General features: G+C 50.0%; 53 protein-coding genes and 2 tRNA genes (2 of these 55 cut by a window edge). 33 read left to right on the top strand and 22 right to left on the bottom strand.

Annotation, left to right across the window (positions count from 1 at the left end):
• A protein-coding gene (locus tag BLU97_RS08005; RefSeq protein ID WP_139208939.1) for a hypothetical protein crosses the window boundary here: on the bottom strand, positions 1–510 show its start. The gene continues 2,478 nt to the left of window position 1, outside the view; only the first 510 of its 2,988 coding nucleotides appear in the window; its start codon is at positions 508–510; its stop codon lies off the left edge, out of view.
• A 28-nt stretch (positions 511–538) separates the two neighbouring features.
• A complete protein-coding gene (locus BLU97_RS08000) occupies positions 539–1,513 on the bottom strand; it encodes a hypothetical protein (RefSeq protein WP_074761032.1) in 975 nt (324 codons plus the stop codon).
• A 357-nt stretch (positions 1,514–1,870) separates the two neighbouring features.
• Here BLU97_RS08000 and BLU97_RS07995 point away from each other — a divergent pair, with 357 nt between their 5' ends.
• A complete protein-coding gene (locus tag BLU97_RS07995; protein WP_074761031.1) occupies positions 1,871–3,082 on the top strand; it encodes an ATP-binding protein in 1,212 nt (403 codons plus the stop codon).
• Positions 3,083–3,133: 51 nt separating this feature from the next.
• Here BLU97_RS07995 and BLU97_RS16045 read toward each other — a convergent pair whose 3' ends face one another.
• On the bottom strand, positions 3,134–3,235 hold the full coding sequence (locus tag BLU97_RS16045) for a smalltalk protein (protein WP_155949436.1): 102 nt from the start codon (positions 3,233–3,235) through the stop codon (positions 3,134–3,136).
• A gap of 15 nt (positions 3,236–3,250) precedes the next feature.
• Positions 3,251–3,790 carry a DNA-binding protein gene (locus BLU97_RS07990; RefSeq protein ID WP_074761030.1) on the bottom strand — a complete coding sequence of 180 codons (540 nt, stop codon included), beginning with the start codon at positions 3,788–3,790 and terminating at the stop codon, positions 3,251–3,253.
• A gap of 534 nt (positions 3,791–4,324) precedes the next feature.
• Here BLU97_RS07990 and BLU97_RS07985 point away from each other — a divergent pair.
• The 11 genes from BLU97_RS07985 to BLU97_RS07935 all read left to right on the top strand — a co-directional run bounded on the left by BLU97_RS07985 (position 4,325) and on the right by BLU97_RS07935 (position 20,204).
• The gene (locus BLU97_RS07985) at positions 4,325–4,567 is read left to right on the top strand and encodes a hypothetical protein (RefSeq protein ID WP_139208937.1); all 243 of its coding nucleotides are present in this window, start codon (positions 4,325–4,327) and stop codon (positions 4,565–4,567) included.
• Entirely contained in the window at positions 4,564–4,965 is a 402-nt protein-coding gene (locus BLU97_RS07980; RefSeq protein WP_074761028.1) for a type II toxin-antitoxin system VapC family toxin, read from the top strand. Before BLU97_RS07985 ends, BLU97_RS07980 begins: the two co-directional genes overlap by 4 nt.
• A 134-nt stretch (positions 4,966–5,099) precedes the next feature.
• Positions 5,100–5,912, top strand: a complete 813-nt coding sequence (locus tag BLU97_RS07975) for a LexA family protein (RefSeq protein WP_081352925.1) — start codon at positions 5,100–5,102, stop codon at positions 5,910–5,912.
• Positions 5,913–6,278: 366 nt separating this feature from the next.
• Positions 6,279–6,968, top strand: a complete 690-nt coding sequence (locus BLU97_RS07970) for a Rha family transcriptional regulator (RefSeq protein WP_074761026.1) — start codon at positions 6,279–6,281, stop codon at positions 6,966–6,968.
• Positions 6,969–7,036: 68 nt separating this feature from the next.
• Entirely contained in the window at positions 7,037–7,501 is a 465-nt protein-coding gene (locus BLU97_RS07965) for a lysozyme (RefSeq protein WP_074761025.1), read from the top strand.
• 29 nt (positions 7,502–7,530) lie between these two features.
• A complete protein-coding gene (locus tag BLU97_RS07960) occupies positions 7,531–9,774 on the top strand; it encodes a hypothetical protein (RefSeq protein ID WP_254771686.1) in 2,244 nt (747 codons plus the stop codon).
• Positions 9,775–9,802: 28 nt separating this feature from the next.
• Entirely contained in the window at positions 9,803–10,171 is a 369-nt protein-coding gene (locus tag BLU97_RS07955; protein WP_074761023.1) for a hypothetical protein, read from the top strand.
• Between the two features lie 318 nt (positions 10,172–10,489).
• Positions 10,490–13,486, top strand: coding sequence for a SusC/RagA family TonB-linked outer membrane protein (locus tag BLU97_RS07950; RefSeq protein ID WP_074761022.1), 2,997 nt, complete (start codon positions 10,490–10,492; stop codon positions 13,484–13,486).
• 19 nt (positions 13,487–13,505) lie between these two features.
• Complete coding sequence (locus BLU97_RS07945; protein ID WP_074761021.1) at positions 13,506–14,981, top strand: RagB/SusD family nutrient uptake outer membrane protein; 1,476 nt, start codon at positions 13,506–13,508, stop codon at positions 14,979–14,981.
• A gap of 351 nt (positions 14,982–15,332) precedes the next feature.
• Complete coding sequence (locus BLU97_RS07940) at positions 15,333–18,527, top strand: SusC/RagA family TonB-linked outer membrane protein (RefSeq protein ID WP_074761020.1); 3,195 nt, start codon at positions 15,333–15,335, stop codon at positions 18,525–18,527.
• A 24-nt stretch (positions 18,528–18,551) separates the two neighbouring features.
• Entirely contained in the window at positions 18,552–20,204 is a 1,653-nt protein-coding gene (locus BLU97_RS07935; RefSeq protein ID WP_074761019.1) for a RagB/SusD family nutrient uptake outer membrane protein, read from the top strand.
• Positions 20,205–20,309: 105 nt separating this feature from the next.
• On the opposite strand, the gene BLU97_RS07930 is transcribed toward BLU97_RS07935, so the two are convergent.
• A complete protein-coding gene (locus BLU97_RS07930) occupies positions 20,310–20,762 on the bottom strand; it encodes a nucleoside deaminase (protein WP_074761018.1) in 453 nt (150 codons plus the stop codon).
• A 115-nt stretch (positions 20,763–20,877) separates the two neighbouring features.
• On the opposite strand from BLU97_RS07930, the gene BLU97_RS07925 reads away from it, so the two are divergent.
• Both BLU97_RS07925 and pyrH read left to right on the top strand, forming a co-directional pair.
• Positions 20,878–21,591, top strand: a complete 714-nt coding sequence (locus BLU97_RS07925; RefSeq protein WP_074761017.1) for a biotin--[acetyl-CoA-carboxylase] ligase — start codon at positions 20,878–20,880, stop codon at positions 21,589–21,591.
• Between the two features lie 49 nt (positions 21,592–21,640).
• Positions 21,641–22,351 carry a UMP kinase gene (gene pyrH, locus BLU97_RS07920; RefSeq protein WP_013065609.1) on the top strand — a complete coding sequence of 237 codons (711 nt, stop codon included), beginning with the start codon at positions 21,641–21,643 and terminating at the stop codon, positions 22,349–22,351.
• A gap of 4 nt (positions 22,352–22,355) precedes the next feature.
• Here pyrH and BLU97_RS07915 read toward each other — a convergent pair whose 3' ends face one another.
• Genes BLU97_RS07915 through BLU97_RS07905 form a run of 3 tightly spaced genes read right to left on the bottom strand, consistent with a single transcriptional unit; the run spans position 22,356 to position 24,182 of the window.
• The gene (locus tag BLU97_RS07915) at positions 22,356–22,775 is read right to left on the bottom strand and encodes a DUF4834 family protein (RefSeq protein WP_081352924.1); all 420 of its coding nucleotides are present in this window, start codon (positions 22,773–22,775) and stop codon (positions 22,356–22,358) included.
• A gap of 6 nt (positions 22,776–22,781) precedes the next feature.
• On the bottom strand, positions 22,782–23,465 hold the full coding sequence (gene pssA, locus BLU97_RS07910) for a CDP-diacylglycerol--serine O-phosphatidyltransferase (RefSeq protein WP_074761015.1): 684 nt from the start codon (positions 23,463–23,465) through the stop codon (positions 22,782–22,784).
• 27 nt (positions 23,466–23,492) lie between these two features.
• A complete protein-coding gene (locus BLU97_RS07905) occupies positions 23,493–24,182 on the bottom strand; it encodes a phosphatidylserine decarboxylase family protein (RefSeq protein ID WP_033149627.1) in 690 nt (229 codons plus the stop codon).
• Between the two features lie 143 nt (positions 24,183–24,325).
• On the opposite strand from BLU97_RS07905, the gene dnaE reads away from it, so the two are divergent.
• On the top strand, positions 24,326–28,057 hold the full coding sequence (dnaE, locus tag BLU97_RS07900; protein ID WP_074761014.1) for a DNA polymerase III subunit alpha: 3,732 nt from the start codon (positions 24,326–24,328) through the stop codon (positions 28,055–28,057).
• 64 nt (positions 28,058–28,121) lie between these two features.
• Positions 28,122–28,436: a thioredoxin gene (gene trxA, locus BLU97_RS07895; protein ID WP_013065318.1), complete on the top strand. Its 315-nt coding sequence runs from the start codon at positions 28,122–28,124 to the stop codon at positions 28,434–28,436.
• 29 nt (positions 28,437–28,465) lie between these two features.
• On the opposite strand, the gene tsaE is transcribed toward trxA, so the two are convergent.
• From tsaE to BLU97_RS07875, 5 genes are read right to left on the bottom strand one after another with little or no spacing between them, the layout of a single operon-like run.
• Positions 28,466–28,879 (bottom strand): tRNA (adenosine(37)-N6)-threonylcarbamoyltransferase complex ATPase subunit type 1 TsaE, encoded by a 414-nt coding sequence (tsaE, locus tag BLU97_RS07890; protein ID WP_074761013.1) that lies wholly within the window; start codon positions 28,877–28,879, stop codon positions 28,466–28,468.
• 38 nt (positions 28,880–28,917) lie between these two features.
• A complete protein-coding gene (locus BLU97_RS07885; protein WP_074761012.1) occupies positions 28,918–30,477 on the bottom strand; it encodes a bifunctional response regulator/alkaline phosphatase family protein in 1,560 nt (519 codons plus the stop codon).
• Positions 30,478–30,494: 17 nt separating this feature from the next.
• Positions 30,495–33,350, bottom strand: coding sequence for a tetratricopeptide repeat protein (locus tag BLU97_RS07880; protein WP_254771685.1), 2,856 nt, complete (start codon positions 33,348–33,350; stop codon positions 30,495–30,497).
• A gap of 6 nt (positions 33,351–33,356) precedes the next feature.
• On the bottom strand, positions 33,357–33,548 hold the full coding sequence (locus BLU97_RS15815; RefSeq protein ID WP_139208935.1) for a hypothetical protein: 192 nt from the start codon (positions 33,546–33,548) through the stop codon (positions 33,357–33,359).
• Between the two features lie 25 nt (positions 33,549–33,573).
• Positions 33,574–34,824 (bottom strand): 3-phosphoshikimate 1-carboxyvinyltransferase, encoded by a 1,251-nt coding sequence (locus BLU97_RS07875; protein WP_074761011.1) that lies wholly within the window; start codon positions 34,822–34,824, stop codon positions 33,574–33,576.
• Positions 34,825–34,991: 167 nt separating this feature from the next.
• Here BLU97_RS07875 and pelA point away from each other — a divergent pair, with 167 nt between their 5' ends.
• The gene (gene pelA, locus BLU97_RS07870; RefSeq protein ID WP_081352923.1) at positions 34,992–36,074 is read left to right on the top strand and encodes a pectate lyase; all 1,083 of its coding nucleotides are present in this window, start codon (positions 34,992–34,994) and stop codon (positions 36,072–36,074) included.
• A gap of 85 nt (positions 36,075–36,159) precedes the next feature.
• Positions 36,160–36,232: transfer RNA gene (locus BLU97_RS07865), tRNA-Pro, on the top strand.
• Positions 36,233–36,299: 67 nt separating this feature from the next.
• Here the strand turns inward: BLU97_RS07865 and BLU97_RS07860 are convergent.
• The 4 genes from BLU97_RS07860 to BLU97_RS07845 form a co-directional block, all read right to left on the bottom strand.
• Positions 36,300–36,830, bottom strand: a complete 531-nt coding sequence (locus BLU97_RS07860; protein ID WP_139208933.1) for a hypothetical protein — start codon at positions 36,828–36,830, stop codon at positions 36,300–36,302.
• 169 nt (positions 36,831–36,999) lie between these two features.
• Positions 37,000–38,109 (bottom strand): 5-fold beta-flower protein, encoded by a 1,110-nt coding sequence (locus BLU97_RS15650; RefSeq protein ID WP_081352922.1) that lies wholly within the window; start codon positions 38,107–38,109, stop codon positions 37,000–37,002.
• 23 nt (positions 38,110–38,132) lie between these two features.
• Positions 38,133–39,674: a hypothetical protein gene (locus BLU97_RS07850; protein WP_074761009.1), complete on the bottom strand. Its 1,542-nt coding sequence runs from the start codon at positions 39,672–39,674 to the stop codon at positions 38,133–38,135.
• Between the two features lie 88 nt (positions 39,675–39,762).
• Positions 39,763–39,836, bottom strand: a tRNA-Met gene (locus tag BLU97_RS07845).
• Between the two features lie 143 nt (positions 39,837–39,979).
• Between BLU97_RS07845 and BLU97_RS07840 the strand changes: the two genes are divergently transcribed.
• The 10 genes from BLU97_RS07840 to BLU97_RS07795 all read left to right on the top strand — a co-directional run bounded on the left by BLU97_RS07840 (position 39,980) and on the right by BLU97_RS07795 (position 50,611).
• Entirely contained in the window at positions 39,980–40,384 is a 405-nt protein-coding gene (locus tag BLU97_RS07840; protein WP_074761464.1) for an START-like domain-containing protein, read from the top strand.
• Positions 40,385–40,471: 87 nt separating this feature from the next.
• A complete protein-coding gene (locus BLU97_RS07835) occupies positions 40,472–42,460 on the top strand; it encodes an LptF/LptG family permease (RefSeq protein ID WP_074761008.1) in 1,989 nt (662 codons plus the stop codon).
• 28 nt (positions 42,461–42,488) lie between these two features.
• A complete protein-coding gene (locus tag BLU97_RS07830; RefSeq protein WP_074761007.1) occupies positions 42,489–43,700 on the top strand; it encodes a bifunctional 3,4-dihydroxy-2-butanone-4-phosphate synthase/GTP cyclohydrolase II in 1,212 nt (403 codons plus the stop codon).
• A gap of 102 nt (positions 43,701–43,802) precedes the next feature.
• Positions 43,803–44,996: a pyridoxal phosphate-dependent aminotransferase gene (locus tag BLU97_RS07825; protein ID WP_013063435.1), complete on the top strand. Its 1,194-nt coding sequence runs from the start codon at positions 43,803–43,805 to the stop codon at positions 44,994–44,996.
• Positions 44,997–45,113: 117 nt separating this feature from the next.
• A complete protein-coding gene (locus BLU97_RS07820) occupies positions 45,114–45,944 on the top strand; it encodes a MotA/TolQ/ExbB proton channel family protein (protein WP_033149615.1) in 831 nt (276 codons plus the stop codon).
• A 42-nt stretch (positions 45,945–45,986) separates the two neighbouring features.
• Complete coding sequence (locus BLU97_RS07815; protein WP_073047368.1) at positions 45,987–46,604, top strand: ExbD/TolR family protein; 618 nt, start codon at positions 45,987–45,989, stop codon at positions 46,602–46,604.
• A gap of 7 nt (positions 46,605–46,611) precedes the next feature.
• The gene (locus BLU97_RS07810) at positions 46,612–47,277 is read left to right on the top strand and encodes an ExbD/TolR family protein (RefSeq protein ID WP_013064302.1); all 666 of its coding nucleotides are present in this window, start codon (positions 46,612–46,614) and stop codon (positions 47,275–47,277) included.
• A 22-nt stretch (positions 47,278–47,299) separates the two neighbouring features.
• A complete protein-coding gene (locus tag BLU97_RS07805) occupies positions 47,300–48,133 on the top strand; it encodes an energy transducer TonB (protein WP_073047370.1) in 834 nt (277 codons plus the stop codon).
• Between the two features lie 18 nt (positions 48,134–48,151).
• The gene (locus BLU97_RS07800; protein WP_074761006.1) at positions 48,152–49,111 is read left to right on the top strand and encodes a PstS family phosphate ABC transporter substrate-binding protein; all 960 of its coding nucleotides are present in this window, start codon (positions 48,152–48,154) and stop codon (positions 49,109–49,111) included.
• A gap of 75 nt (positions 49,112–49,186) precedes the next feature.
• Entirely contained in the window at positions 49,187–50,611 is a 1,425-nt protein-coding gene (locus tag BLU97_RS07795; protein WP_139208931.1) for a tetratricopeptide repeat protein, read from the top strand.
• Positions 50,612–50,744: 133 nt separating this feature from the next.
• On the opposite strand, the gene BLU97_RS07790 is transcribed toward BLU97_RS07795, so the two are convergent.
• Entirely contained in the window at positions 50,745–50,912 is a 168-nt protein-coding gene (locus BLU97_RS07790) for a 4Fe-4S binding protein (protein WP_013065171.1), read from the bottom strand.
• Between the two features lie 171 nt (positions 50,913–51,083).
• Between BLU97_RS07790 and BLU97_RS07785 the strand changes: the two genes are divergently transcribed.
• Entirely contained in the window at positions 51,084–51,791 is a 708-nt protein-coding gene (locus BLU97_RS07785; protein ID WP_074761004.1) for a porin family protein, read from the top strand.
• Positions 51,792–51,793: 2 nt separating this feature from the next.
• Here BLU97_RS07785 and BLU97_RS07780 read toward each other — a convergent pair whose 3' ends face one another.
• Together BLU97_RS07780 and BLU97_RS07775 are read right to left on the bottom strand one after the other, a co-directional pair.
• Positions 51,794–52,636 carry a bifunctional metallophosphatase/5'-nucleotidase gene (locus BLU97_RS07780; protein ID WP_074761003.1) on the bottom strand — a complete coding sequence of 281 codons (843 nt, stop codon included), beginning with the start codon at positions 52,634–52,636 and terminating at the stop codon, positions 51,794–51,796.
• Positions 52,637–52,639: 3 nt separating this feature from the next.
• Positions 52,640–53,404: a 5'-nucleotidase C-terminal domain-containing protein gene (locus BLU97_RS07775; protein WP_074761002.1), complete on the bottom strand. Its 765-nt coding sequence runs from the start codon at positions 53,402–53,404 to the stop codon at positions 52,640–52,642.
• Between the two features lie 173 nt (positions 53,405–53,577).
• Between BLU97_RS07775 and rplS the strand changes: the two genes are divergently transcribed.
• Positions 53,578–53,937 carry a 50S ribosomal protein L19 gene (gene rplS / locus BLU97_RS07770; protein WP_013065233.1) on the top strand — a complete coding sequence of 120 codons (360 nt, stop codon included), beginning with the start codon at positions 53,578–53,580 and terminating at the stop codon, positions 53,935–53,937.
• 42 nt (positions 53,938–53,979) lie between these two features.
• Here the strand turns inward: rplS and BLU97_RS16040 are convergent, their stop codons facing one another.
• Positions 53,980–54,132, bottom strand: a complete 153-nt coding sequence (locus BLU97_RS16040) for a hypothetical protein (RefSeq protein ID WP_155267466.1) — start codon at positions 54,130–54,132, stop codon at positions 53,980–53,982.
• Positions 54,133–54,210: 78 nt separating this feature from the next.
• Between BLU97_RS16040 and BLU97_RS07765 the strand changes: the two genes are divergently transcribed.
• The 3 genes from BLU97_RS07765 to BLU97_RS07755 are packed head-to-tail and all read left to right on the top strand — an operon-like array spanning position 54,211 to position 56,899.
• Positions 54,211–55,395, top strand: a complete 1,185-nt coding sequence (locus BLU97_RS07765; protein WP_013064049.1) for a phosphoribosylaminoimidazolecarboxamide formyltransferase — start codon at positions 54,211–54,213, stop codon at positions 55,393–55,395.
• A 34-nt stretch (positions 55,396–55,429) separates the two neighbouring features.
• The gene (locus tag BLU97_RS07760) at positions 55,430–55,618 is read left to right on the top strand and encodes a hypothetical protein (RefSeq protein WP_013064993.1); all 189 of its coding nucleotides are present in this window, start codon (positions 55,430–55,432) and stop codon (positions 55,616–55,618) included.
• Positions 55,619–55,642: 24 nt separating this feature from the next.
• Entirely contained in the window at positions 55,643–56,899 is a 1,257-nt protein-coding gene (locus tag BLU97_RS07755) for a glycosyl hydrolase 53 family protein (RefSeq protein WP_074761001.1), read from the top strand.
• 26 nt (positions 56,900–56,925) lie between these two features.
• Here the strand turns inward: BLU97_RS07755 and BLU97_RS07750 are convergent, their stop codons facing one another.
• Positions 56,926–57,671: the 3' portion of a TolC family protein gene (locus BLU97_RS07750; RefSeq protein ID WP_074761000.1), read on the bottom strand. It continues 586 nt past the right edge of the window; 746 of the gene's 1,332 nt are visible here — the last part of the coding sequence; its start codon lies beyond the right edge, outside the window; its stop codon occupies positions 56,926–56,928.

Below are 57,671 nucleotides of genomic sequence, written 5' to 3'. Positions count from 1 at the left end.
ATACCAGCGCGGCACGCACAGATAGCTCCACAGGGCGGAAATGGGCTGGGTATTATCGGTACACACCTTCGTACCAAACAAACTGCGCCAGTGCTTGTCGCGCAGATTGTATTTATCGGTCATCACGGTGTGGGTGTACTCATGCTTAAACAGCTGACGGTATCGCTCGCCCGACGGCGCCACATAGTACGACATGTTGAACGGTGCCATACCAATCTGTATCAACGATCGTGGCAGCGGGGTTACACCACCGTTACCATCGTCTTCCCAGTCGGTCAGCAACAGCAGTGGTGGTTCGGGCTGATATACCGAGTCGGTGGTCCATATCTGCTGATGTAACGCCTTGCCCAACTGAAAGTTGCGCATCATGTGAGGCATGTAGCGCGACAGGTTCTTATCGAAGAACACCAGTGTAGCTTCGTCGGTACGATACTGGAAATAAGTCTGATTCTGCCCCTGAGTGAACATCGGGAGCAGAATCAGTATCAACAAAACAATACGTTTAAACATACTCTGATTGTACACCGTATTGCTTGTTTTATTTTTCTATGAAGGGAGGTCTAGGCTGCTTACCCAGAGCCGTAGACTTGATAAGGATATTAAGTTGGTTGGGCAGTTTCAAATTCATAGCAGCGTCAGTCTGATTCATCAGGGCTGTATTCAAGAGGTACGCATTCAGTTTTTCACTGTTACCGGCCCACAAACCCAGTTTTTCGCGATTTTCTGTTACACGACCGAAAATAAGCTTAGAATTCAGGTTGGTGCTCATATGCAGTTTACTGCAAATCATTGTGTTCAGGCGCATCACCTTCTGTGTAGCATCGGCATACGCACCGAGTGCAGCATCAGCCTTTTCGGATGTCAGCAGGTAGCCCTTTTCGTCAAGTGCCTTTGCACTTTCTTTATTGCCTTCGATAGCAGCGGTCAGTTTCTGATAGTCAACCCACTGGTCGCGCACCAGCTTCAACTGGTCGCTACCCTTGGCATTGGCCAGATACTTGTCGGTAGTCTCGATAAACTGGTTAGCCAGTGCATTCTGCTTCTGCAGCTGGGTGTAGGCCAGCGAGGCATTGATGGTGTTCTGTGTCAGTTCGGGGCATTCCTCACCACTCAGAGCTTTTTCCATTTGCTTGCCAACATCGTTCAGCTGTGCATTCACATTGTTAACCATTTTGCCAATCCCATTCATCTTCTGAATCAGCGGTGCATACTCGGCAATCTGGCCAGCCACCTGGTTCGACATGTCAACCAGACTGGCAAACTGCTCAGAGCGTAACTGCATCAAAGCATAAGACATCACCATCGCTTCCTGATAATCCGAATCGGTCCTCAGCAACTCTTCCATATTAGTTAGCTTCTCGGCGTCGGCGTCACGAGAGAAACGGTTAACCTTACCAATGTCGCCCTCGGTCTTATTTACGTCAATGGGCCAATGAATTAAATTCGACGATACAAATCCTACAACAACTACTGCTGCAACAACACATAGGATAATTAACGATTTCTTCTTCATAACTATATTGCTTTAGGTTATACGGCTGCAAATATACGCAAAAAAATAATACGGCGCAAGCTTTTTTTATAAAAATTACACCTTAACGGCTTGAAGTATCGCATTTCGGGACAGCGTTATACTGGATTCTATGAATAAGAGTAACAATCTCTCTTTTTAATAATTATGCCCCCCGTCAAAACCCATGTGAATGGCCTGCGGGGGATTTTTTAACTGTAGCACTGTAGCGGTGTAGCAAAAATGTTGCGCACAGACAACATAATCTTATAAAAAGTGTTGCGCGCAAGCAACATTTTTATCAAAAAGTGTTGGTTGTATGCAACATTTTTATTATCTTTGCCCCAAAAATGATAGCTTATGGATGCATTATTTAGAAAAAGCGACCGTTTACTGGCCAATACCAGCACAGAGATTGTACGCGAAATAGCAAATACAATCCATTGGAACGCCCAGCTAATTAGCATTATCGGTGCAAAAGGTGTGGGCAAGTCAACGCTCATTAAGCAGTATATCAAACAGAAATACGAACCTGGCGACAGGAGGGTTTTATACTGCTCAGCTGATACTGTCGACTTTTCAACGCGCACACTGGTGGAACTAGCCGAAGAGTTTACCGTAAGAGGCGGCGAGCTGCTAGCCATCGACGAAATCCACAAGTACAAATCGGGCAATACCGACTGGAGTCGTGAAATAAAGGAAATATACGAACTCTATCCCGACCTGAAGTTGATAGTAAGCGGATCATCACTACTTAAACTAAAAGAAGGCGATGCTGACCTGTCACGACGAGCCGTAAAATATACACTGGCAGGATTGTCGTTTCGCGAAGCTTTACGTTTTTATCATGGATTGGAGTTCGAAAAATGGACGTTAGACGACATTCTGAAGCACCCTTACGATTTATGGCAAACGGTGTCGACTAAGTGCAAGCCCAACGCACTGTTTAAGGAATATCTGAAAAAAGGCTACTACCCCTTTCTACTTGAAGGCGAGGGCGAGTATCACACCAAAATAGAGCAGGTGGTAAACTATATTATTGAAACAGAATTACCCCAGATATGCAAGGTTGACGTGGCCAATGTAAGAAAACTGCAGGCACTTGTGGCGATGATATGCAGCGAGATACCTTTTGAACTAAATGCCAACCGAATTGCCGCAGCCCTTGAAATTGGTCGCGACACGGTGGTGGAATACCTGAAATACCTGGGAGATGCCAAAGTATTAAATCTGCTTTACTCTGAAAAAAAGAAAATAGGCAAGCTCTCGAAACCCGATAAGGTATATCTCGAAAACCCAAATATCATGTATGCCCTAGCCCCTACCAAGGTTGAAATAGGAACACTACGCGAAACCTTTGCCGTGGGCAGTCTCACAGAGTCGCATAATGTTGAATACGGAAAAGCGCAAGGTGATTTTCTTGTTGACTCGAAGTACACATTCGAGATTGGCGGTCGCAGCAAGGATTTCTCGCAGATAGCAGGTATAAAGGATTCGTATATTTTTGCCGACGACTGGGATATGCCCGATGGTGCAAAACTCCCACTCTGGATGCTAGGTTTCTTATATTAATGATAATACAATAAAATCCCCTCGCTGATGATTCAGCGGGGGGATTACTTTCTACATGCCCATGCAGCTGGTGGCGCCCAGGGCTGTTACTATCGCCGTTGCGATACTGGCAATCATCTGCACGATGAACTTCAGGGTTTCCTTCTTACTCATAACTCACCTCCTTTCTTAGTCGCCGTACGACTCGTCATCCTCGCCGGTGCTGCTACCGTTGCCGCCTGTGTTACCGTTGTCGTTGCCGCCGGTGTTACCGTTCTCGGGGTCCTCGATGTCGCCGCTGTCGCCACTGGTTACGCGCTTCAGCACGGTGCCGTCCTCGTCCAGACAGGTAATCTGGATACTGGTGTTCTTCAGCTCGTCCTTCACATCTACCGATGGGGTGAACACAATGCGACGGGTGGTAATCAGTCCGGTCTTCACCTCGTCGAGCTTCTCAACGGCCTTGGCGCGCACGCCGAATCGCATGGTTCCCAGTCCGGGCACGGGCACTGAGTGACCCTCGGTGGCCCAGGTGCGGATAACGGCGCCTGCTGCCTCCCATGCGGCCTTGATAACACCCGCACTGATACCCGAGTGAGTGGATGCCTCGGTAAACACCTTCTTCTCGGCAATGCTCGAATACAGGTCGGGGCGCATCACGAAACGCTTGGCCCCAGGGTTCTTGCCGATCTTAAGCTCTCGGCGCTGTGCAATTACTTTGATACTCATAGGTTTAGTAAAATTAAAAAATTAAAGAATTAAAAAATGTAATAATTATAGGATTGTAAATAATTTTTAAATATTATCATTTTTACATTTTTACATTGTTCTGAGTTCGGGTTCGGGCGGGGTATTAATCCTGCAGGGTGCTGCGATTAAAGGCAGCAATTGCCACTATTAATCTTCGCAAATTTCAGGATTAATGCCGCCCTCAAGCCTCCCTCATTTTTTACAGTGCAAAGGTACGATATTTTCATTGCGGTTCACGAATATCCGACCTACTATTTGCAAAAAAATCACTGCGCGCGCCGTTACCATCCGCTGTACCGCTACGCGCTACAGCGCTACAGTTAGTTTCCAGCCCATCGCACACCATTATTTACTTCTATATTTATATATAAATATAGGCACTACCGTTACCATCCCCCACCCCCGCACATCTAACTGTAGCACTGCAACACGTAGCAAAAAAAAATGGGGTTACATTTGCTTTTTTGCGTACTTATTCGTATCTTTGCGGCGGAATATAAAAAAAAGAAGGTTATGACTGCACTTGAACTGAATGCGGAATTGTACCGCGCCATGGGCGAAATAGCCAACGACGAAACGCTACTGGCAAAGGTCTTGAAATACGTTAAGGACCTTACCCCCGCCAAGAAAGCAAAGGCCGATGCGGACTGGGCAAATAAGTTTGCGGGCGCTTGGAAAGATAATCGCTCAACCGACGAGATTATCAACGATATCAACGAAGCAAGAACCACTAACAGCCGTAACATAAAGCTATGAAAGGTTATCTGCTCGACACCAGCACCTGCGTGTTTTTGTTCCGTGCAAACCGCGAGGTAGCTAACAAACTAAACCAAATTGGCAGCGAAAACTGCTATATTTGTGATGTGGTTTTAGCAGAACTACGTTATGGTGCGTATAATAGCGATTTTGTTGAAGACAATCTGAAGATGATTGATGAGTTTGTTAAAATGGTAAAGGTACTCCCCTTTGCCGATAGTATCGACGTGTTTGCACAGGAAAAAGTACGTCTGCGCAAAAGCGGCAAACCCATCGAGGACTTCGATCTGCTTATTGGCTGTGCAGCCAAAGCAGCAGGGCTAACAGTAGTAACACATAACACCAAGCATTTTAGCCATATATCGGGACTCAAAATCGAAGACTGGATAAATTCCTAAAAACTCTTAATTATAACCTGCAGTTTTTGGTGGGTGCGAAGGTTTTTATTATCTTTGCAGCCGTTTGGTGACCCGTGGAACGGCACCGACTATGGATTATATTGTGAAATAAAACTTTTAAAGAATTAATCGACATGAGAAATTGTTGTAGCATCGGTCAATGGCCGATGGAAATGGTGTGCGACACACCCGTGCCTTACTACGAAGTGGGAGTTAGTTGCGGACTGCCTAACGAGATGGGTCAACTGCCACCCGAGATGATTTTATTGCCCAGCGAGATTACGCGCGGGCGACGGGTGTTTATCGTGGATGCCGATGGCGACTCGATGACCGGCGTGGGCATCTACAGCGGCGACCAGCTGCTGATAGAGAGCACCCAGCGGGTGCACAGCGGCGAGGTGGTGATGGTGAGCATCGACGGCGAGGAGCTGTTGAAGGTGTATTACGTTGACGACACGGGCCGCCACTGGCTGCTGCCCGCCAACCCGAAGTACCAGCCATGCGAACTAACGGCCGATATGAATGTGCGCTTTTGCGGACGCATGGTGTGCAACCTGAGTGCGCCGCACGTATCGGTAACGTACTGTGGCGAGGTGGTACGCCAGTTTAAAGCCAGGCAGAAGCAGCACCAGCCCGACATATACGAGCGCCTGACCAAAGCCGTTATCCAGTGCAGTCATCTGTTCTGGGCGGCATCGGCCTGGGCAGTGGCGTATTGCGTGATGCGCGATAAATACAGTTTTGACAAGCCGGTTGCCGAGTTTGAGCGTATGGCCCAGGCCTTAAAGCTACCCACTACGTTTAGGTTTGTATGTGGCGAAGGCAGTGTGCAGCGCACCATCAGTAATCATGAGTACATGCGAAAGAGTATCGACAAGTGGGAGGAGCAGGGTGCTGCCGACCGCGAACTGAAGCTGATGACGGTTTTAATTAAAGAATTGGCTTAGTTTTACCGAACCTGTTACCGAAGTTCGGTAAGTATTAGTACCAAAGTTACCGAAACCTACAACACTTACCGAAAACTGTTACCGAATGCGTTCCAAGAAATTGGAGCGCATTATTTTTTGCCATACTTTTGCCACCGCAAACAAGTTGCGATGGCGAGTGAAGGCTGCGGCTCAGCAAAGCTCGAGCAAGCTCGGCTCTGCGTTCACCTTGCACTTCACTTGCAGCGTGATTCAGTTCACGAGTGTTCTTTGACTTACTGACACACCAACCCGACTCGGAATGGCCGAGCGGATATATTCTTAGGCACGGATTCTTGGACGAGCCCCCCAAAAATATTATTAACAATTTAAAATACACACACAATTATGGAAACAATGATTATTAAAACAGTAAACGAGAACCAACACATGATGACTTCGCTGGAAATAGCTGAAGTAACCGGTAAGCAACACTGTCACGTAATGGAGGCCATCCGAAAAATGGAACCCGCGTGGCAGAAAGTTAACCAATCAAATTTTCGATTGGTTGAATATCACGACAAGAAGGGCGAACTTCGCCCCTGCTACCAGCTAACCAAGACCGAGTGCCTGTACATCGCCACCAAGTTTAACGACGAGGCCCGCGCCCGACTCGTTCTCCGCTGGGAAGAACTCGAGCTTGAGAGATTGGATTTTGGCACGGATTACACGTGCCTAAGAAAACTTCCATCGCTGGGCGTTCAGAAACAGATACTGGCGATGGCGGACGAGATTGTGGGTACGGGACTGCGCATGCTGAACGAGCCTGCCGAGGACACCCTGACCGCCACACAGGTGGCCAAGACGTTTAACATGAACACCCGCGACTTTAACGCCGTGCTGGCCGATATGGACATACAGTACCGCGCCCACGGTAGATGGAACCTGGCCGAACATCTGCAGGGTCGTGGCTACACCGCCGAACGTACACACATCGACTACTCGCTGAAAGGCAAGCGCAAAATAAAGGTGTACATGACGTGGACCATGGCCGGACTGAAGTACCTTAACTCGCAATTGGGATACCCTAACCTTTGAGACATTCTTGCGTCCCTTCGGTAGCAAGCGCCACCCTTCGGGATGTCGAGCGGAACATTGATTTTACTATGCAGATTACAGACACACTTTTACAGAGATTGATGGAGATGGAGGGATGCCGACTGAGCGCTTATCGCGACCAGAACGGCACACCCACCATCGGGTACGGACACACACAAGGCGTGCGCATGGGCGACCGCATCAGCGCCCAACAGGCTCGCGACTGGCTGCTACAGGATGTAACCCAAGTGATGCGACAGGTTCGCCAACTGCACGTGGCGCGCACCGAGGCACAACTAGAGGCACTCACATCGTTTGCCTTTAACGTGGGCATCGGCCGCCTGAGGCAGTCAACGCTGCTGCGCACCATTCGTCAGGGCGGCAGCAAGGCAGCCGTCCAGCGCGAGTTTAAGCGATGGGTGTATGCGGGCGGCAGAAAGCAAAAGGGCCTGGAAGTCCGTCGCCAGTGGGAGGCCGAACACTTCTTCGCCCCCAGCTACCCAACAGATGACGAGATCATCGACCGGGTGTAACATTAAACATTAAACATTAAACATTGGCTATGAGCACACACATTATTTATTTGAAGGACGGGGTGAAAATGATGCGCCCCGTAACCACCCGCGCAGAGTATATGGCTCTGCGCGGCAGTAACGAACAGCAGCAACTGATGACCGCCATCCGCAATGGCAACGAAAGTCTGAAGCACCGCTTGGTGCAGATGAACTACAGTTGCTTGCCCAATGCCGACGGCACGCTGCGCGGCAGCACCCACATGAGCAACACCGTGGGCATGGACATCGACCACGTTAAGGCCGAAGAAATGCCCGCCGTTCGCGATCGCATCCTGGCCAAGAAGGATGAGCTGGGCTTGGGGATGCTTGAGGAGAGCGCCCGCGGCTGCGGCTACCACCTGGTGTTTAGCCGACGGCCGCACATGTCGCAGGTAGAGAATCTGCAGTGGGCCGCCCAGCTGCTAGGCGTAGACTACGATGCGCAGGCTAAGGATATCACCCGCGTGTTTTTCACCACATCGCCAAACGAACTTATCTACCTGGATGACAAGCTGTTTGAACTCCCGTCCTCGGAAAGTTGCGACAAGGGACAGGGCCCAGTCACATTCTGTGACAGGTACCAGTCCCCAGTCACAACACCAGTCGCCAACGAATCCCCCCTCCCTTTGGAGGGGGATAGGGGGAGGCTCTACAACGGCATGGCTTTCTCGGATATCATCGCCAAGTACTGGGAGCTGTTTAATGGCGGCAAGGTGCCGGTGGTGGGCGACAGGAACGCACTCACCTTCGAGTTGGCCGTAACCCTGCGCTGCATCTGCGGCTACAGTCTGGAGGGTCTGCAAGCCATCGTGCCCAACTACTGGGCGCAGCCCGACGGCACCTGCACCGAGGCCGACCGCACCGAATACCTGCACACCCTGGAAAACGCACTGAAAGAGCCCCGACGCGGCATGCCCCTGCGCCTGAAACAGGTGCTGCAGGCACTCAAGGAGCAGCAGGGCGTAAAGGCCTGTGGCGGCACCATCAGCACACCCCCACCCCTGCCCAAGCGACTGCCGCCGCTGATAAAGCTGCTCACCCGCAACGTGCCGTGGTACTACAAGCCCGCCGTGGCCAGCGCCGTGTTCCCCGCCCTGGGCGCCCATCTGCATGGCGTACACTTCCGCTACTGGGACAACGTGGACCACGAAGCCACGTTTATGAACCTGCTGGTGGGTCGACAGAGCGTGGGTAAGGGCTCGATCAAAAAGCCCATCGAGTATATCATGGAGGACATTCGCCAGCGCGATCTGCTGAGCCGCCAGCGCGAGGCCGAGTGGAAGCAGAAGAACCCGTCGGGCAAGCAGAAGAAGGACCCGCGCCCCGCAGATATCTGCATTCAGATGCTCATCGACAACCTGACCGACGCCGTGTTTAACCAGCGCGTGGTGGATGTCCACAACAACGGCCAGCGCTATATCTACACCATTGTAGATGAGGTGGAGGCGCTGAAGAAGGTGACATCGAGCCATAAGGCCGACGAGGTGGGACTGCTGATACGAAAGGCTTTCGACAACTCGATGGCCGGTCAGGAGCGCGTAGGTGCCGACAGTGTATCGGGCATAGCGCCGCTGCGTTGGAACTTCAACGCCAGCACAACCCCGCCCAACGCGCGTAAGTTCTTTTATAAGATGGTGAACGACGGCACGGTGAGCCGACTCGACGTGGCCACCATCATCCGTCCCAGTGAGGACGACGACGAGGCACCCATCCTGGGCATTTACGACGACCAGTTTGCCGCCGAGCTGAAGCCCTATATCGACCGTCTGGATGCTGCCAACGGACTGATAGAGTGCCCGCAAGCCCGCAAGCTGGCCCTGGACCTGAAGCAGGAGAATGCCGACACCGCCCGTCTGTACGAGAGCGAGGCCTACCGCGTGCTGTCGTATCGTGCCAACGTGATAGCCTGGCTGAAGGGCATGGTGCTGTACGTGGCCCACGGCTACCGGTGGGACAAATCGATAGCCGACTTTGTGCGCTGGAGCGAGCAGTACAACCTGTGGTGCAAGATGCTGTACTTTGGCAGCCAGCTGGAGAAGGAGCTGAACGACGAGCAGGAACTGCAGCGCCACTCCGGTCCGCAGAATCTGCTGGAGCTGCTGCCCGATGAGTTTACGCGCGAGCAGTATCTGCAGATGCGCCAGCAAGCCGGTCGGCCCGGTCCTGGCGACAGCACCCTACGCACCTGGCAAACCCGCGGCCACATCGCCTACGACGAAACCTCAGCCCACTACGTTAAAATCAACAAGTAAGTAATAAGGCACTAAAAATAAAACGATTATGGAACACATTGATAACACACAAGAAACTTTTGTGGCACTGTGGCGACTGCTGCGCCGCACGCGCCGCTACTGCCGATTGCACTGCAAACGCTTTTGCATTCGCCGCGTACTGCAACTATGGTTTGGTGGCGAGGCCACCCCCGAGTTTATCTGGCAAGTATGCCACCTTTGCTGTCAGGCCGGTTGGGACCAGCTCCCACCGCCTGGCCTCTACCCGCGCCCGCATCGCGAACTGCTGCGAGCCATCGTGGCCGTGCGCACAGGCATCAGCTACTATCAGATAGACCTGCGCGCCCTCGACGCCGCCTACACCATCGCCTACCCCAAAAGCACACCACTGAACGTGAACAAAAAGAAGAAATCTTAACAAAGCGTATTTTTTATGCATAACAATTTAACATCAAAACCAAACTTGCAGTTTACAAAGTGTAAGTTAACCACTAATTTCAACTTTCACATTGATTTTGGTCAAGTAATACTCGCTAACAGTTAAAATATGTTATAAAATACCCCCTTTTTAAAAAAATTATTTGTTTATTTAGAGATTATACGTTATTTTTGCAACCCGAAAGTGGCAAAAACGTGCAAAATTAATAGTTATTGCATAAATAACCAGCTACTAATAGTATTAGAAAGAGAGAATTTAAAAGTTATAAACATTATTAATTTACAAAAGAGAGAATTTATGAAAAAAAGACTAACGTTGTTTTTCGTCAGCTTGTTCCTGTTTGTAGGCACAGCGCTGGCACAGACAAAAGTTACTGGTACAGTACTCTCACAGGAAGACGGACAGCCCATCATCGGAGCTGCCGTTAAGGTGGTTGGTACAAGTACAGGTATGTTGACCGACGTGAACGGACGATTCACCGTAGCCATGCCCGAGGGTAAGGATCAGCTCGAAGTGAGCTATCTGGGCTACCAGAGCAAGACCGTTAAGGCCAAGGCCAACATGCGCGTTTTCCTGAAGACCGACGCTCAGGTGGTTGACGAGGTGGTTGTGACCGGTTACGGTTCGCAGCGCAAGGCTTCGTTCACAGGTGCCGCCTCGAAGGTTGACGGCGCAGTAGTAGAGAAGAAGAGCGATGCCAACTTTGTGAAGGCACTCGAGGGAACCATCACAGGTGTACAGATGAACAACTCATCAAGCATGCCTGGTACATGGGGTTCGGTTTATGTTCGTGGTCGCGCCTCGCTGAACTCAGGAACACAGCCACTCTACGTGATCGACGGTGTGCCTGTAAACTCAGACTACGACACCATGAGCAGCAGCTCTAACAACGCCATGGACCCAATGGCATCTATCAACCCAAGTGATATCGAGAGCGTTACCGTACTGAAGGACGCTGCCGCTACCGCTATCTACGGTGCACGTGCCGGTAACGGTGTGATCGTGATCACCACCAAGAAGGGTGCCAAGGGCCGCCACAACATAAATGTCGACATCAAGCAGGGCTTTACTGCCATGGCTAACAACAACATGAAGTTTGCCAATGCCGAGCAGACCATGAGCCTGTATGCCGACGGTTACGTGGCACGCTACGGTGGTACCAAGGAAGCCCGTATTGCCGACCTGACCGATATGTACGAGTGGGACGGTAAGACCAGCACCGACTGGATGGACGAGATTTCGCGCAAGGGATACTACCAGGATTATAACATCAACATCAGTGGCCAGACCGGCGAGACCAACTACTATGTCAGCGCAGGCTACCTGGACACTAAGGGTATTATCATCGCATCCGACTTTAAGCGCTACTCTGGCCGCATCAACGTCGACAGCAAGTTCAAGATGTTCAAGTTTGGTGCCAACCTGTCGTACGCTTACTCTGTAAAGAACGGCTTCTCACAGTCAACTGGTGGTTCGTTCACCAACGCCACTGTAGGCGCCATCAGCTCAATGCAGCCTTTCTACCCCGTTTACAACGAGGACGGAACTTACTCAAACGTTGACTCTTACAACCCATTTGCTGTATGGGACAAGGAGCTCGGCGATATCAACGAGGATAAGACAACAACCCTGAGCGCAAGCCCATACCTGCAGGTTGACTTCGGCAAGGGTATCTACTTCAAGAGCACATTCGGTGCCAACATCTATGGCCTGCGCCAGTATCAGTACTGGAGCGCTATCTACAACCCACAGGGTATGGACTATCCCGGTCTCGGTCAGCAGTACAACTCGCAGACCACCACACTTACATGGAACAACATCCTGGGTTGGAACTACACCTTCGGCCAGCAGCACAACCTCAGCCTGATGCTGGGTCAGGAGATGCAGCGCAAGGATTACTGGTATGAGTACTACAGCGGCGACAACTTCCCATTCGCATCTGCCGGTATGAGAGACCTCTCGACCGTAGGTCACTGGAACGATTCTGAGTACTACAAGAAAGAGGCTCGTCTGGCATCATACTTCGGCGATGCTCACTACTCTTTCGCCGACAAGTATTATCTGTCAGCTTCACTCCGTCACGACGGTTCTTCGGTATTCGGCTCTAACAAGCGCTGGGGTACATTCTGGTCGGTAGGTGGCAAATGGCGCTTCACCGGCGAGAAATTCCTTGAGGGCAACAACACCCTTACCAACGGTACATTCCGCGTATCTTACGGTACTGTAGGTAACCAGGATATCGGTTTCTACGCTGCACGTGGTTTCTATGTATCAGGTAGCAACTACCACGGTGCATCAGGTATGACTCCAGAGTCGATCTCTAACTCTGAGCTCACATGGGAGGTTTCTAAGAAGTTCGACATTGGTGTTGACCTTCAGTTCTTCAACCGTTTGAACGTTACATTGGACTACTATAACGAGAAGACTAGCGACGCCCTGTTCAAGGTTCCCCTGTCAAGAACTACCGGTATGACCGAGACTTATCAGAACATCGGTTCTATCCGCAACAGCGGTATCGAGCTGTCGATCAACGGTACCATCCTTCGCAACAAGGATCTTAACTGGACCGCTTATGCCAACCTGACTTGGAACAAGAACAAGGTTATTGCCCTTTCAACCGACAAGCCTATCGAGGGTTCATACACCATCATCGAGGCTGGTCGCCCCTACCGTCAGTTCTACATGAAGGAGTATGCAGGTGTTAACCCCGAGAACGGTAAGGCACAGTGGTACAAGAATGCCGAGGGCGACGAGCTGACCGAGAACTACACCGAGGCAGCCAAGCGCTACGTAGGTTCGGCCGATCCTAAGGTATTCGGTGGTTTCGGTACAACAGTAACATGGAAGGACTTCGACGCCAGCATGACATTCAACTACCGTCTGGGTGGCAAGGTATTCGATTCAGGTGCCCGCTTCACCGGTTTCGGTATGTCGTTCCGCACACCACTCGAGGACGTTGCCCTGAACTCTTGGACCGAGGACAACAAGAATGCCAAGTACCCACAGTACATCTACGGCGATCCAAATAGCAGCACTCAGAACTCAACACGTTTCCTCTACAGCGGCAACTTCCTGCGCCTGAGCAACGTATCTGTTGGTTACACACTGCCAAAGAGCATCACAACAAAGGCTCTGATCGAGAAGGCTCGCATCTATATCTCTTGCGACAACCTCCACACTTGGGCTGCAAGCGACTTCGTAGGTTACAACCCTGAGACATTTGAGAGCGGTGTTATTGCATGGCAGTATCCTGCAGTTTCTACTTATGTAGCTGGTGTTCAAATTACTTTCTAATTAATAAGAAGATAACAATATGAAAAATAAAATTATAACAGGTGCCATGGCACTCACCCTGACAATGGGATTTGTTAGCTGCGGTGATGACTTCCTTGAAACCAAATACTACAAAGGTATCGATGTAGAAACAGGTCTTTCAAGCACAAGCAATGTTTCAACCGCACTGGGTGGCGTATATTACAACCTTTTCGAAAGATATTTTGCAGGTAACTACGCAACCACTATCGGCGACGTTCCAACCGACATCTCATACTGGAACACCAAGACCGGTCACTGGGACAAGATCTACCAGTACACATTCCAGGACACTGAGTCGTATCTCAGCTACATCTGGGAGTATGGTTACAAGATTGTTGACAACTCAGCCCGCGTGATTGTAGCAGCCGACAAGCTTTATGCCGACGCTACTGCCGACGACAAGCAGACACTCGACCTGTGCCGCGCCGAGGCTTACGCCCTGCGTGCATACGCAAACCTTAAGCTGGTGAACGTTTTCGCACATCAGATCAAGGTTAATGGCAACGATTTCTCGGCCAAGCCCGGTATCGTTATCAGCGACACTCCTATCCCTGCCTTCACTGAGGTTAGCCGCGCCACTGTAGGCGACAGCTACAATATGATTGTGAGCGACCTGAAGAAGTCGCTGGAGTACTTCGCTGCTGCCGGTGGCGACCGTGGCGACAAGTGCTACTTTGGTGTAGCTGCTGTCGAGGGTCTGCTGGCACGTACATACCTTTATATGGAGAACTGGGATGGTGCTATCAGCAGCGCTAAGGCAGCCCTGAGCGATGCCGGCACACCTGCACTGGCCTATACAAAGGCCGACTATAAGGCCCTGTACAACGGCGGCGGTTCAAACACCGAGAGCCTGTTCTATCTCGACATCAACGCCAGTCAGAACTGGAGTGCCAACTCTTGCGGTACACTGTGGACTACCTACAACTTCAGCCCAAGCCCCAAGCTGCTGGCTATGTATGCCGACACCGACGTACGTAACGCCATCATGGCCATGGACGCAAGCTCAACCGAGACTGCCCCTGTATTCGCTGGTGGTAAGTTCGCTTCTTACGGTTCAGGCAACCCCGCCCACGCTACCAACTACCTGATTAACGCTCCTGAGATGTATCTGATTATCGCAGAGAGCTACATCAAGAAGAACGACGTAGCCAAGGCTCAGGAGGCTCTGCTGCCCGTAGCTAAGCGTAACACAGCCATTGCTACAACAGCCGATCTGCCTAGCACCGCTGCCGATCTCTACACATTCCTGAAGGACGAGCGCGCACGCGAGCTCTTCCAGGAGGGTCTGCGCCTGTACGACCTGCGCCGCTGGGGCGATCCCGCTCAGGTAGAGGCCTACAATGCACCTAAGATCCTGTTCCGTGCAAACAATTTCAACATCTCTGAATTTGTATTCCCCATCCCTAACGATGAGATCAATGCAAACTTTGGTGTAACACAGAACGAGGGTTGGGCATCTAATCTCCCTAAGTAATCCCACTTTTCAAAAGTTATAAACATTTCGCAGGTTTGCCCCCAAGCAAGCCTGCGATTTCTTTGTAAATAAATGCATATTTTGTGCATAACAATTTAATATCAAAAACCAACCTTAGCTGAGCAAAGTGTAAGTTAACCGCAAAAAACTGCTTTCAGATTGTATTTTTGAATACCATTTGTATTAAAATGGTTAAAATATGTTAGAAAACAACCCCCTTTTAATAAAATTATTTGTCTATTATAATAATATGCAGTAATTTTGCAGCCCCGAAACGGGACCTTATGTCCAAAAAAAGGAAGAGATTGAGACTACAGGTATAACATATAATTATTAAAAAGAGAGATTTTTATGAAACAACGACTAACGATGTTCATCGTCGGTCTGTTCCTTTTTGTGGGAACAGCGCTGGCACAGACAAAAGTTACAGGTACAGTACTCTCACAGGAGGATGGCGAGCCCATCATCGGCGCTACCGTCAAGATTGTGGGTGCAGGTACAGGTGCCATCACTGATTACGAAGGAAACTTCACCGTACAGATGCCCGAGGGTAAGGACATGATTGAGATTACCTACCTGGGCTGCAAGACCGAGATTCTGAAGGCCGTGAACGGTATGCGCGTAATCATGAAGCCCGACACCGAGACACTCGAAGAGGTGGTAGTTGTGGCTTACGGTACTGCCAAGAAGCAGAGTATTACCGGTTCGGTTTCAACCGTAGACCAGAAGGCCATCGAGAAGCGTATTGCCTCGAACGTTACCAGTGCACTCGAGGGTGCTGCCCCCGGCGTACAGGTTAACAACACCTATGGTGAGCCTGGTGCCGAGCCAAAGATCCGCATCCGCGGTATCGGTTCGCTCAACGGTTCAAACACCCCACTCTACGTAGTAGACGGTATCATCTACAACGGAAATATTGCCGACCTGAACCCCGATGATATCAAGAGCATGTCGGTACTGAAGGATGCTGCATCGGCAGCCCTGTACGGTAACCGTGCATCGGCCGGTGTGGTTATCATCACCACCAAGAGCGGTATTTCGCACGAGGGCAACTCATCTATCGACCTGAAGATTAACCAGGGTTTCTACAACCGTGGTATCAAGGAGTACGACCGTCTGGGTGTGAACGACTACATGGAGACATCGTGGAAGGCCATGAAGAACTGGGCTATGACCGGTTCGATGGGCTTGAGCGAGGACGAGGCTAAGGCCTACGCAAGCGCCCACCTGGCTACCGACGTGATGCACCAGAACATCTGGGACCGCGCCAGCGATCAGCTGTTCGACGAGAACGGTAAGATGGTGGCCAACGTGCTGCCCGGCTATACCGACCTGGACTGGGAGGACAACATCGAGCGCACAGGTCAGCGTCAGGAGTACATCCTGAGCGGTAACTTTACCAACGATAAGACCAATGTTTACTCATCACTGGGTTATCTGAAGGAGAAGGGTTACATCGTAAGCAGCGACTACGAGCGCTACACTGCCCGTGTTAACTCTACCTACACACCTAACAAGTGGATTACCGTAGGTGTAAACCTGAATGGTGCCATCTCAAAGCGCCACTTCAACGACAACGCCAAGGGTAGCTACTATTCAAACCCATTCAACACCGCCCGCTACATGGCGCCTATCTATCCTATATATAGCCACAACGCCGACGGCAGCATTGCTACCGACAAGTACGGCAACTATGTATATGATACAGAATCCGACTATCTCGACAACCGTAACATTGCTTACGAGCTGCGCACAGATACCGATACACGCAAGCGTAACGTACTGAATGGTACTGCTTATGCTACAGTGAACCTGCCTTACGACTTCTCGCTTACCATCAAGGGCAACCTGGCGCACACTTCGTCAACACGCCAGACCTACAACAACCCCGAGATTGGTGATGGTGCCACAAACGGCGGTCGACTGGCTAACTACAGCAACGAGTACGAGGACTACACCATGCAGGAGCTGCTGAACTGGGCTCACGAGTTTGGCGATCACCACATCGACGTGATGGTGGGTCACGAGAATACACACTATCAGACCGAGAACTTCGACGGTATGAATACCAAGATGGTGGCCAGTGGTATCTATGTGCTGGGCAATTTCATTCAGAACTCATACCTGAGCGGTTACAACGAGGAGTATGCTACCGAGTCGTACCTGGCTCGCGCCCGCTATAACTACGATCAGCGCTACTTTGTAGATGCTTCGCTGCGTCGCGATGGTTCTTCGCGTTTTGCCAGCTCAAACCGCTGGGGTAACTTCTTCTCGTTCGGTGCTACATGGAATGCCAAGAAGGAGGAGTTCCTGCGCGATGTGAAATGGATTAACCAGTTGCGCCTGCGTGCATCGTACGGCGAGGTTGGTAACGACGCCGGTGTAGGCTACTATGGCTACCAGGCCCTTTACTACATTGAGAAGAACGGTGGCGAGGGTGCCCTGATGAAGCAGAGCCTGAGCGCCGAGGATATCAAGTGGGAGACAGCACAGACCGTTGACGTGGCCCTCGAGGGTCGCCTGTTCGGCCGCATGAACTTCAGCATCGGCTACTTCGACAAGCGCAACAAGGACCTGCTCTTTGCCGTACGTCTGCCTCTGTCGGCCGGTTCGTTCTCTTACAACCAGGATTATTTCAACATGACCGTTAACAAGAATATCGGTACCATCGCCAACCGCGGTGTGGAAATTTCGATCGACGGCGACGTGCTGAGCAAAAAGAACTGGCTGGTAAACCTCGGTTTCGACGCCACATTCATCAAAAACAAGATTATCAAGCTGCCTAACGGCGACAACATCCTTTCGGGTGTACACAACTATACCGAGGGTCGCTCGCTGTACGACTTCTACACCTATCACTTCGAGGGTGTCGACCAGATGACCGGTCGTTCGCTTTACACACTCGACCCTGATATGAAGGCCACTGCCGCTCAGATGGGCGAACTGGTAACCATCAACGGTGTTGACTACACTACCAATACCTCTTACGGCAAGCGCGACTTCCACGGCACAGCTGCTCCTACCGTCTACGGTTCGGTTCACGGCAACGTAAGCTGGAAGGATCTTACACTGAGCCTCCTGGCTACCTACAGCCTGGGTGGTAAGACTATCGACTACACTTATCAGACACTCATGTCGACCAACGCCATGTCGAGCGGTTCAGCCCTGCACAAGGATGCCCTGAAGGCTTGGAACGGCGTGCCCGAGGGCATGACCGAGACATCGGCCGACCGCATTGATCCAAACGGCGTGCCCGCCATGGACTACAATCTGAGTTCGTATAACAACGCTACCAGCGACCGCTGGCTCACCAGCGCATCTTACCTGGTAATGAAGAACATCAGTCTGTCGTACAACCTGCCTAAGAAGTGGCTCACAGCTATGAACGCAGGCATCAATGGCGTAACACTTACCGCTGGTGTTGAGAACCTCTTCACATTGACTGGTCGCAAGGGTATGAACCCACAGTACAGCTTTACTGGAACTTCGGACGATACCTACGTAACAGCTCGCGTTTGGAACTTCTCACTCAATGTTAATTTCTAATTATTAATAAAGGAATATTGAAGTATGAAAAAATTCATTAGCAACATAATGGCGGGCTTAGTACTGGTTAGCGCTCCCGCACTGGTATCATGTGGCTCCGACTATCTGAATACCACTCCCACCGAGTCGGTTTTGGCCGACGACGCTGTAGCCACAGCCGAGAACGGCTACAAGGCACTGAATGGTATTGCCAAGACCATGAGCGCCCAGCAGGCCGCCTGGGATAGCGGTTGTGCAGGCGAGAACCGCATCATCGCCCTGTACGAGAACTACGCCAGTCAGGACTACTTCTACAACTACTACGCACAGGGTTGGGCTCCCATCATGAACCTGCAGTACTCGCTGCGTAACAACACATCTTACGATGCATACCCCTGGTACTACTACTATACACTGGTAAGTCAGGCCAACGCCATCATTGCCCACATCGACGAGGCCGATGGCAACGAGGGATTGAAGAAGTTCGACAAGGCTTCGGCACTTACATTCCGTGCCTACGGTTTCGAGAAGCTGCTGCACTACTATGCCCCACGCTGGCAGGACAGCAACAACGGTACTGCCAAGGGCATCTGCCTGCGTTTGGATGAGTCGACAGGCGAGCTGCCACAGTCTACCATGGCCGAGTGCTATGCTCAGATCTACAACGACCTGGACGAGGCTATCGCACTGTTCCAGCAGAGCGGTAAGAACCGCGGTTCGAAAGAAATCTGGATTGCCAACGAGAACGTGGCACACGCTGTTTATGCACGTGCCGCACTGGCCAAGCAGGACTACCAGACTGCGCTTACACACGCACCTCTGGCTCGCAAGGGCTACTCGCTGATGAGCAATGCCGACTACTATGCCGGTTTCTGCAAGCCAACCAGCGAGTGGATCTTCGGTAGCTACGGCGGCTCTCAGGAGAACATGTGGTACTGGAGCTTCGGTACACAGTACGCTTGTAACGGCTACTATGCCAACAACACCGCCTGCGGTGCCGGTTCGATCGACATCGAGCTCACCAACCTGATTCCTGACAACGACGTGCGTAAGGGTCTGTTCCTCACACCTGATAAGTTCGAGAACTTCGACCTGAACGACAAGACCGTTGCCGACAACTACTATCTGGGCTATGGTATCATGGGCTTCAGCAACGACGCCCTGTGGGACGAGGTTGACGCCTGGGTTGAGAACCGTCACAACTCATCGGCTGCCAGCAGCATGGACCGCCCATACCAGCCTGGTTACTACTACGTAGGCGGCCAGACCAAGTTCTACGTATTCGACACGCCAGGTGTAGGCTATCTGCCATTCATCCGCTCTTCGGAGATGGTGCTCATCGAGGCCGAGGCCAACTACTTCCTGGGTAACGAGGCTGCCGCACAGGCTGCACTGGTAGAGCTGAACGCTTCAACAGGTCGTGATGCCAACTACACCTGCGAGAAGACTGGCGAGGAGCTCTTCGACGAGATTGTGAACTACCGTCGCCTGGAGCTCTGGGGCGAGGGCTTCGGTTTCAGCGACTACAAGCGTTGGAACAAGGAGATTTCGCGTAAGGCTCTTAGCAAGGGTGGTAGCGCATCAGTTGCCATCGCTGTAACCGTTAAGCCCAGCGATCCTAACTGGACATGGGCCATCCCACAGTGGGAGACCGACTACAACGATGCCTTCAGAGATCCAACAAAGGACGAAAAATAACTTTTTGTATCTATACCATAAAAAAGTGCGGGATTTGCCATAAAAAGCAAGTCCCGCTATTTTTTGCTCAGCGCGCTACAGCGCTACAGTGCTACAGTTAGATTATTAGCGTTTGGCCTTGAAGAAGTTCTGCATCAGCTCGCGGCATTCGTCCTCCAACACGCCCTGCGTTACCTGCGCCTTGGGGTGGAAAGCGTTAGGCGCCAACAGGTGGTAGCCACGCTTATCGTCGGGGGCACCATACACAATGCGTGGTATCTGCGCCCAACCGATGGCACCGGCACACATGGTGCAAGGCTCAACGGTAACATACAGCGTACACTCGGTAAGATACTTGCCACCCAGCGTGTTGGCGGCAGCAGTAATGGCCTGCATCTCGGCATGGGCAGTAACATCGCACAGTGTTTCGGTGAGGTTGTGCGCACGCGACACTACCCTATCCTTACACACCACCACGGCACCAATGGGAATCTCGCCCGCCTCAAGTGCCAAATGGGCCTCGTCTAACGCCATCTGCATGTAGCGTTCGTCTTTTTTTTGTTGTTCTTCGTTAATCATGGTGCAAAGATACGAATAAGTGAGTAAAATGCCAAAGATATTTGAGCATTTTCGAACGAAAGTATCTAAGACGTAGTCAAAGTTACAAAAAATTTTGTATCTTTGCACTCGGAATATGATGGAATTTAAGATAGTGCACGTTGATGAGACAGATTCTACCAACCGTTGGATGAAGGAAAACGGCGAGGGTGTGATGGTAGTTGTGGCTGATTTTCAGACTGCTGGAAAGGGTTGCGGCTCCAACACATGGGAGAGCGAGCGGGGCCAGAACCTGCTGTTTTCGGTGCTTATCCACCCCCAGAAGGTATCGACACGCACACAGTTCATCATTACCCAGATGGTATCGGTAGCCCTGTGCAACACGCTGCAGCGCTACATACCGCAAACACCCGAGATAAAATGGCCTAACGACATCTACGTAGGCGACAAGAAGATATGCGGCGTGCTGATTGAAAACCGACTGGAGGGGCACCGCATCAAGGACTGCGTGATAGGCATCGGACTGGACGTGAACCAAACGGAGTTTAAGAGCGATGCACCCAACCCCGTATCTATCAAACAGCTGACAGGCCGCGACACCGATCGCGACGAGCTGTTGGCCGCTTTCCTCGACGAACTGCAGAAAGCTATCGACAACAAAGGCATACACCAAGCCTACATGAACCGGTTGTACCGTCGCGAAGGACTATACCCGTTCGAGGCTGCCGGCAAGCGCTTTATGGCCACCGTGGTTGGCACTACCGACGACGGACGCCTGATGCTGCAGGATGCCAACGGCATAGCATACCTGTACCGATTCAAGGAAGTGGTTTTTGTCATTGAACATTGACCATTGACCATTGAACATTATTAAAGATTAAACATCAAACATTATTGATATGGCAAGATTTAAGAGAATTCTGTTAAAGCTTTCGGGCGAGAGCCTGATGGGCAAGCAGGGCTACGGTATCGACCCTGAGAGATTGAGCGACTACGCCAATCAGATTAAGGAAATAGCAGGCATGGGCGTGCAGATTGGTATCGTGATTGGTGGTGGTAACATCTTCCGCGGACTCTCGGGCTCGCAGAAGGGTTTCGACCGCGTTAAGGGCGACCAGATGGGTATGTGCGCCACCGTTATCAACTCGCTGGCACTGAGCTCGGCTCTGGGTGCTGTGGGTGTTAAGAACAAGGTGCTTACAGCTATCCGCATGGAGCCTATCGGCGAGTTCTACACCAAGTGGAAGGCCATCGAGGCCATGGAGGCTGGCTACGTGTGCATCTTCTCGGCAGGTACAGGTTCGCCCTACTTCACCACCGATACTGGCAGCAGCCTGCGCGGTATCGAGATTGAGGCCGACGTGATGCTGAAGGGTACCCGCGTGGACGGTATCTATACTGCCGACCCCGAGAAGGATCCCACAGCCACCAAGTTCGAGGATATCACCTACAAAGAGGTGCTGGCACGCGGACTGAAGGTGATGGACCTGACAGCTATCTGCATGTGTCAGGACAATAACCTGCCCATCTACGTTTTCAACATGGACGTAGTTGGCAATCTTAAAAAGGTAATGGATGGTGAACAGATTGGTACCTTAGTGCACAACTAAGGTACTACTTCACCTCTTCAAACTCAACGTATTCGTCGTCGCCCTTATCAAAGATCTTCTTTTCACCGGCGGCGCGATCGTCAACAATCGTTACACCACCACTCGTAGTTGTTCTACGGGTGGTTTTATTTACTTTTTCACCGTTAACATAGACAGTTTCTACATGCACATTGCCCTGCTTGTCTCTGTAGGTGGTTCTTGTGGTTCTATTCCCGGATGATTTAGCACTCTTGAAATAATCATCGCCAAAGGGGTTGCGTTCCTTCGCCTCGTAACGACGGCCACGACGGAACACAAAATCCTCAACATCCTCGCGCATACGCTTCATGTTGCGATACAACACGTTAATAACGATGATAGCGATAATAGCCAGGGCAATAAACCCGAACACGATAAAGGCCACAAAAGTCTTCATAAAGACCATTCTTTTTTACTTTTTAGTTAGAACTGCAATCTTCGACAGCACAACGTACCACAAGATAATGGCCGCAATGCCGCTTACTCCTAACAGGAGCAACAGGGGAATACATGATATTACAAATATATACTTAATCTCGTTACCTTTCCATCCCCAATGCTTGAACTTGAGGGCAAACATTGGTATCTCGGCTATCAGCAGGTAGCTGGTAAAGAATACCAAGAGGAGTGTCACCCACTCCAAGCCCTCGAAAGCCACCTCGTACTCCATCAGTCCGCAAACCAGCGAACCCCAGAACAGCGCATTAGCAGGTGTAGGCAGGCCAATGAAGCCCAAAGCCTGACGCTCGTCGAGATTAAACTTGGCCAGTCGCAAGGCCGAGAAAGCAGCCATCACGAATGCCAGGTAGGGCATCCAAACCAAGTGGGTATCGAATGAGCAAAGATAGCTGAACACGATAGCCGATGGGGCAAAACCGAAGGTGATGTCGTCGGCCAGCGAATCGAGCTCCTTGCCGATGGGCGATGAAACACCCAGCAAGCGGGCACTCATACCATCAAAGAAATCGAATACGGCACCGATGACGATGAACAGCAGCGCCATCGGGAATTCGCTCTGAAAAGCGAAATAAGTTGCAATGCAACCCGAAATAAGGTTGCAGCAGGTTATCGTATTTGGGATATGCTTCTTAATCATTGAACATTGAACATTGACCATTCAACATTAAGCCAATTTGGCGATAACAGTCTGATCGCCGGTGGTTGGCTGGTTCATTGTAACGGTAGCCTTGGCAGTAAGTGGCAGGTACACGTCTACGCGCGAACCTAACTTAATAAAGCCCAGGTGCTCGTCGATGTAGCACTCCTCGCCATCCTTGGCGTAGGTAACGATACGGCGAGCCATGGCACCAGCAATCTGGCGCACCAGGATATCCTGACCGTCGGCAGTGGTAATCATAATGTCGGCATGCTCGTTCTCCTCGCTGGCCTTGGGCAGCCAAGCTTTGTGGTAGTTGCCGTTAAAGTGCTTCACAAACTTTACCTTACCATCAACCGGATACCAGTTGGCATGCACGTTAAGCGGACTCATAAAGATTGAAATCATCAGTCGCTTATCGTGAAAATAGGTATTCTCTTCGGCCTCCTCAACCACTACAATCTTTCCGTCGGCAGGAGCCACCACCAACTTATCGGTATCGCCATTAAAATAGCGGATTGGGCAACGATAAAAGTTGAGTGCGATAAACCATGCAGTAACAAACACAGCCACAAAAATCCAGAACGGAATGGTTGTTTCCAGTCCGTACCACAGTAATGAGCCTATGCCGACAATTGCCAAGGCACTGAGCGTCAACTCATTAGTACCTTCGCGATGTATTCTAATCTTCTTGAGTTTCTTGATTCTTTCTCCCATCAGTTACTTTCGATTGTTTCAATTCTGGGTGCAAAGGTACATCTTTTATACGAGAATTACAAACTTTTCACGTTTTTCTTTTGGTAATCTCGAAAAATCGGCGTAACTTTGGACCACAAAAATAAGCATTTCAAGAGAAAACGATGGAAGATTTCGTACATCTGCACGTACATACATATTACTCGATACTCGACGGACAGTCGAGCATCAAAAAGCTTGTAGACAAAGCGATCGGCGATGGCATGAAGGGTATGGCCATTACCGACCACGGCGACATGTTCGGCATTAAGGAATTTCACGACATATGCAACGGTGTGAACAAACAGCGCAAAAAAGACGGACTTGAACCTTTTAAGCCCATTTTTGGTTGTGAGATGTATGTGGCACGCCGAGGCGACATGATGCTGAAAGAAGGCAAGGAAGACCTGGGTGGATACCACCTGATAGTGCTGGCCAAGAACGAGCACGGCTACAAGAACCTGATTAAGCTGGTAAGTAACTCGTGGGTGGATGGTTTCTACAACCGTCCGCGTACCGATCACAAGCAGCTGGAGAAGTATCACGAAGATCTGATTGTGTGCTCGGCCTGTATCGCCGGCGAGGTGCCTGCCAAAATCCTGAAAGGCGACATCGAAGGTGCCCGTAAGGCCATCGAATGGCACAAGAACCTGTGGGGCGACGACTACTATCTGGAGCTGCAGCGCCACGAGGTGACCGACCCAACGATTCGCGCCAACCGCGAAACCTTTCCCCTGCAGCAGCAGGCCAACAAGGTGCTGATTGAACTGGCTAAGGAATATGGTGTAAAGCTGGTGTGTACCAACGATAGCCACTTTGTGGACAAGGAGAATGCCGAGGCCCACGACCACCTTCTGTGCCTGGCCACGGGTAAGGACCTGGACGACCCCACACGTATGCTGTACTCGAAGCAGGAGTGGTTCAAGACCCAGCAGGAGATGAACGACATCTTCAGCGATGTGCCCGAGGCGCTGGCCAACACCGTTGAGATATTAAACAAGGTGGAGACCTACAGCCTGGATGCCGACCCTATCATGCCCTTCTTCCCTATCCCCGAGAGCTTCGGTACCGAGGAGGAGTGGCGACAGAAGTTTACCGAGCAGCAGCTGTTCGAGGAGTTCACCACCGACGAGAACGGACAGAACCCGCTCGACCCTGAGGCTGCCGAGAAGAAGATAAAAAAGCTGGGCGGCTACGACAAGATATACCGTATTAAGTTCGAGGCCGACTACCTGGCCAAACTGGCCTACGAAGGAGCCGAGAAACGCTACGGCGCCCCCATACCAAAGGATGTTGAGGAGCGCGTAAAATTCGAGCTGCACATTATGAAGACCATGGGTTTCCCTGGCTACTTCCTGATTGTGCAGGACTTTATTAACTCGGCCCGCGACGAGCTGGGCGTGATGGTAGGTCCCGGTCGTGGATCGGCTGCCGGTAGTGTGGTGGCCTACTGCTTAGGTATCACCAAGATCGACCCGCTGAAGTACGACCTGCTGTTTGAGCGTTTCCTGAACCCCGACCGTATCTCGCTGCCTGATATCGATACCGACTTCGACGATGACGGACGAGGCAAGGTGTTGAAGTGGGTAATGGATAAGTACGGCCACGAGAACTGTGCGCACATTATCACCTACGCATCGATGGCTACCAAGAACTCGATCAAAGACGTTGCCCGTGTAGAGAATGTGCCGCTGGCCGTATCGAACGCGCTGTGTAAGGCCATCCCCGACCGACTGCCCGAAGTGGATGGCAAGACGCCCAAGATGAACCTGACCAACGCCATCAGGGCCGTGCCCGAACTGCAGGAGGCCGAAGCATCTACCGACCCGCATATTGCCAACACCATGAAGTATGCCAAGATGCTTGAGGGCACCGTGCGTGGTACGGGTATCCACGCCTGCGGATTTATCATCTGTCGCGACCCGATATCTGACCACGTACCCGTATCAACGGCTGATGACCCCGACTTCAAGGGCACCAAGACCAACTGTACGCAGTACGACGGACACGTGATTGAATCCACCGGTCTGATTAAGATGGACTTCCTGGGTCTGAAAACCCTGTCGGAGTTGAAAGAGGCTTGCGCCAACATCAAGCGAACACGAGGCATCGAAGTGGATCTCGACACTATCCCCATCGACGACCCCAAGACATACGAACTGTATCAGCAAGGTCGCACCATCGGTACGTTCCAGTTCGAGTCGGCAGGTATGCAGAAATACCTGCGCGAGCTGCACCCAACGGTGTTCGAAGACCTGATTGCCATGAACGCCCTGTATCGCCCGGGACCTATGGACTATATCCCATCGTTCATCGCCCGTAAGAACGGCCGCGAGCCAATCACGTACGATATCGACTGCATGGAGAAGTACCTGAAGGACACCTACGGTATTACGGTGTATCAGGAGCAGGTGATGCTGCTTTCACGTCAGCTGGCCGACTTTACCCGAGGCGAGAGCGATGCGCTGCGTAAGGCCATGGGTAAGAAGAAAAAGGATATTGTTGACGCCATGAAGCCTAAGTTTATCGAGGGCGGAAAGAAGAACGGCCACGACCCGAAGGTGCTGGAGAAAATCTGGGCCGACTGGGAGAAGTTCGCCTCGTATGCGTTCAACAAATCGCACGCTGCCTGCTACTCGTGGGTGGCCTACCAAACGGCTTATCTCAAGGCCAACTACCCTGCCGAATACATGGCTGCCATCATGAGCCGCCGCCGCGACCAGATTACCGAAATCACTAAGCTGATGGACGAGTGCAAGCAGATGGGTATAGCCACGCTGGGCCCGGATGTGAACGAGTCGTACGAGAAGTTTGGTGTGAACCACCATGGCGAAATCCGTTTCGGTCTGGGTGCCATCAAGGGCATGGGCGATTCGGCAGCCCTATCGATTATCGACGAGCGCGAGAAGAACGGTCCGTACAAGGACATCTACGACTTTGCCCAGCGCGTAAACTTCTCGGCTGTTAACCGTAAGGCCTTCGAATCACTGGCTCTGAGCGGTGGTTTCGACAGCTTCGGCATCCGCCGCGAGGATTACTTTGCCAAGAACCCCAAGGGCGAAACATTCATTGAGATGCTGTGCCGCTACGGACAGCTGTACCAGCAGGAGCAGGCCGAAATGAAGAACTCGCTGTTCGGCATGTTTGGCGAAGGCGTGGAGATAGCACAGCCTCAGCCACCCAAGAACGATATTCGCTGGAGCGACATCGAACGACTGAACAAGGAGCGCGAGCTGGTAGGTATCTATCTGTCGGCCCATCCGCTCGACGAATATAAGATTATTCTCGACAACCTGTGCAACACCAAATGTACAGAATTGGCAGACATCGCCAAATTGGCAGACCGCGAGGATGTGATACTGGGCGGCATTGTGACAGCCCAGAAAACAGGCTTTACCAAAACGGGCAAACCCTACGGCGTGGTTACCATCGAGGACTTCGACGGTACGGGCGAGATCTTCATGATGGGCGAGGAATGGGGCCAGCGCGCAGGTATGTTCTCAATCGGTGCATCGGTGTATGTAACAGGTAAGGTTAAGAGCCGATTTATGTACAACGATAATGGCCCGAAAGACCTGAAAATAGGCGGTGTAGAGTTCCTGCAGACCATTAAGGAGCGCGCCATCGATCGCATTACCATCTCGCTGATGACCGACCAGGTGAACGACGAGCTGGTGAACGACCTGACGGAGCTGATAAACGAGAACCCAGGTAAGACAAAACTGTTCTTCCAGCTGCGCGACTCGAGTGGTAAGCACCACGTGCTACTGCGTAGCAAACGCGAGGGTATCGACGTGAAGAATAAGCTCATCGATTACATTAACACTCACGACGGTTTGGCATACAGTATTAATTAATGGCACGCCATTTGCTGGTAACGAGATAGTTCACATAGTATTCACATAATTAAACAAGATTAAGATGGAAGTAACAATCACAAAAGAAAACTTTGCAGAGTTGAAGGCCGGTAACCTGCCTTTGGTAGTTGATTTCTGGGCTACTTGGTGTGGTCCCTGCCGTATGGTGGCTCCCATTATCGAAGAGTTGGCTGCTAAGTACGACGGTAAGATCGTGGTTGGCAAGTGCGACGTTGAGGACAACGAAGACCTCGCCGCCGAGTTTGGAATCCGAAACATTCCTACCATTCTGTTCTTCAAGAATGGTGAGGTTGTAGATAAACTGATTGGTGCCCAGTCGAAGGGTAAGTTCGAAGAGAAGTTCGAAGCTCTGCTGTAACTCCGACCTGCACCAAACATGTCACTTAATTAGCCGACGGTAACCACACGGTTGCCGTCGGTTTTTTCTTCAATCGTAACCTTAACGGCATCCTCGGGCAGCACCTCCTCAATCAGCTCGGGCCACTCTATCAGACACAGGCAGCCGCTGTAGAAATAGTCCTCGTAGCCCATGTCGTAAACCTCCTCCAGCTTCTTAATACGGTAGAAATCAAAGTGATAGATGCTCTCGCCCTCACCCGAAGTGTACTCGTTGATGATAGCAAAGGTGGGCGATGTAATCACATCATCTACACCCAAAGCCTCGCAAATGGCCTTGATAAACGTGGTTTTTCCGGCACCCATCTTGCCATAGAAGGCAAACACACGACGGTCGCCCATCTGGGCGATAAACTCTCGGGCGGCATCCCCGATCTGCTCTAAACTGTTAATCTTAATCTCCATAATATTTTTACATTTTTTCATTTTTACATTTTTACATTCTACCTTCTTACCTTTTTACCCTTAAGCGTAATCAGCGGCACAATCATCTCCTCCATCGAGATACCTCCGTGCTGGAACGTGTCGCGATAGTACGATACATAGTAATTATAGTTGTTGGGATAGGCAAAGAACGAGTCGCCCGTGGCAAACACGTAGCTGGTCGATAGGTTGGGCTGCGGCAACATGGCTTTGCGGGGATCCTTAATCACAAACAGACTCTTATCTTCGTCGTAGCCCAGGTTCTTGCCCAGCTTGTAGCGCAGGTTGGTATTGGTGTTGCGGTCGCCCACAATCTTTACGGGCTTGGTGCAACGTATACTGCCGTGATCGGTAGTCACAATCACCTTGCAATCCATCTGCGCCAACTGGCGGAAGAAGTCGCTGATGACCGAATGACGGAACCACGACAGGGTTATCGAGCGGTAGGCGCTCTCGTTGTTGGCCAGCTCGCGCACCATCTTCGATTCGGTACGGGCGTGGCTCAGCATGTCGATAAAGTTAAACACCACCACATTCAGCGGATGCTTCTCTATCTGTTGCATCTGCTGCATCAGCTTGTCGGCATCGGCCTGGGTGTTTATCTTGTGATAAGAAAAAGTCTCTTTGCGACGATAGCGCTCCAGCTGGGTGCGAATCAGCGGTTCCTCGTTCAGGTTCTTACCCTCCTCCTCGTCTTCATCCACCCAGAGGTCGGGGAACATCTCCTGTATCTTATTGGGCATCAACCCACTGAAGATGGCGTTGCGCGCATACTGTGTGGCGGTGGGCAAAATGCTGTAATACATGTCCTCGTCGATATCATAGTAGGCACTCAGTTCGCCCGACAGCACGCGCCACTGGTCGTAGCGGAAGTTATCGAGCACCACCAGGAACACCTTTTGACCCGCATTGAGCATGGGGAACACCTTGGTTTTAAATATCTCGGGCGAAAGCACGGGCTTCTCTCCTCCACCTGCAATCCACTCCAGATACACCTTCTTGATATACTTGGCAAAGCCGTTGTTGGCCTCCTCCTTCTGCATCTGCAGCATCTCGGTCATGCTGCTTTCGGTGGCACTCAGCTCCAGTTCCCAGTGTACCAGGCGCTTGTACACCTGCACCCAATCTTTCCACGTTTTGCAGTCCATAATCTGCATGGCAATCTGCTGAAAGTTCTGCTGATACTGCGATTGTGTGATTTCGGTTTCGATGGCACGGCGGTGGATATTCTTCTTGAGCGTCAACAATATCTGATTGGGATTTACGGGCTTTATCAGGTAATCAGCAATCTTCTGTCCGATGGCCTGCTCCATAATATTTTCCTCCTCGCTCTTGGTAACCATCACCACGGTGATTGAGGGATTAATCTCCTTGAGTTGGCGCAGGGTTTCAAGTCCACTGATACCAGGCATCTGCTCATCCAGCAGCACCAGGTCGAAGTTGCGCTGACGGCACAGATCGAGGGCATCGGTACCGTTGCTAACGGTCACGATTTCATAGCCTTTCTTCTCGAGGAACATGATGTGGCCCTTGAGTTGCTCAATCTCGTCGTCTACCCAAAGTAGTAATCCGTTTGTCATATATAGCTATCTATTGTTTACCAAAAATCATCATCAAAATCCAGCACCTTCTGCTGCTTTTTCTGCGTGGCAGGTGCGGGCTGCTCGGCGGGCTTGGCTGGCAGCTCGTCTTCGATATCGGGCGCATCTACTGCCTCGGGGTTTATCAGCAGATTATCCTTGCTAACCTGCATGGGCGCCAGCTCGCGCTCGTAGAACTGCTGATACTCGTCGTAGGTGTACTGGGTGCCCAGCAGGGGCAGATTCTGCTCGCTAACAATCAGGCGCATGGAGCGCGATGTGTAGCGTCGCAGGGGTTCGTTTTCGTACAGCATACGGGCATACTGCAGGGCCTCGTCGTAACTCAGGAATCCGCTTACTATCATACGGTTCAGCTCGCCGTCCTGATCTATCTGTATCTCAAAGTTGCGCACCAGGAAGTTGGTAAAGTTATAGCGTGCCAACTCGAACAGCAACTGATTCTGGTTTACCGAATCGGGCTGATACACCAGCATAAACAGGTAGTGCGAAGTACGTTCGGTGCTCAGGGTATCGGTGATAGAAGAATCGCGCTTCAGCACAATGTCGCGCTGGGTCCACACGTCGCCGATATCAAACTTACCACCACGCAGCTTGCGACCATCCTGCACACCTTTTATAATCATACCTGCCAGTGGACTCACCTCGCTGTCGGGGTATTTCTCTACCACCTGCTGCAACTGCTCCAGACAGCCATCGCCGTCGCCTTCGTTCAGTAGGCTCAAACCACTGATAAACACAAATTTATCGCGGTGGGCGCCTTGGGCAAAGCGGGTGGCAGATAACTGAGTGTTATGCTTTACCACCAGAAACTCATCGTGCTTAAAGGCATCGTAGGTGGCGGCATAGAGCGAATCCTCTATCTGTTCGCCAAAGCGGGCATTCTCGGCATAGTACGGGTCGGCTATCAGCAAGGTGTATTCGTTGTCGGGGTAGTCGGCCTTTAGGCGGGCTAAGCACTCAGCAGCCTCGGCTGTGCGACCTTGGCGCGAGTACAGCAGCCATAGGTGGTACCACGCCTCAGGATTATGCTCGTAGTCGGGGTAATCGATAGTCAGCCTACGCAGGTATCGCTCGCTGATGTTCAGGCGCTCCATCTTATCCTTCAGGATGATACCGGCATGGAACAACCCATCCTTGATGATATCATGACAGGCGGCCTGCTGCTCATCGGTGAATGGGATTTGCGCCAGATAGTAGGCACGATTGTGCGGATCGAGGGCAGTGCTATCAACGGGGGCATCAATGCTATCGCCCACAGTTCTGGCGGTTTCATCGCCTAGGGCAACCATCACACTATCGTTAGCAGCCTCATCTCCCGATGGCTGGCGCACCACGGTTTGATTGCTTCGGCGCCAGTTGTCGATATTCTCTCGACGGCCCCATTCGCGCTGGAAGGTGGTTTTACCCTGACTCACAGCTGTGGGGTTATAGAAATACCATGCACCACCTGCCTGCTGGGTGCCAGCTGACTGAGGCACAGCGCGTTGGTTAACCGATCCAAAATTTGATTGGTTAAATGTCTGCTGTGTATTTGCATTATTTTCCAGCTCCGAATCGCGTGCCTCCTTTTCCTTTTTCTTCAGTTCGACTATCACGCGGTCGATGGCTTGCAGGCGCTCTTTATCGCCCATCCTGGCCAGCAGCAAAAGCGAATCCTGCAGATGCACAGCCTCGGTATAGGGCACCAGTTCGTCGAGCACCTTTGATCGGCGCGAGAGTTCATCGTAATCCTTGCGGTCCTTATCAAGCAGTCCGATAGCCTCGCCATAACAGCGCTGGGCATCGGCAAATTTTTCCTTTTCCCAATACAGATTGCCAAGGGTAAGCAGCAGCACACCCTTCTCGACGCCATTGCGGGTAGACTTCAGGTTACCCTTCTCGTAAGCGCTGATGGCCTGCAGAGTATCGCCTTGTGCCAGATAGATGTTGCCGATGGCATAGTACACCTGGTCGAGATACTCGGCATTGTTATCGTTGGCGGCCATGCGCTTCAGCTTACCTATCATCTGCTTGCCGTTGTTCTTAGCCAGCACTTCGGTCTGGGCTATGCGGGCATTAAACTGCAACTCGTAAGGCGGACTGCAGCGTATCACTCGGGCAAAGGCTTTGTAAGCCTCCTCCTGATTGCCCATCAGGTTCTGTATCTGTCCCATCAGGTACCACTCGCGGGCACGCTGGGTTTTGCGACGTTCGTGCTTAATGGCCTTGCGCAGATAGGGCACGGCCTTGGGGTAATCGGCCACGCTGATGTAGTAGTTGGCGTAGGTGTAATCCCAATCCTTAACGGCACGGAAATCCATCGAGTCGCGACTCATGTTACGAATCACGTCCTCGGCATCGTAACGCCAGCCCAACATAGTGTAGCTTTTGGCCAGCCACGCACGGGCCAGTCCGTTGCGAGCAGGATTGCCCAGGTACAGGCGTGCCATGTACGAGAAGGTAGCGGCCGCCTCTTCAAACTGTCCCATCTGGAACTGAGCCTTACCAAGCATCAGCCATGCTTTCCACAGGAATGGGTTCTGCTCGCGCCCCTTCACCTTAATGGTGTGGCGCTGGATGGCTTTCTCCATCTTCTCAACCGTTCGCTCGTAATGCGATTTGCCTATGTCGCGACTCTGTTTGTTGCCAACGGGGTAAAGCGGCAACAGCTCGGTAAAGTTATCCTTGTGGCCCTTCTCTTTCTCTAAATTACCATCCAGAAAGGCCATGTGACCGTTATAATAAGTGTTATAGCGGGCGTTGAAGGCGTGCCAGAAGCGGCTCTTGGCGGTGTTTTTGTTTTGCGCAAAGCCCATGGTTGCCACCAATGCGACAACCAACACCAAGCCCATATATCGCCTCCATCGTATCACCTATAATTAACTAATTTCTTGCTTCTTCTTTTCTTCTAAAAGGCAGTGTATCTTGCACGAGCCCTCGTCGGCAGCTGTGCAGGTTGAGCAGTCGTGACCTTGCTCAATCACATCATCGCTCTTATCAAACCAGTTGGCTACCAAGGCTATCAGGCCCAGCACCAACAACATGCCTATACATACTAATGCAAACGTCATCGTCTATAAATAATTTTGTGTTAGTTTATTCCTCAATGTTGAATCCTACCAGTTTCAGGTCGTCCCAGAACTTAGGGTACGACTTGGTAACTACCTGTGGATTATTGATAATCAGTCCGTCTTGGCGCAAAGCATAGGGTGCAAAAGCCAATGCCATGCGATGGTCTTCGTAAGTGTCGATACCAGCCTGCAGGTCGGGTTCGCAGCGCTCACCATCCCAGTACAGCTCACTGGCGTTGGTATCGTGAATCACGTAGCCCAACTTCATCATCTCTTTCTTCAGGGCTGCAATACGGTCGGTCTCCTTAATTTTCAGGGTTGAGAGGCCCTTGAAGTGGAAAGGAATATCGAGTGCGGCACAGGTAACCACAAAGGTCTGCGCCAAGTCGGGGGCATTCACAAAGTCGTACTCCAACTTGCCCACGCAACGACCGTTCTTCTTCAGTGTCACCATCTGCGGTACGCCTTTCTTCTGGGTTTCAAAAGTGGTCTTTACACCCAGCAAGCTGAAGATGTAGCGGGTGGTAGAATCGCCCTGCATCGAACCGTCCATCAGTCCTGTCAGCTTTACTTCGGCATCGCGATCCTTGCTCAGTGCCACCATCTCATACCAGTAGCTGGCACCACTCCAGTCGCTCTCGATAAAGTAATCGCGACTCTTGTAAGGCTTGTGGGCCACGGTGATGGTATCGGTCGAACTCCACTTGGCTTCAGCACCAAATTCGCCCATCATCCACAGCGTAAGGTCGATGTAAGGGCGCGAGATGATATCGCCTGTAAGCTGCAGCGTAAGTCCATCTTCCAGCATCGGCCCAATCATCAGCAGCGCCGAAATGTACTGCGAGCTCACGTTGCCAGGGATAGAAAGTTCGCCACCAGCCAGCTTATAACCTGTGATCTTAAGGGGTGGGAATCCCTCCTGCCCTACGTACTCAATCTGTGCACCCAACTTGCGCAGGGCGTCAACCAGGATAGCTATGGGACGGTGCTGCATGCGCTCGGTACCTGTAATCACGTGGGTTCCGCGCATCACGCTCAGGTAGGCCGTCATAAATCGCATGGCGGTACCGGCGGCTTTGATATTAATTTCGTCGGGCATGTATCGCAGCGCCTCGATAATCACCTCGGTATCGTCGCAATCACTCAGGTTCTGAGGCAGATTACGACCTCCGCTAAGGGCATAGATAATGAGCGCACGGTTGGATATGCTTTTTGATGCTGGCAACTGGATGGTCTGAGCCAAACGTTCAGGTGCCGTAAGTTTATATTGCTTCATTTCTTGTATATGTCGTTCTAATTGCATGCAAAGATACGCATTTTCGGGCACTAAGCGCTCATTTTTACACATTTTATTACTATTATCCTCTTAATGTGTGTTAATCCTTGCGCGGTTTCGTAATCTTTTTGTACTTTTGCACCCACGAACAAACAATTTTAAATAGTATGAACTACATTAAAACTACTCTACTGGCAGCCATCGTTGGCTTTATGCCTTTCGTTACAGTCAGCGCACAGAACGACAAGGTACTGAAAGAAAAGAATCCCGAGTTTTTCAAAACCGAAGAAGCTCGCCGTATCGGCGACCAGCTACTGATTTGGCAGCGCAACACGGGCGGCTGGCCCAAGAACGTCGACATGGTGACACCACTCTCCAACCAGCAGCGCGAGGTGATCATCAAGGATAAGAAGGTGACCGACGACTCGACAATCGACAACGGTGCTACCACCATGCAGATGAACTTCCTGGCGCGATTGTATCAGCAGACCAAGGATGAGCACTATCGCGAGGCTTTCAAGAAGGGTGTAAACTACATTCTGGATGGACAGTATGAAAACGGCGGATGGCCACAGTTCTGGCCAACCCAGCGCGACTATCAGGTGCAGATAACCTACAACGACGATGCTATTGTGAATATTCTGACCATGATGCGCGACATACTGAATGGTAAAGAGCAGTATGCCGGATTAAGCGACGAGAAGCTGAACGCACAGATCGAAAAGTCGTTTAAGAAAGGTATTGAATGCATTCTGAACACGCAGATAAAGGTTGACGACACGCTGACCGTATGGTGCCAGCAGCACGACCGCAAGACACTCTACCCTACTTATGCCCGCGCCTACGAGCTGCCATCATACTGCTCGATGGAGAGTGCCGCCATCGTACGATTCCTGATGAGCCTGCCCCACCCCGACGAGCGAGTACGCCGCTCGATCAACAGCGCTATGGCTTGGTTTGAGAAGAATAAGATTACAGGCTACCGACTTGTGAAGATTGGTAAGAAGGGGGAACCAGGAGCCGACACCCGACTGGTACCCGACCCCAAAGCCGGTCCACTATGGGCACGATTCTACGACTTGCTGAACTGCCAGCCGTTTGTATGCGACCGCGATGGCATGCCCCGCAAGCACCTTTCGGACATCGGCCCAGAGCGCCGCAATGGCTACAGCTGGTACAACGATCGCCCAGCAACGCTGTATGAAAAGTACGAAAAATGGAAAAATAAGTGGGAAAAGAGTAAAAAATAGGCCGAAAATTTGGTCAGTTCAAAAAAACTGCGTACCTTTGCACCCGCATTCGGCGATAACGGCTGGGTGCAAGTCGAAAACGGATCGGGATTTAGCGCAGTTGGTAGCGCACACGTCTGGGGGGCGCGAGGTCGCTGGTTCGAGTCCAGTAATCCCGACACAAAGAGCGAGAGAATCGAGAGATTCCCTCGCTTTTTTGTTTTGTGCTTCCGTCAGATATCGCTACTAACGCAAGTGAGCATTAAGCTCAGCCAGCAGGTCAACTTCTGGCATTTCCAGATAGTCGGTGCGGATGGTATGGGTATAAACAGCAAAAAACATGGCATACCACGTAGGATTGCGCCAACTTTCCTTTAATATAGGTTGGATTGTACTATAATTTTTGCCGTGAGTAAGCTTAAAGCGCTCGATTTCGTCCCAGCGATAGCACTTATACTCGCCTTTTGGCGAATAAAACTGCAACTCATCGTCGCCAATAATCACCGCAGGCTGCCCACCTACACATAAATCCATGTAGCGTTTGTATCGCTCCCATAGGGTGAAAGGTCCCATCACCAGCAGAAACACGCACAACACCGCTAACGTAACAACAAGCGCCACGTGCATCCACTCCGCCTCAAAGGCAGTATTCCTGGCCGTAGGTAACAGAATCAACACCCCCAGCGCAAACACCGGTATCACTGTAAACAACACCGCATCGATCACAGCGACGAACAGATGTTTCTTTTCGTAGATTTCTTTTGTCATCCTTTGCAAAATTCAGTTTCATTAAGCGCTTGCAAATATAAGGCATTCCCCCGAATCCACCAAATATTTCGCAAAAAAACTTATGCGAACTCAAAAATACGTCCAAAAACAAACATGGGTGCAATTTTGCACCCATGCCCAATCAATCAAAAATTTGATCGGTTATTTCAGCACATCATCATTTCTTAGACTCAGCCTGGGCTTTAAAGTAGAAGAAATAGAAGCAGGCGGCAAGGAGGGTTTTGTTTGAGGTACCCTTGATGCGACCGATGGTACGGAACGAATCATCCTCGACGGTACTACCGCTCATACGTCCTACGGTACGGAAGCTACCATCCTCGAACAGACGACCATCAAAGCGGCCAATAGTACGGAACGAACCATCCTCGATGGTACCATTGCTTCTGATATGACCAATGGTGCGGTACGAGCCATCCTCAACAGTACCATCCTGACGAACACGACCGATAGTACGGAATGAACCGTCCTCGATAGTGCCATTGCTCTTAATGCGGCCGATGGTACGGAATGAGCCATCCTCGATGGTAACGTTCAGCTCGGCCCACTCTTTCTTGGCAGCCTCCAGGCGGGCGGCGCGTTCCTCCTTCTCCTTGGCGGCACGGGCCTTAGCCTCTTCGGCACGCTTAACCTCGGCCTCCTTCCAGCCCTGAACCTGATTCTTTGATATCAGCGCACCATGGAAGATATAGGCTACCAGCAGCGGACTTACATGCCCTTCGAGCTGTCCGAAATCGGTGCCATAGCACGAGGCGCGCAGCTTGGTAACGCTACCTATCACCTCGCCATCCATCGACACCTCGTTAGTCTTGGCATCAAGCTTAATCGTACCCAGGTTAGGACTCTCGATGGTGCCATCGTTGCTGATAGAGCCCTTGGGAGTACCGTTCAGACTGGTAAACTTACCTGTGGCGGGGTCGAGGATATACTTAACCTTCTGACCGGCAAACTCGCCCTCATCGTAAGTCTGATTAAAAGTAATCTCGAGTTTAACGGGGTCCCATGTGCCGATGGGCGTATTACCCCATTTGATAGTGATAGGCTGGCCGCTCTCGGCTGCCTGCGGAATGGTGGTAGTAATGGCTGCTGCAGCCTTTGCTACAGAGTCCTTACGCTGCTGTTCGGCCTCTACGGCTTTCTCCTGCTTAGTTTTAATACCTGCGGCTTTGCGCGCTTTGTTAAGCAGTCCGCCCCATTGTGCCTGAGCTGGGGTGCTGCATGCAAACATGGCCACTAAGGCCAGTGCAATGAATGAAGTTTTACGGTTCATAAGTAAATAATAATAGTAATGGGTTATAGATTTAGAATAATGTTCCATTGATTTCGAACGGCGCTGCTACCCACGGTAACCATCAGGCTTACCTTACCCTGCGCCTGGATAGAATCGAGGGGTAACACCACCTCGCCCACCTGCTGGATGGTGTCGAGCGGCACATCGCCATTAGCCACCAATCCGCCAGCCAGCACCTTACCCGACTCGTCGGCCAGATAATAGCTGGTACGCACACCCTGCAGATTGCCATACATGGCGTTATACACATAAACGGGCACACGCAGCGTATCGGTTGCAGCTACCGATTGCGGGAGTTTGGCCAAAGGCACAATGGCACGACAGAACTGGTTGAACTGGCGCAAGGGTGCCTTGTCGGTATCGTCCCAACGGCCATGCAGCACACCACTGAAATCATTCTGGCGATCACAGATGCCCGTCAGCAGGTAGTGCACACTATCGCCACTAAGCAACACACGTTCAATACCTTGTTTGTAAGCCAGCATATCAGGACCTGCAATGACGCACTGATTAAGCGTAACAGGGGTAAGCACACGATCGTTATACACATACGTATCCTGCCCCAGTGTTACCAGCACCAACGACGGGTGATGGCCGTAAGTATCCGTCAGGCGATTCATATCAGCCACACTGGCTGCCTCAGGTTGCAGATACATACCCACCTTATCGGCCGCCTTAAAAGCAGCATCGGGCGGGCAGTAACCGCGAAAACGTACGTGGTTCAGTCCGTAGTCGCTCAAGCGCTGCATAATATGCATCCACGTAGCCTCGTCCATCGGCATGCGGTCCCAGAGGGGGAAATAATCATCCATCACACAGCCACGCAGATAAACAGGATGGCGGTTCAGGTACAGTTTGCCATCTACCACACCTGCCTCGCGCATACCAAAGGTGCACTCCTGATAATCAGGGCCAACACCAAGAGCCAGACGGAAAATATTAGGATGGAACTCGTCCCACAGGCGATTATCGTCCATCACCAGCGCATCGTACAGCATGTAGCTTCCACGCACCTCGCGCTCATCTACAAAAATCTTAGCTGTATCAACGCCCTCACGCTGAATCATCGTCTGCACATTATAGAAACCGAAATCAGGCGACTGACCGCTTAAGGCGAGCTCGATACCCACCGTACCCATAAAGGGACGCGGATGTGTACGTACCTTATTAATATATAACCTTCGTGGTTGCGAGCGCAGTTCGATGTTTCCCATTACACCATGGGCATCGTGCCCAGCCACGCTCACCTCGATGGTGTTGCGCTGCCCGGCTACAATCTGATTGGTAATATCTAACTGATGAGGGTAATTTACCAAGGTATCGCCGCCTGCCGCTACCCCGTTAACCTTAACGGCGGTAGCACCCAAGGGGCGTTCGAGGAAAAGCACCACCCGGCACTTATCCCACTTCTGCGGCACATACACACTCTGGCGATACACGGCACCGCTATCGGCATACGCAGGCTGGAGCAACCTGACCACATCCTGCGCCGCGGCCTGCAAAGCAAGCATCAAGAACGCTATGGTAGATATAATCTGTTTCATGGGCGCAAATATACGTTTTTTTTCGGTACCAGCAAAGAAAAAACAAAGAAAAAAGGCAATTAGACTTGAAATCTAACTGCCTTCGTTGTAGCGGGACCCAGGATTGAACTGGGGACCTCATGATTATGAATCATGCGCTCTAACCAGCTGAGCTATCCCGCCATATTGCTGATTTGCGGGTGCAAAGGTACACATTTTTTTGGAACCACCAAAATTTTTCGGCAAAAAGTTTTGTATTTCGCAGAAAATTTGTAATTTTGCCGCATAAAACAATGCTAAAATCAGTAATTCTAACCCAAAAATATATGGGAAAGCAGAAAATAGACATCGAATATCCACTGGCCACAACTTCGCCAGCAATCATCTGGGAACAGATTAGTAGCGCTCATGGTTTGGAGCGCTGGTTTGCCGACCACGTGAACGAAGAGGATGGAGTTTTTACCTTTACCTGGGGAGAGCCATGGACAGAACAGGATGTGCGACAGGCACACGTAGTTGACGCCATCAAGCACGACCACATCCGTTTAAAATGGGACTACGAGGACGAGGATGACGACGAATCATACTGGGAAATGAGCATACAGAAGAGCGACCTGACCCACAACCTGAACCTGGTGATTACAGATTTTGCCGACGATGACGATATCGATGGACTGAAAATTCTGTGGGAGAGCTGCCTCGATCGCCTGCACCGTGCCAGCGGACTGTGAAAAGGTGAAAAAGATAAAAATATTATAAATAAGGTGTGATTCTTAATTTTTATTTGTAATTTTGCAGCCAAAATTGCAAAATAGCAAATGTTTCGAATCAAGAAGCTAGATATATTTATAGCCAAGCAATTCGGCTTACTGTTCGTAGGAACGTTCTTCATCTGCCAATTTGTGCTGATGATGCAGTTCCTATGGCGCTACGTCGATGAGCTGATTGGTAAAGGTCTTTCGCTTGAGGTGATGGCCCAGTTCTTCTGGTACATGGGCTTAATGCTGATGCCTCAAGCATTCCCTCTGGCCATACTGTTGTCGTCGCTCATTGCCTTTGGTAACTTAGGCGAGAGCTCGGAGCTTACAGCCATCAAGGCTGCAGGCATATCGCTCATGCAGGCATTCCGGTCGCTCATCATCATATCAGTGCTGATGGCAGGCATTTCGTTCTACTTCCAGAACGTGGTAGGTCCACGAGCCAATCAGGACTTCTACCGCCTGCTGTTGGGTATGAAGCAGAAGAGTCCTGAGCTCGAAATCCCCGAGGGCGTATTCTACGACGGCATCCCTGGCTCGAACATCTACGTACAGAAGAAAGACCTGAACACAGGTATGCTGTATGGTATTATGATTTACCGCATGACGGGCAGCTACGAGGATCAGGCCATCATTCTGGCCGACTCGGGGATGATGCAGAGCACAGCCGAGAAGAAACACCTGTTGCTTACGCTGTATAACGGTGTGTGGAACGAGAACATGCGTTCGCAGGACCTGGCAGGTACAGCTGATGTACCCTACCGCCGCGAGACTTTTGTTACCAAGCGTATCGTACTCGACTTTGACAACAACTTCAGTATGGCCGACATTAACGACATTGCCGGCGACGCCCGTGCCAAAAGCTTAGGAAAGATTATGCACGATAAGGACTCGCTTCAGGAGTTTAACGACAGCGTGGGCCGATCGTACTACGAAGATGCCAAGCGGTTCTACTTCAGAACCTACGAGGTATCGGCCAGCGACTCTGTCAAGATTTCAAAACTGGTAGCTGAGAACAACACCTCGATCGACTCGATGTTCACGAAGCTGAGCGATGGCAAAAAGAAATCGGTTCTGCAGACAGCTATCAACAGTGCCCAGTCGTGTGCCACCGACCTGGAGATGAAAGGCGCTTATGCCAACAGTCTGCATCGCTACTTCCGCACGCACCAGATTCAGGCCATCCTCAAGTTCACGCTAGCGCTCACCTGTATCATCTTCTTCTTTATCGGAGCTCCGTTGGGCGCCATCATCCGCAAGGGTGGATTGGGCGTACCTGTCATCATATCGGTATTGGTATTCATTGTGTACTACATTTTGGATAGCACCGGACAGAAGATGGCACGCGACGACCAGTGGACCGTGTGGTACGGTATGACGATATCAACCGTGGTACTGGCACCTATCGCCTGCTTCTTTACCTACAAGGCGAACAACGATTCGGTGGTATTCAACATCGACATGTACAAGCAGGTGCTGATGCGCATTCTGGGATTGCGCACCCATCGCCACATCTATCGCAAGGAGGTGATTATCGAGGATCCTATCTACGCGCTCGACTCGTACCACCTGCTACAGATTAACGAGCAGATCAAGCAGTATAGCGAGGAACACAAGCTGCTGCATCTGCCTAACCCCATCCACGTATTCTTCCGTCCGGGCGACGACCAGACCATTCAGAAGATTGTGAACCAACTTGAAGATGTTATCGACGACTTGGCCAACACCAAGGACGCACAGATATTGGGCTACCTGAACCACTATCCCGTAGTGGCCACCCATGCCCACACCCGTCCGTTCCACCGCAAGTGGCTCAACATTATTTCGGGTTTGATTCTGCCATTAGGCATATTCTTCTACTGTCGCATGTGCCGTTTCCGACTGCGTTTGCGTAAAGATCTGAACCGCATTCTCGAAACCAACCAGTGGGTACTTGAGCGCGTGGCCGTATATGCGGCGCCTGCCCCAAAAACCATGGAAGATTTGGAGAACATGCCATTTGTAGCCGAACTGGTGCGCGATTTTGAGAAAAAAGAACATAAGGATTAACTACTATATATAAATAAGGTGTAAGAAAATGGAAGAGATGAAGTTGAACAGCATAGAAGAGGCCGTAAAGGACTTTGAGCAGGGCGAGTTCGTAATTGTAGTGGATGATGAAGACCGCGAGAACGAGGGCGACCTGATTATCGCTGCCGAGAAGATTACAGCAGAGAAAGTGAACTTCATGTTGAAACATGCACGTGGTGTGCTCTGCGCTCCCATCACCATTGAGCGATGCAAGGAGCTCGATCTGCCACATCAGGTACAGGACAACACCTCGGTTCTGGGTACCCCCTTTACCGTTACAGTCGACAAGCTGGAGGGGTGCACCACAGGTGTAAGTGCCCACGACCGTGCCGAAACCATCAAGGCACTGGCCGACCCAACATCAAAAGCCGAGACATTTGGACGCCCAGGACATGTAAATCCTCTTTACGCCCAGGATAACGGTGTGCTGCGTCGTAGCGGACATACCGAAGCCGCTATCGACCTTTGTCGTATGGCAGGACTCTACCCAGCAGGCGCACTGATGGAGATCATGAACGAGGATGGCACCATGGCCCGTATGCCCGAGCTCATGGCCTTTGCCAAGGAGTGGAATCTGAAGATTATCAGCATTAAAGATATGATTGCCTACCGACTGAAGAAGGAATCGCTGATTGAGGTGGGCGAAGAGGTGGACATGCCAACCGATTACGGTCACTTCCGCCTGATACCCTTCCGTCAGAAGAGCAACGGACTGGAGCACATGGCGCTGATTAAAGGCGAATGGAAGGAGGACGAGCCTATCCTGGTACGCGTACACTCATCGTGCATGACTGGCGACATCCTGGGCAGCAAGCGCTGCGACTGTGGCGAGCAGCTGCACAAGGCCATGCAGGCCATCGAGAAAGAGGGCAAGGGTGTGGTTATCTACATGCAGCAGGAAGGCCGAGGTATCGGTTTGATGAACAAGATTGCCGCCTACAAGCTTCAGGAAGAGGGCTTTGACACCGTAGATGCCAACGTGCACTTAGGCTTTAAGCCCGACGAGCGCGACTACGGTTGTGGCGCCCAGATGCTGCGCCACATCGGTGTGCACAAGATGCGCCTGCTTACCAACAACCCCGTAAAACGCGTGGGTCTGGAGGCTTACGGCCTTGAGATTATCGAGAACGTACCCATCGAGGTTACTCCCAACCAGTATAATCTGCGTTATCTGGAGACCAAGAAGAACCGTATGGGACATACGCTCCACCTGAAATAACTCTCAATTTGTCGCAAATTCACCCAAGGAAAGTGAAAAAGTGGCACATTTATTTCGTATTCAAAAATAAAATGCGTAATTTTGCACAAAATTTTTAATCATATGGCACAATTATCTAATCGTCTGCAGCGTTTAGCCCCATCGGCCACGCTGGCAATGTCTCAGAAAAGCTCCGAAATGAAGGCGCAAGGTATCGATGTTATTAACATGAGTGTTGGAGAACCCGACTTCAATACCCCCGACGCTATTAAGGAAGCTGCTAAGAAGGCAATAGACGACAACTTTTCACGTTACTCACCAGTACCAGGTTATCCCGATCTGCGCAAGGCTATCGTAGCTAAGCTCAAGAACGAGAACCAGCTCGACTATACTGTAAACGAGATTCTGGTAAGCAACGGTGCCAAGCAAAGTGTGTGCAACGCTGTAATGGCTCTGGTTAACGACGGCGAAGAGGTGATCATCCCCACCCCATACTGGGTAAGCTATCCCCAGATGGTACTGCTGGCTGGTGGTACACCAAAGTTCGTAGAGGCCGGTTTCGACCAGAACTTCAAGATGACTCCCGAGCAGCTCGAGGCAGCCATCACTCCCAAAACACGCATGATTATCCTCTGCTCGCCCAGCAACCCTACAGGCAGCGTGTACAGCAAGGCTGAACTGAAGGCGCTGGCAGATGTCATTCTGAAGCACGACGACCTGTTTGTGCTGGCAGATGAGATCTACGAGCACATCAACTATATCGGCAAGCACGAGAGTATCGCCCAGTTCCCTGGCATGAAGGAGCGCGCCATCATCGTAAACGGTGTATCAAAGGCGTATGCCATGACAGGATGGCGTATTGGCTACATTGCTGCCCCAGAATGGATTGTAAAGGGCTGTAACAAGCTGCAGGGCCAGTATACCAGCGGTCCATGCTCAGTAAGCCAGAAGGCCGCTGAGTTTGCTTACGTAGCCGACCAGCAGTGTGTAGAGGATATGCGACAGGCATTTGAGCGCCGTCGTAACCTCATTGTGAAGCTGGCTAAGGACATCCCCGGCCTGGAGGTAAACGTGCCCGAGGGAGCCTTCTATCTGTTCCCAAAGTGCAGCAGTTTCTTCGGCAAGAGCGATGGCGAAACAACCATCAACAACTCTACCGATTTTGCTATGTATTTGTTGGAAAAAGGTCACGTAGCAACCGTTGGTGGTGATGCGTTTGGCGACCCTGAATGCTTCAGAATGAGCTATGCTTTGAGCGATGAAAACATCGTAGAAGCAATGAAGCGCATTAAAGAAGTGGTAGCAAAACTAAAATAATTCGGAAATTCATAGTTAAAATGTATTAATTAGGCTTGTATTCCGCTTTATTTTGCTACTTTTGCGAGGTGAAACAAATCTTTATTTATTTATAATAACTAAAAAATTAATTATTTTATGGCAACAACAACAAAGGCTGCAGCCCCAGCCAAAAAGAATTCGGGCTTTGGTGGTATTAAGGCAGCATGGATTATCCTGGTAATTTGTGCATTAGCTGGTTATGGTGTATGGTACTTCGTAATGGGTAACCCCGACAACTTCGTTGGTGGCGATCGCAGCGGTCATCCTGCAAACCTGCTGGGTACTGTTTATAAGGGAGGTTTCGTAGTAGGTCTGATCCTGACTCTTCTCTTCACCGTTATCTGCCTGGGTATTGAGCGTTTCTTCGCTATCAAGACCGCTTCTGGTAAGATCAACCTCGCTAAGTTCACTGCACAGGTTAAGGAGCTCATCAAGGCTCAGAAGTTCGACGAGGCTGACAAGCTTTGCGACAAGATGCAGGGTTCTGTAGCTAACGTAGTTAAGGCTTCTATCGCCGCTTATAAGGACGTTGAGGGTAACGACACTCTGAAGAAGGCTGCTAAGGTTGCTAAGATCCAGCAGGCTCACGAGGAGGCTACTCAGCTCGAGATGCCTACTCTGCAGATGAACCTCCCAATGGTTGCTACCATCGTATCTCTGGGTACTCTGACCGCTCTGTTCGGTACCGTACTTGGTATGATCGGTTCGTTCCAGGCTCTGTCTGCTGGTGGTGGTGCTGACTCTATGGCTCTGTCTGCAGGTATTTCTGAGGCTCTGGTTAACACAGCTTCTGGTATCTTGACATCATGGGTAGCTACCGTAGTTTACAACTTCTTCTCAAACAAGATCGACAAGCTGACATACGCTCTCGATGAGATTGGTTACACAATCGCCGCTACATACGATTCTAACCACAACGAGGCTTAATTTTTTACCATTCATTTATTAACGCATTAAAGCAATTAGAGAATGGCAAAAATTAAGATACAGAAAAAAGACATCTGGATTGACATGACGCCAATGTCAGACGTGATGACGCTGCTTCTGTGTTTCTTTATGTTGACTTCAACATTCTTGACACCAGAACCAGTTCAAGTCACAGCGCCTAATTCTGTGTCTGAGGTTAAGATACCAGAGCAGGATGTGCTCAACATTCTGGTAACTCCAGAGGGACGCATCTACTGTGGTACCGAAAACAAGAACAACATGCAGGCCATGTTGGAGACCATGACAGACAAGTTTGGTATCCAGCTGAACGCCAACCAGATTAAGCACTTCCGCGAGGATGCTATGGTTGGAGCTCCAATGGCTCAGCTTGGTAACTATCTGAACCTCGATACAGAAAAGATGGGTGAGGCAATCCAGAAGCTCGGTCTGCCGCTTGATAGTATCAACGGTGGTAAGAGCGAGTTCCAGGAGTGGGTTACAGCAGCCCGCGAGGCAAACCCCGACATCAAACTCGCCATCAAGTGCGATTCTAAGACTCCTTATGCTTCAATTAAGAAGTTGATGTCAGAGCTCCAGGATATGAGCGAGAACCGTTTCCAGCTGATCACGAATCTCGATGTTAAACGTTTAAACGACTAGTAGTATTATGGCAAAAAAGAATCTATCAAAGCAGAAAAAGATGGATACCCGCGTGAACTTCACGCCAATGGTAGACATGATGATGCTTCTTATCACCTTCTTCATGCTGTGTACTACACTGGCTAAGCCGCAGGCTATGCAGCTTACCATGCCGTCAAACGACGACACCAAGCAGATGAACGAAGAGGATAAGCAGGTAACAAAGGCTTCTCACACTATCACACTCTATCTGGGTGCTAACGACAAGGTTTGGTATGTAGCTGGTCTGCCCAACTACGACGATCCTTCATGCGTAAAGCCAACCAGCTATGGTAAGGATGGTATCGAGAAAGTTCTTAACGAGCACACTACTGAAGAGGGTGTTAACCCTGTAGCCAAGATTAAGATGGCAAAGAAGGAGCTCGATGCTAAGAAGAATGAGTACAACTCAAAGATGACCGACGAGCAGTATCAGGAGGCTCTGAAGAAGCTGAAGAAGGGTGAACTGCCCTCAGGCGAGAAGGTGCCTACTATGACCGTCATCATCCGTCCTCTCAACTCAGCTACCTATGAAAATATGGTTGCTGCGCTCGACGAGATGCTCATTAGCAATATTGATAAGTATGTGATTGACAATGTCGACAAGATGAGTGACGACGATAAGGCTCTCATCGAGAAGGCTGGCGTCAAGTAACCCCTAAAATGTAGAATAGACTATGGCAAAAATAGATCTTATTGACAACAGCTGGGTCGACCTCGTATTCGAAGGTAAGAACCAGGCATACGGAGCTTATCAATTGCGCAAGAGCACAGGTACACGTAACCTGAAGGCACTGATCACTATGTTCGTTGGTTTTGCTATCATCGCAGCCATCGTCATCGCTAAGGTGTCTTTCGATAATTACATGGCCGCTCGTAACGCTGCTATCGAAACCGACGTAGAGCTCGCCAGTCTGGCTGAGAAGAAGGAGGCTAAGGTAGAGCGCAAAGATGAGCCCGAAATTGAGAAAATTGAGGTAGAGAAGGTAAAGAGTTCAGTAGCCTTCACCGTTCCTGAGATTAAGAAAGACTCTGAGGTTAAAGAAGACCAGGAGATGAAGTCACAGGAAGAACTTCAGGAAACTAACACTGCAATCGGTGCATTCGATGTAAAGGGTGACGATGATGCAGCTGGTGAGGTACTGAAGGTTAAGGAAACTATCGCAGAACCCGAGCCACCAAAGGTTGAAGAGACCAAGGTATTCGACGTGGTAGAGGAGATGCCTCAGTTCCCTGGTGGTAGCTCAGCTCTGTTCGAGTATCTGTCTAAGAATATCAAGTATCCAGTAGTAGCCGAGGAGAACGGTGTACAGGGTCGTGTAGTTGTAACCTTCGTTGTAGAGCGTGATGGTTCTATCACCGACGTTAAGGTTGTAAAGAGCGTTGACCCCTCACTCGACAAGGAGGCACAGCGCGTTGTTAAGTCAATGCCACACTGGATTCCTGGTAAGCAGAACGGTAGCGCAGTACGTGTAAAGTACACCGTACCTGTAACATTCCGCCTGCAGTAATGCTCAACAAAATTTGAAATGAACGCATTCAACAAAATATATCATTTAGTTGGATTAACACTGATATTAGGCTTGTTCCCTGGATGTGGGAACAAGCCTAATCCTGAAAAGGAACAAGCATATCAGAAGGCTGCCAGCATACTGACGGCCGACGAAAGTTTCTTCCCCATCATCGATGAGGAACTATATTATTTTACTAATCAGACCCTCGACTCTATCACACCCGTTTACATCAACGAGCAGGATGCAGTTAAGAAGCTGATGAAACAGGAAACATGGCTGGCATTCACCACACGCGACTTTACCAAGAAAGAGCGTCAGGACCTGATTGCCCAGAAGTTCCTGCCAAGAGCCATCCCTGTTGCTTACGACGGACTGGCCATTATCGTAAACAACTCAAACCCCGACTCGTGCATTACCATTAAGGATTTTGCACGTATCCTGAAGGGCGAGATTACCAAGTGGGACGAAATTTACCCACAGAACAAGCTGGGAGTCATCGACGTGGTATTCGACAATCCACTCTCGAGCACCGTTCGCTGGTGTGTTGACTCAATCCTTGGTGGCAAACAGTTTAAGGCCCCCAACATTGGAGCTGCCAAAACAAGTGCTGCCGTTATCGACTATGTTGAGAACCACCCCAACTCACTGGGCATCATCGGTTCGAACTGGCTGAACGACAAGCGCGACACCACCAATGTTACCTTTAAGAAGAATATAACAGTGATGGGCGTTTCAAAGCTCGACTCGGCAACGAAGCATAACAGCTGGAAGCCCTATCAGTACTATTTATATAATGGCAACTATCCCCTGCGCCGCACTATCTACGCCCTGCTGAACGATACCCGCAACGGTGTACCAAGCAGCTTCACCCACTTTGTGCAGCTACCTAAGGGACAAAAGATTATTCTGCGCTACGGATTACTGCCACGCACAGCCAATATGAACGTTAGAGATGTAATTGTAAACAACAAATAATTTAAACCAAATTCTAATCAAAACGTCATAAAAGAGAGAACAGTAAACAGAATGTAGAACTTAAAAACAGAAATTATGAAAGCAATTAAATATCTAGTTATGGGTGCGTTGCTGACAGGTTTCAGCGCCACCGCTAATGCACAGGAAGCAGAGCTCAATGCAGCTCTCGACGGTATTAAGTCAAAGGCTCCTAATGTAGCCGAGTTAGCAAAAGTTGCCTACAAGAAGAACAAGAAGGATGCTGCTGCGCTGATTAAGATCGGTCAGGCCTTCTATGCTCAGAAGGACACAGCAAATGCCCGCTTGTTTGCCAACTACGCTAACGAAGCCGGTAAGCCTAAGTATCAGTTCGCTCCTGCCTATCTGCTGTTAGGCGACATCGAGTCGGCTTACGGAACAGATGGTGGTAAGGCTGCAGGTTACTACAACCAGGCTATCACATTCGACCCAAAGAATCCTGAGGGTTACAAGAAGTGGGCTATGGTATATCGTAAGATCAGCCCAAGTCAGGCTGCCAAGAAGCTGCAGGAAATGAAGGCTCAGTGCCCCAACGAGGATGTTGATGCTATCACAGCTCACATCTACATGCTGGCTGGTGATGAGAAGCAGGCTTACGAGAACTATGCCAAGGCAAACATCGGCAAGCTGGATAAGCTGGGTCTGAACGAGTTTGTACGCGCCAGCTACTTTACTGGTCACTTCCAGGATGCACTCCGTGCTGCCGAGGCAGGTATCAAGCTCGAGCCACGTAACCCAACATTCAACCGTTTGGCTATGTTCTCAAACTACGAGTTGAAGAACTACGAGGCTGCTAAGGATTACATCCACAAGTACTTCTTTGAGACCGACAGCGCCAAGGTATCTGAGTACGACCACTTCTACACAGCTCTGATTTATCAGGCTCTGGAGGATAAGGCTAACATGTATGCTCACTACGACGAGGCTCTGAAGCTGGTTAACGATCAGTCGATGATTAAGCGCTGGGCTATCCTGAAGAGCGTATCTGACTCATATCTGAAGGACAAGGAGTTCGACAATGCCATCAAGTACTACGATCAGTATCTGGCTTGCAAGCCCGATGTAAACTCTGACGATATGGAAGGTATTGCTAAGATTTACTCTAAGTATGCTGACGAGGACGAGGCTCGCAAGGCTGAGTTCATCAAGAAGGCTATTGCTGCCTACCATGCTATGGCTGAGAAGTTCCCTGTACAGAGCACATACGCTGCTTACCAGTGCGCTACAATGAATAACAAGCTGGACAAGAACGGTGAGAAGGGTCTTGCTAAGCCCGACTACCAGAAGGTTGTAGAACTGCTCGAGGGTAAGGCTGATCGCACTAAGGGCGAGGACATCATGCTGAAGTACAGCTTGCACTACCTGATGTCGAATGCTTTCTTGTTTGGCAAGAACAAGGCATTGGCTAAGGAGTATGCTAACAAGATTCTGGCTATCGACCCAGAGTATCCTGCTGCTAAGCAGATTCGTGATCTGAAGTAATTCAAGCATTACAATACAAAGAAAGAGGTGTTCAGCAATGAACATCTCTTTTTTATGTGATTATTTTCCAATAAAGAAAACAGGTGTTTCCTTATTGGAAACACCTGCTATACTTTCAATATGTCCTATCTTATTAGGGAAGGCTGATAGCCTCAGAGGGACAAACAGAAGCACAAGTACCACACTCTGTGCAGAGATCGGGGTTGATAGAATACTTCTCACCCTCAGAAATAGCCTCTACTGGGCACTCACCCTGACATGTACCGCAAGCGATGCAGTCGTCACCAATTACATATGCCATAATTCTTAATCAATTAAATTGTTAATACTGTTAATACTCACTTTTAATGATGCAAAGGTACAATAAAAATTTGTTCATACCAAACTTTAGGTAGAAAATTTATATAATTTATACAATGTCGAAATAAGAATTACTATAATAAAATGACAATTTTTGCGTTATTATATATGTATGAGAATTAGAATTCTATCCATCATAGCAACACTCTGCATCGCCACAAGCTGTATAGCCCAACGACGATACGTGATACAGCACAAGCCATATATCGACTTGCGCCCTATGCACTTTGGCATAGCTGTAGGCATGAACCTGCAAGATATTGAGTTTGAAACCGAAGCGCCTATCGTGTGCGATGCCGACCGCTGGAATACCGGATTCTCGGTAGGTGTACTGGCCGACATGCGCTTATCCAACAATCTGAACCTACGCATAGTACCCACCATGCACTTTGGCGCCAAGCACCTTACTTTGCACAAGTTGGACGAGACAGACACCCACGGGAACCCAAGAACAGAGACACAGGACCTGAAGAATACCTATCTTTCGGTACCCATCGACCTGAAGTTTTCGGCCCAGCGATGGAACAACATCCGACCTTATATGCTGGCAGGTGTTAACGGCATGATAAATCTAACCAACAAGAGTCAGGAGATAGTGCAACTGCAGCGTACCGACCTGATGCTGGAGCTTGGCATGGGATGCGACCTGTATCTGCCCTTCTTCAAACTGGCACCCGAATTGAAGTTCTGCTATGGCTTAGGCAACAGAATCGACAAAAGTCACGTGGCCGATATCAAGGACGACTATAAAAAAACGTATGCCAACTCGATCAAAAGCGGGCATACGAAGATGATTGTATTAACGTTCTACTTTGAATAAACTTACTTCTCGAACGTAAGCACCATTTTGCCGATAAACACGCCGTGCTTACCATTCTGGTCGTCAGGAATCTGCTTGCCTGTCTTATCAGGTGCGTACTCCAGTGTGGGCATGTAAGTGTGGGTATGTCCACCCAGCACCAAGTCGAGTCCCTGCACCTCGCTCATAAACTTATGATCGGGATACTCAGAAATCGCCCAGCCCAAGTGTGAGAGACAGATTACCACATCGCACTTCTCGCGACGGCGCAGAATATCGATATACTTCTTCGATGTCTCAATAGGATCGAGGAACTTTACGCCTTCGCAGTTCTTATTAGCCACCAGTCCCTTCATAGGAGCACCCAAGGCATAAACACCAATCTTCAGGCCATTACGCTTCAGGGTGATATAATCCTTTACCAAGCCTTCGCAAGGTGTGCCTGTAAAGTCGTAGTTCGAACAAACTACAGGGAAATTAGCCATACGGAACAGCTTGGCCATATTCTCAAGTCCAAAGTCGAACTCGTGATTACCGATGGTAACAGCATCATATCCCATCTGATTCATCAAGCCAATCTCTACCTCACCCTTGAAGAGGGTATAGAAACCAGAGCCCTGCGAGAAATCACCTGAGTCGAAGAACATCAGATCAGGATGCTGACGGCGCTCTTCCTTAATCATATTAATACGACGCAAAAAGCCACCGCGACCAGCCAGATCCTTATTATCAAGATTCTCGTTAAGCGGCATAATGCACGAGTGGGTATCGTTGGTATGCAGCACTACAAGCTGCTTCTTGGTTTTAGCGCTGGCAGATACAACAATCAGGAGCGCAACCATTATAATAAGATGAAATTTACGCATAGCTTACTGAATTTTAATACGTCCTTCAACTTTAGAATCTACTTCAACACCACGAGCCTGATGATCCTTGAAATAGTTCATAAGCAGGAATCGGGTGTTATTGCTCTTTGCATCGGGGGCGATAATATCCCTACCCTCTTTAAGTACAGGCATACCATCGTTACCCTCAATCAGGTAGTTGATAGTGGCAATACGATAATCGGCCTTTGGGTCGATTTCCTTACCATGCAACATACCCGACAGCAGATTACCATCCTTAGTGGCCACAATCTCTACGCCATGACTTACACCCTCGCCACCACGATGGGCAATCTGAGCATACAGCGTAAGAACCTGCTCGCCTGTAAGTGTTATAAAGCAAATCTTGTTCTCGAAAGGAGCCACATCCAGCACATCGCCATAGGTTACCTTACCCTTTGTCAGGTCGGCACGGATACCCCCCATATTGTAAATACCCAATACAGGATCCTCGCCATAATCCTTACCCGACCATACCAGAATATCAGCCAGGAGATTAGAAAGATCACTCTCAGGACGTGTGGCATGCATGTTACGTGCCACGGTACCAACAATGGGTCCCATAATGCTGTCGTTTACATGCTTGTAAGGCTCAAGAAACTTCACAGCAGCCTCATCAGGATTCTGATCGTAGCGACTATCTACAATCACACGAGTGCGCTCAATACCAGTAAGTTGGAATTGTTTTGGTGCACACGAAACCAATAATAAAGAGGCTAATGAAGCATAAAAAATATGTCTTTTATCCATCTCAACTTAATTTAATGGTGCAAAAATACAAAAAATATCCGAAATATTTCTTTGATTCCAAAAAAAGTTGTACCTTTGCACCTGCTTTTCGGCGTAATCGCTGGCAGGAAGTTTCGTGAGGCCTGTTATGTTGCGTTGGAACGATACAACAATTTTATTAGTTATAAAGTACAATGGATTTAATTAAGATTGCTGAAGAAGCATTTGCAACCGGCAAGAAGTTCCCAGAGTTCAAGGCTGGTGACACAATCACTGTCGCTTACAAAATTATCGAGGGTTCAAAGGAGCGTATCCAGCTCTATCGTGGTGTAGTAATTAAGATTGCTGGTCACGGTGACAAGAAGCGCTTCACTGTACGTAAGATGTCAGGCACCGTTGGTGTAGAGCGTATCTTCCCAATCGAGTCTCCCAACATTGAGAGCATCGAGGTTAACAAGGTAGGTAAGGTTCGCCGCGCTAAGCTTTACTATCTGCGCAAGCTCACTGGTAAGGCTGCTCGTATTAAGGAGAAGCGCCACAACGTTGGTGAATAAAAAAGAAAAAGAGGCTGCACCTAAGTGTGCGAGCCTCTTTTTTTATTCCCCATGCAGGGCGTGCTGAAAATCATCCCAACTCTGAAATCCTGCTAACAGCGCCAAACGGTCGAGTGTTTTCTTATCAGGTTTCTTCAGAATCTCCTTCTCTACTGCTTCCAGCAGCTTTCGAAGCGCCAATCGTTTCTTCTCCATGTTAATAATTTAAGTTTGGTGCAAAATTACAAAATTATTTTGTACCTTTGCACACAGAAATAAAAAAATATCGCAAAAATGAAAGAATTAGCACTCAAGTACGGATGTAATCCCAATCAGAAGCCCTCGCGCATTTTCATGACTGAGGGTGAGCTACCCATCGAAGTCATCAACGGTCGTCCTGGATATATCAACTTCCTCGACGCTTTCAATGCCTGGCAGCTTGTTAAGGAGCTGAAGGCTGCTACCGGTCTGCCCGCAGCAGCTTCGTTCAAGCACGTAAGCCCTGCCGGTGCTGCAGTTGGCCTGCCTCTGAGCGACACACTGAAGAAGATCTACTTTGTAGATGACGTGAAGGACCTTGATGAGAGCCCTATCGCCTGTGCTTATGCCCGCGCCCGTGGTGCCGACCGCATGTCAAGCTATGGCGACTTTGTTGCTCTGAGCGACACCTGCGATGCTACCACCGCCAAGTTGCTGAAGCGCGAGGTTAGCGATGGTGTAATTGCTCCTGATTTCACACCTGAGGCTATCGAGATACTGAAAGATAAGCGTAAGGGTACCTACAACGTGATTAAGATTGATCCAAACTACGTACCCGAGCCTATCGAGCGCAAGCAGGTATTCGGCATTACCTTCGAGCAGGGTCGTAACGAGATTAAACTCGACGACGATGCACTCTTCGAGAACATGCCTACACAGAACAAGACCTTTACAGCCGAGGCTAAGCGCGACCTGATTATCGCACTCATCACCCTGAAGTACACTCAGAGTAACTCTGTATGCTACGTAAAGGATGGTCAGGCCATTGGTATCGGTGCTGGTCAGCAGAGCCGTATCCACTGTACCCGTCTGGCTGGTAACAAGGCAGATATCTGGTGGTTGCGCCAGCATCCAAAAGTGATGAACCTGCCTTTCATCGACAACATCCGTCGTGCTGATCGCGATAACACCATCGACGTTTATATCTCAGAGGACCACGACGATGTACTGCGTGATGGCACCTGGCAGCAGTTCTTCAAGGAGAAGCCCGAGGTGCTGACGATGGAAGAGAAGAAGGCTTGGATTGCTCAGAACACCAAGGTAGCTCTGGGTAGCGACGCTTTCTTTCCCTTTGGCGACAATATCGAGCGTGCTCATAAGAGCGGCGTAGAGTTTATTGCTCAGGCTGGTGGTTCAGTTCGCGACGACAATGTAATTGAGACTTGCGATAAGTATGGCATCGCAATGGCATTTACTGGCGTTCGTTTATTCCACCATTAAATTGTGAAATTGTAAATTGTCAAATTGTAAATTCATGGACGATTTTCAGAACATTCTTGAGAACGGCATCAACTTCGGACGTGGAGGTGACAAGCCGAAAGACGATGGCAAGGTGAAAACCAAGGCCAAAAAGAAAAAGTATATCACTGGTGCTCATGGTAGTGGCTCTGCAAGGCAGAAAGCCAAATACCGTGAGCAACGGGCCAACAGGCATAAGAAATAACAACTTTTTTACAAAGAAGAACGAATGAAACTACTAAAACTTTTATTAGCAACAACCCTACTCTGCAGCACGAACATGGTTCGTGCGCAGAAGTATGTGGGTGGCGACATCTCGCTATTATCGAGATATGAGGAGAATGACGCTAACTACAAAGACAAAGACGGACAGAAGATTACAGATGTGCTTGGTTTCATGAAGGAGCAAGGCATGAATGCCATGCGTGTACGCTTGTTTGTAGAACCCGACATTGCTACCCAGGAGGAAAAAGGCCAAGGCGTATGCCAGGATTTGGATTACGTCATCAAACTTGGAAAGAAAATAAAAGATGCCGGTCTGAAGTTCATGCTCGACTTCCACTATAGCGATACATGGGCTGATCCTGAGAAGCAGAGAGTACCAGCCTCATGGATAGTGATCAACACACCTGTCTATGAGTACATCTACAACTATACCAAGGAGAGTCTTCAAGCTCTGGTAGATGCTGGGGCCACCCCCGACTTTATTCAGACTGGAAATGAGATCAGCTTCGGCATGTTATGGGATGGCTGCAAGGTAAGCGCCAACAGCAATTGGGACGCGTACCTCGACACCAACTGGAACTCTCTGGCCACAGCCCTCAAGAATGCCGGCAAAGCCTGCCGTGAGATCTGTCCTGATGCCAAGATTATCATCCACACCGAACAGTGTGCCAATAATCCTACACTCGACGTAGCATTCTATAACCGCATCAAAGACAACGCCATTGACTACGACATCATTGGCGTATCGTACTATCCGTACTTTAAAGGTCCTATCTCTCATCTTGACAACGGACTGAGTCAGCTCGAAAAGAACTTCCCTGACAAGACCATCATGGTTGTAGAGACTGGCTGCAGCTATCACTACTCAGTAGGCGATAAGGACAAGCAATACTATCCCCTGACCTACGAAGGTCAACGCCAGTTTACCGAAGAGCTCATCACCATGCTCAACAAACATCAGAACGTAAAAGGCTTGTTCTGGTGGTTCCTTGAAGCCAATGAATACGGTCTGGATTGGGCAACCCAACGCGTCACAGATGAATGGTATAACGCATCGCTGTTCGACAACGAGACAGGCAGAGCCCTTCCGGCTTTATACGAGCTGAAGAACTTCAGCACCACCAGCTCTGGGATTCAGGGAATCAAGAATGAGAAAGACAAGAACTCCGTTTGGTATGCTTTAGATGGCAGACGATTAGGCCATCAGCCTTCCCAAACAGGCATATACATCAATGAAGGAAAGAAAAAAATAGTTCGCTAACTGTGCTAGCGAACTATTTTTATGCCTTAGAAATTCAACTCCTTGCCTCGATAGAACTCTATCAGGGCCTGCTGGTAGAGATTCTCGTAACGGGCCTGAACCAGATCCGACTCTGATTTCATATAATTGTTCTTGGCCTCGTTAAACTCCGTGATGGTAGCTTTACCATTCTCGTACTTAGCCTGTACCAGATCGAAAGCATCCTTCGAACTCTTAACAGCCTCAGCAGAGCTCTGAGTCTTAGTCTGCGCATTCAGGGCGTTATAGTACACCTGCTGAATCTCCTTATACAGGGTTTTCTTGGTATTGTCGAGCTGCAGCTGCTGATTAGCCTGATCTACACGTGCACTACGAATGCGATTCCTAGTAGAGAAACGATTAAAGATAGGCACACTCAGATTCAAGCCGATATACTGACTGAAGTTGTTCTCCAACTGCTTACCCAAACCATCTGACTTGAGACCTGAAGTGGTGTAGTAGTTAGTACCCAAACCGCCACTGAGCGAGAGTGTGGGATAGTAACCAGCCTGAGCTATCTTAATGCTATGAGCAGCCCCCTTCAGTTTTAACTGCTGTGAGAGAATCTCAGGTTTGATACCAAGCGCCTCAGCAAAAACCTGGTCAGGAGTAACGATATTAACCAGATTGGCAATCATATCCAGTTCTTCTTTGGTTGGACGATTAATGGCAAAGCCCTCAGGTGTATCAAGTTCCAGCAACTGGGTAAGCGTCAGGATGGCCAGACGCATATTGTTGTCAGCCTGAGTAGCAG

It is taken from the genome of Xylanibacter ruminicola (assembly GCF_900107775.1).
In the GTDB taxonomy this organism is placed as follows: domain Bacteria; phylum Bacteroidota; class Bacteroidia; order Bacteroidales; family Bacteroidaceae; genus Prevotella; species Prevotella ruminicola_C.
Note: the sequence above shows the minus strand (reverse complement) of the source record. Positions and strands in the feature narration are given on the sequence as shown.

Coding starts and splice junctions, on each gene's coding strand:
- BLU97_RS08000 (WP_074761032.1), bottom strand. CDS start 1,513: ATGAAGAAGAAATCGTTAATTATCCTATGTGTTGTTGCAGCAGTAGTT.
- BLU97_RS07995 (WP_074761031.1), top strand. CDS start 1,871: ATGGATGCATTATTTAGAAAAAGCGACCGTTTACTGGCCAATACCAGC.
- BLU97_RS16045 (WP_155949436.1), bottom strand. CDS start 3,235: ATGAGTAAGAAGGAAACCCTGAAGTTCATCGTGCAGATGATTGCCAGT.
- BLU97_RS07990 (WP_074761030.1), bottom strand. CDS start 3,790: ATGAGTATCAAAGTAATTGCACAGCGCCGAGAGCTTAAGATCGGCAAG.
- BLU97_RS07985 (WP_139208937.1), top strand. CDS start 4,325: ATGACTGCACTTGAACTGAATGCGGAATTGTACCGCGCCATGGGCGAA.
- BLU97_RS07980 (WP_074761028.1), top strand. CDS start 4,564: ATGAAAGGTTATCTGCTCGACACCAGCACCTGCGTGTTTTTGTTCCGT.
- BLU97_RS07975 (WP_081352925.1), top strand. CDS start 5,100: ATGAGAAATTGTTGTAGCATCGGTCAATGGCCGATGGAAATGGTGTGC.
- BLU97_RS07970 (WP_074761026.1), top strand. CDS start 6,279: ATGGAAACAATGATTATTAAAACAGTAAACGAGAACCAACACATGATG.
- BLU97_RS07965 (WP_074761025.1), top strand. CDS start 7,037: ATGCAGATTACAGACACACTTTTACAGAGATTGATGGAGATGGAGGGA.
- BLU97_RS07960 (WP_254771686.1), top strand. CDS start 7,531: ATGAGCACACACATTATTTATTTGAAGGACGGGGTGAAAATGATGCGC.
- BLU97_RS07955 (WP_074761023.1), top strand. CDS start 9,803: ATGGAACACATTGATAACACACAAGAAACTTTTGTGGCACTGTGGCGA.
- BLU97_RS07950 (WP_074761022.1), top strand. CDS start 10,490: ATGAAAAAAAGACTAACGTTGTTTTTCGTCAGCTTGTTCCTGTTTGTA.
- BLU97_RS07945 (WP_074761021.1), top strand. CDS start 13,506: ATGAAAAATAAAATTATAACAGGTGCCATGGCACTCACCCTGACAATG.
- BLU97_RS07940 (WP_074761020.1), top strand. CDS start 15,333: ATGAAACAACGACTAACGATGTTCATCGTCGGTCTGTTCCTTTTTGTG.
- BLU97_RS07935 (WP_074761019.1), top strand. CDS start 18,552: ATGAAAAAATTCATTAGCAACATAATGGCGGGCTTAGTACTGGTTAGC.
- BLU97_RS07930 (WP_074761018.1), bottom strand. CDS start 20,762: ATGATTAACGAAGAACAACAAAAAAAAGACGAACGCTACATGCAGATG.
- BLU97_RS07925 (WP_074761017.1), top strand. CDS start 20,878: ATGATGGAATTTAAGATAGTGCACGTTGATGAGACAGATTCTACCAAC.
- pyrH (WP_013065609.1), top strand. CDS start 21,641: ATGGCAAGATTTAAGAGAATTCTGTTAAAGCTTTCGGGCGAGAGCCTG.
- BLU97_RS07915 (WP_081352924.1), bottom strand. CDS start 22,775: ATGGTCTTTATGAAGACTTTTGTGGCCTTTATCGTGTTCGGGTTTATT.
- pssA (WP_074761015.1), bottom strand. CDS start 23,465: ATGATTAAGAAGCATATCCCAAATACGATAACCTGCTGCAACCTTATT.
- BLU97_RS07905 (WP_033149627.1), bottom strand. CDS start 24,182: ATGGGAGAAAGAATCAAGAAACTCAAGAAGATTAGAATACATCGCGAA.
- dnaE (WP_074761014.1), top strand. CDS start 24,326: ATGGAAGATTTCGTACATCTGCACGTACATACATATTACTCGATACTC.
- trxA (WP_013065318.1), top strand. CDS start 28,122: ATGGAAGTAACAATCACAAAAGAAAACTTTGCAGAGTTGAAGGCCGGT.
- tsaE (WP_074761013.1), bottom strand. CDS start 28,879: ATGGAGATTAAGATTAACAGTTTAGAGCAGATCGGGGATGCCGCCCGA.
- BLU97_RS07885 (WP_074761012.1), bottom strand. CDS start 30,477: ATGACAAACGGATTACTACTTTGGGTAGACGACGAGATTGAGCAACTC.
- BLU97_RS15815 (WP_139208935.1), bottom strand. CDS start 33,548: ATGACGTTTGCATTAGTATGTATAGGCATGTTGTTGGTGCTGGGCCTG.
- BLU97_RS07875 (WP_074761011.1), bottom strand. CDS start 34,824: ATGAAGCAATATAAACTTACGGCACCTGAACGTTTGGCTCAGACCATC.
- pelA (WP_081352923.1), top strand. CDS start 34,992: ATGAACTACATTAAAACTACTCTACTGGCAGCCATCGTTGGCTTTATG.
- BLU97_RS15650 (WP_081352922.1), bottom strand. CDS start 38,109: ATGAACCGTAAAACTTCATTCATTGCACTGGCCTTAGTGGCCATGTTT.
- BLU97_RS07850 (WP_074761009.1), bottom strand. CDS start 39,674: ATGAAACAGATTATATCTACCATAGCGTTCTTGATGCTTGCTTTGCAG.
- BLU97_RS07840 (WP_074761464.1), top strand. CDS start 39,980: ATGGGAAAGCAGAAAATAGACATCGAATATCCACTGGCCACAACTTCG.
- BLU97_RS07835 (WP_074761008.1), top strand. CDS start 40,472: ATGTTTCGAATCAAGAAGCTAGATATATTTATAGCCAAGCAATTCGGC.
- BLU97_RS07830 (WP_074761007.1), top strand. CDS start 42,489: ATGGAAGAGATGAAGTTGAACAGCATAGAAGAGGCCGTAAAGGACTTT.
- BLU97_RS07825 (WP_013063435.1), top strand. CDS start 43,803: ATGGCACAATTATCTAATCGTCTGCAGCGTTTAGCCCCATCGGCCACG.
- BLU97_RS07820 (WP_033149615.1), top strand. CDS start 45,114: ATGGCAACAACAACAAAGGCTGCAGCCCCAGCCAAAAAGAATTCGGGC.
- BLU97_RS07815 (WP_073047368.1), top strand. CDS start 45,987: ATGGCAAAAATTAAGATACAGAAAAAAGACATCTGGATTGACATGACG.
- BLU97_RS07810 (WP_013064302.1), top strand. CDS start 46,612: ATGGCAAAAAAGAATCTATCAAAGCAGAAAAAGATGGATACCCGCGTG.
- BLU97_RS07805 (WP_073047370.1), top strand. CDS start 47,300: ATGGCAAAAATAGATCTTATTGACAACAGCTGGGTCGACCTCGTATTC.
- BLU97_RS07800 (WP_074761006.1), top strand. CDS start 48,152: ATGAACGCATTCAACAAAATATATCATTTAGTTGGATTAACACTGATA.
- BLU97_RS07795 (WP_139208931.1), top strand. CDS start 49,187: ATGAAAGCAATTAAATATCTAGTTATGGGTGCGTTGCTGACAGGTTTC.
- BLU97_RS07790 (WP_013065171.1), bottom strand. CDS start 50,912: ATGGCATATGTAATTGGTGACGACTGCATCGCTTGCGGTACATGTCAG.
- BLU97_RS07785 (WP_074761004.1), top strand. CDS start 51,084: ATGAGAATTAGAATTCTATCCATCATAGCAACACTCTGCATCGCCACA.
- BLU97_RS07780 (WP_074761003.1), bottom strand. CDS start 52,636: ATGCGTAAATTTCATCTTATTATAATGGTTGCGCTCCTGATTGTTGTA.
- BLU97_RS07775 (WP_074761002.1), bottom strand. CDS start 53,404: ATGGATAAAAGACATATTTTTTATGCTTCATTAGCCTCTTTATTATTG.
- rplS (WP_013065233.1), top strand. CDS start 53,578: ATGGATTTAATTAAGATTGCTGAAGAAGCATTTGCAACCGGCAAGAAG.
- BLU97_RS16040 (WP_155267466.1), bottom strand. CDS start 54,132: ATGGAGAAGAAACGATTGGCGCTTCGAAAGCTGCTGGAAGCAGTAGAG.
- BLU97_RS07765 (WP_013064049.1), top strand. CDS start 54,211: ATGAAAGAATTAGCACTCAAGTACGGATGTAATCCCAATCAGAAGCCC.
- BLU97_RS07760 (WP_013064993.1), top strand. CDS start 55,430: ATGGACGATTTTCAGAACATTCTTGAGAACGGCATCAACTTCGGACGT.
- BLU97_RS07755 (WP_074761001.1), top strand. CDS start 55,643: ATGAAACTACTAAAACTTTTATTAGCAACAACCCTACTCTGCAGCACG.